Genomic DNA, 56032 nt, shown 5'->3' on the forward strand with positions numbered 1-56032 from the left:
GAGGCGAGGCGGGCATTCTATGCCAGGCCGGGCTTTGGCGTAGACTGCCGCGCACCCTTACCGGAGCTTCGCCATGACCACGGCCTACGACTTCAGTGCGCGCGACATCGACGGCAACGAGCGCTCCCTCGACGAATGGCGCGGCAAGACCCTGCTGATCGTCAACGTGGCCTCCAAGTGCGGCTTCACCCCGCAATACGAAGGGCTGGAGCAGTTGTGGCGCGCCGGGCGCGACAAGGACCTGGTGGTGCTGGGCTTCCCCTGCGACCAGTTCGGCCACCAGGAGCCGGGCGACGAGGCCGAGATCAAGAATTTCTGCAGCCTCAGCTACGACGTCAGCTTCCCGCTGTTCGCCAAGATCGAGGTCAACGGCGCCGGCACGCATCCGCTGTACCAGTGGCTGAAGAGCGAGGGCAAGGGCATCCTCGGCAGCGAGGCGATCAAGTGGAACTTCACCAAGTTCCTGGTCGGCCCGGACGGTCAGGTGGTGAAGCGCTACGCGCCCACCGACACGCCGGCGAAGATCGGCAAGGACGTGAAGATTCAATTGGCCGGCTGAGCGGCCACCGCTTTCTCCGGCAGCGGCGCTTCCGCGCGCAGGCCGGCCAGCATCTCCGCAATCGCGTCGATATCGCGGCTGGCGCCGGGCGCGCCGGCTGGCGGATCGTAGTTGTTGAGCATGATCGCGAACGCCAGCCGTTCGCCGCCGGCGGTGGTGACGTAGCCGGCCAGGCAATGCACCAGCGACATGCTGCCGGTCTTCGCGCGCAGGTTGTTGTTGGCCGGCGTATCGCGCATGCGCCATTGCAGGGTGCCGTCCACGCCGGCCAGCGGCAGCGCGTCGAACAGCACTGATGCGTACGACTGCGCGGCCAGGAACGACAGCAGGCGCGCCATCGCATTGGGCGTGCTCAGGTCGCGGCGCGACAGACCGGTGCCTTCCTCGATCACCGTGCTGCCCGGCGGCAGGCCCATCTGCTCCAGCAACTGGCGCATGCCGCGCATGCCCCAGTTCTCGGTGGTGAGAAAGCCGGCCGGCGGCGCCGGTCCCTGCATCGCGGTGGCTTGCGCGCGCACGCCGGCGATCAGCAGCAGGTTCTGCAGATACAGGTTCTGCGAGCGCTTCAGGCCGCGCTGCAGGATCTCGGCCACCGGCGGGGATTGCACTTCGGCGATGAGCTTGGCGTCATCGCGCAGGGCTGCGCCGTCCTGCGGCCAATGCAGCGCGCGCACGCCGCCTTGCAGGGTCACGCCGTGCCGCGCCAGCGCGGTGCGCAATTGTTCGCCGGCGAACAGGGCCGGATCGAAGCTGGCCAGCTTGAAGCGTTGCATCGGGCTGCGCACGGCGATGCTGCCGAATGCGTACAGCGTGCGATCGCCCGGTGCACGGTAGAGATTGATGTCGTTGCGCACGCCGCGCGCGCTGGTGACGATGCGGTTGGCGACCTCGGGCACCGCGCCGGCGGGATCCAGCGCAACGATTGCCGGTCGCCCTTCCGCGCCGGGCGTGACGGTTACGTCGACCTGGTTCTCCTGCACGCTCAGCGCTGACGAAGGCACGGCGAACCAGCTCTGCAGGTCCGTCGCTTCCCAGCCCGAACCCATGGCGGGGCTGGCGAAATAACTGTCGTCGGCGACCAGACCGCCCTTCACCGTGCGGATGCCGCGCGCGGCCACTTGCTGCGCCATGTGCTCCGCCCAATCCACCGTGGCGCGATCCGCGCCCAGGGTGGGATCGCCCATGCCGTACAGGATCAGCGGACCGTCCAGCACGCCGTTGCGCACATGGTCGGCGGCCAGCAGGCGGGTGGGGATGCGGTAGTCGGCGCCGATCTCGCTCAAGGCCAGCGCGGCGGTGAACAGCTTGGCGGTGGAGGCGGTCTGGTACAGGTGGTCGCCGTCGTGCGCGTACAGCGTGCGGCCGCTGTCCAGCGAGATCACGGCGATGCCCCAGCGCGCGCCGGCAAAGCGCGGCTGCGCGATCTGCGCGTCGATGCGCGAGGCGAGCGATTGTGCTTCGTCGGCATGGGCGCCGGTGGTGCACAGCGCCGCGAACAGGGCGAGGAAGGAGCCGATCCGTAGCAGGTTATTCATGGCGCGCAGTATTACGCAGCCTCGCGTAGATGCGGCAGCGGGGCGATCCACGCGCCGCGCCGGTGCAGCCGCCAGGCGATCCAGCCCAGGCCCGCGCCGCGCACCGCCATGAAGGCGAGGAAGGCCAGCCACACGCCGTCGTTGCCCCAGGCGCGCGCGGCCCAGGCGAGCAGGGCGAACAGCGCCACCGCCAGCAGCATGCCGTCGCGCATCTCGCGTCCGCGCGTGGCGCCGATAAACAGGCCGTCCAGCAGATAGCTCCACACCGCCACCACCGGCAGCGCGGCCAGCCAGGGCAGCGCGTGGTAAGCCACCGCGCGCACTTCCGGCAGGCTGGTCTGCAGATCCACGAACAGCCGGCCGCCGCCGGCGAACAGCAGTGCATAGCCGACGCTGCCCAGCAGCGACCAGCCGCCCGCCACCACCAGCGCACGCCGCAGTGCCGGTGCATCGCGCGCGCCGATGGCGTGGCCGCATAGCGCCTCCACCGCATTGGCCAGGCCGTCCAGGCCGAAGGCGGTGAGCATCAAGCCGTTGAGCAGCAGCGCGTTCGCCGCCACCGTGGCATCGCCCAGGCGCGCGCCGAGCACGGAGATGCTGAAGAACACGCCTTCCAATGCCAGCGTGCGGATAAAGATGTCGCGGTTGACCATCAGCAGCGGCCGCCAGTGGGCCCAGCCGCGCAGCGCCTGCCAGTCCACGCGTCCCGGCCAGCCATGCACGGCGCGGCGCGCGCGCCACAGGCCGTACAGGGCGCCGCACCATTCGCCGCAGGCCGAGGCCAGCGCGATGCCCGGCACGCCCCAGCCGAAGCCGAGCACGAACAGCAGGTTCAGCGCGATATTCACCAGGTTGGCGACCAGCAGCAGCGTCAGGGTGGTGCCCGCGCGCTGCGCGCCGATAAACCAGCCGGCCAGTGCGTAATTGAGCAGCGCCGCAGGCAGGCCGAGCAGGCGCAGCTGCAGATAATCCAGGCCGCGCGCCGCCAGCGCTGGGGTGGCGTGCATCTGGCCGATCAGCCATGGCAGCAGCGGCAGCATCAGCAGGCCCACGCCCACGCCGAACACGGCGGCCAGCAGCAGGGCCTGCACCTGCACCGTGCGCAGCGCGATGCGGTCGCCCGCGCCTTCGGCCTGTGCGGCGAAGCCGGTGGTGCCCATGCGCAGGAAGCCCAGGCTCCATACCGGCAGGGCATAGATCGCGCTGCCTACCGCCACCGCGCCCAGGTCCTGCGTCTGCGGCAGATGGCCGGCGACGGTGCTGTCGACCATGGCCACCAGCGGCACGGTGAGGTTGGACAGGATCATCGGTACGGCCAGCGTCCACACCCGCTGGTGGGTAGGGCGGTGGCGCCAGGCTTCGAGAATGGGCGACATGGGACGGCGGATGGCGGGGACGGTGCAGGGTAGCGCCGCGCGGGGCGCGGTGGGCAACAGCGCATTGACGCCTGAACTGGTAATCTTCCCGACCGTTGCATTGCCGGCCCCCATCCATGCATGGGCTTGGACCGGTCCCTCTTTTCTTCCCCCCTTGCGAGAACACCATGCAGATTGCTGAGAGCTCCGTTGCGTCCTTCCATTACACGCTGACCGACGACCAGGGTCAGGTCCTCGACAGTTCCGAAGGCCGTGAGCCGCTCACCTACCTGCATGGCGTGGGCCAGATCGTGCCGGGCCTGGAGAAGGCCATGACCGGCCGCCAGGCCGGCGACCAGTTCAAGGTCGACGTGGCGCCGGAAGAAGGCTACGGCGTGCATCACGCCGAGCTGACCCAGACCGTGCCGCGCGAGGCGTTCCAGGGCGTGGAGGACATCCAGCCGGGCATGCAGTTCCAGGGCCACGGCCCGCAGGGCGTGATCAACGTCACCGTGACCGGCGTGGACGACCAGGTCGTGCATATCGACGGCAACCACCCGCTGGCCGGCAAGACCCTGCACTTCGCCGTCGAAGTGACCGAAGTGCGCCAGGCCACCGAGGAAGAGCTGGCCCACGGCCACGTCCACGGTGAAGGCGGCCACGAGCACTAAGCAGTGACATGCGCCGGCCCGGTTTCGACCGGGCCGGCTTTTTTTGTGGGCTTTTTCGGGGGCGCCCCCCGGCCCAGCTTGCTCAAGGATCGAGTCGCCATGCAGCCACGCCTGCGCATCGCCATCGTCGGCTACGGCGCCGCCGGCCAGGCCGCGGCGCTGTTCCTCGCCGCCCAGGGACACGCGCTGAGCGTGTACGAACAGGCGGCTACGCCTGGCCCGGTCGGTGCGGGTTTTCTGTTGCAGCCTACCGGCCTGGGCGTGCTGTCCCGGCTGGGCCTGCACGAGCGCGCGCTGGCGCAAGGGCAGCGCATCGAGCGCCTGCATGGCGAGAATCGCCGCGGCCGGCGCGTGATGGACATGCGCTACGCCGACCATGCGCCGGCCTGCTTCGGCCTGGGGCTCACCCGCGGTTCCCTGTTCACCCTGCTGCGCGATGCCTATGGCGAGGCCGGGCGCATCCACACCGGCGTGTGCATCGACGCGGTGGCCGACGATGGCGTGCATCTGCGCGACAGCGAAGGCGGCCTGCACGGCCCGTTCGATCTGATCGTGGTCGCCGACGGCGCGCACTCGCGCCTGCGCCGCCATTTGCCGCAGGCGCAGCGCACGCGCGAATCGGTCTATTCCTGGGGTGCGATGTGGTGCCTGCTGCCCGCGGGCGACTGGCCGCATCGCAGCGAGCTGCGCCAGCGCTATGCCGGCACGCGCGAAATGATCGGCCTGCTGCCGGTGGGGCGGCGCGTGGATCGCGAGGGTGACTGGCTCACCTTCTACTTCAGCCTGCCGGGCGAGCAGGTCGACGGCTTCGACGAAGCCGCGCTGGCGCGCCTGCGCCAGCGCGTGGCGGAGCTGTGGCCGCAGGCGACATCTTTGCTCGATGGCATCGACACGCCGGCGCAACTGCATCGCGCGCGCTATCGCGATGTGGTGCTGCGCCATCCGGTGCACGGCCGCGTGGTGTTCGTCGGCGACGCGGCGCATGCGATGAGCCCGCAGCTGGGGCAGGGCGTGAACATGGCGCTGCTGGATGCGGAAGCCCTGGCCGACGCCGTGGCCGCACATGCCACGCCGGACGAAGCATTGGCCGATTACGCGCGCCGCCGCCGCCATCATCTGGCGGTGTACCAGCGCATGAGCCGCTGGCTGACGCCGCTGTTCCAGTCGCAGCGCGATGGCCTGGCCTGGTGGCGCGACCTGGCCTTCCATCCACTGAGCCGCCTGCCGCTGGCGCGCGGCCAGACGCTGAAGATCCTTACCGGCACGAAAAAGGCCTGGTGGCGCTGACCACCAGGCCCTCGGCGTGACGACGACGCTCAGTACCAGTCGAGCAGCGAGATGCCGACGCCCAGGTAGGTCGCGTTGTGGTTGTAGTCGATCATGCTTTCGCCGTAGCCCTTGAACAGTTCCATGTAGGCGCGCAGGTTGCCGGTGATCGGGAAGGCCCAGCTCAATTGCGCGGCGCCATGGCTGCGGTCGCCGCCACGCAGCGAGTGGCGCAGCATCAGGCCGAATTCCTGGCCGTTCCATTCGTGCACGATCTGCACGTCGCCGCGGCCCATGTAGTCGCTGATATCGGGGTTGTTGTCGTCCTTGCCGTGTTCCGGCACGCGCCACCAGGGGCGGAACATCACCGTCCAGCCGTCGCGTTCGAAGCCGATATTGCCCATCACGCGGTTCCAGCTGCGCGACAGCGGATTGGAGCGGCCGTTGGATTCGTGATTGACGCCGATGCCGAGCACGCGGCCGTCCCAGCCGGCCAGCTCGTAGTGGGTGTTGAAGATCAGCAGCGCTTCGGGTTCGTAGTTGGTCTCGCGGAACGGGCGCGAGATCTTGTTGTTGTAGACCTGCCAGTGCGAGGACTGCGTATAGCCCACCCACAGGTCGCCTTCGTCGCCGAACACGCCCTGCCACACCTTGGTTTTCAGGCTGAGCTGGAACTTCGCTTCGACATTCTGCAGTTGCTGGCGCGTGTCGACGGTGTTCAAGGGATTGGGGCTGTGCGGCTGCGCGTTCTGGTTGCTGGTGGCGAACACCGGCAGCAGGTACAGCGGCTTGTAGCCGCGCACATTGAAGGTGCCGAGCTTGCTCTCCGGCGACAGCTCCCAGCGCGAATCGAGCAGGGACAGCGGACGGCTCACTTCGGGATTGCCCTGCGTGGCGATCTCGCGCTGGCTCTTGTCGGAAGCAAACACGCCCGGTGCCACCCCGTTCTCGTTCACGCGCTTCTGCGCGGTGGGCAGGTTCACGCGGCCGGTGGCGCGGTCGTAGCAGGCCAGCCGCTGCGCATCGCTTTCGATCGCGGTGCAGGCGCGGATATCCATCGGGTCGGGGTTCTGCGCATGCGCGCACGGGCTGAGCAGGCTGGTTGCCAGCAGCAGCGCCAGGGTGACGTTCGTTCGCGTCATTGCGTACTCCACGTGGCGTACTCGAGAAGACGTACTCCACAAAACCAGGCCCATCCGGGCGTGGGGTATCCAGGGAAGGCGCGGCCGAACGTGGGTGCCGCACACGAAAACGCCGGCCGCGGCGTGCCGCGGCCGGCGTCAGGGTGCCGGAAGCTCAGCGCTGCTTCAACCAGCGCGCATACGCGGCCTTGCTCAGATGTTGCGCACCACCGGACGCATGCAGGAAGTCGTTGGCGAGCGGCGGATAGGTGGAGGCGTCGGTTTCGGTGACATACGCCTTGCCGTTGGCGAGCGCGGCGAAATCCGGCGGCGGGCCGGCGTCCTTCACCGCGGGCATGCTGGAGTTGACGGTCACCTGGCCTTGCGCGCTGTTGAGTTGCGCGCTGTCCTGGCCCGGTTGCGGTTGCGGTTGCGGTTGCGGTTGCGGTGCTGCTTGCGGCTGCGGCGGCATGGGCTGCGGTTGTGCCTGTGCCTGCGGCATGGGTTGCGCTTGCGGCGCCGGTTGCGGTTGTGCCTGCGGTGCCGGTTGCGGCATCGACTGCGGCGGAGGTGGCGGTGGCGGCATGGTTTGCGCGGGCTGGTTTTGCGCCATCAAGCTGCCTGCGAACAACAGGGAGCCGGAGGCCAGCAGAGTAAGCAGGGGATTGCGGGGGTTCATCGTCGGTGCTCCATGCCAGAATGACTGGCTCGAGGACGGAAGGCGCGGGAGCCGCAGGCGATCGTTGTGTCAGGCCATTCGCTGCACGTCCCGCGCTGAGGACAACGCTAACAAAGGCCGGATAAATGCCTGCAAAACCATTCGATGTGCTCGGCGTGAAAACTTCGTCATCGTTGTCTGCGGCTCAGCCGGACAAGCCGCATCTGAGCCTCGCGCAGGCGCAGCGTTTGCAATTGGCGGCGCAGGGTTTGCTGCGCGCACCGCGCCGTCGCGCGCGTCGCGCGGAGGTGGTCGATGCGATCACGCGCATGCGGCTGTTGCAGATCGACACCATTCACGTGGTGGCGCGCAGTCCTTATCTGGTGCTGCATTCGCGCGTGGGCGATTACGAACCCGCATGGCTGGACGAAGCGCTCGCGCAAGGACAACTCGCCGAATGCTGGGCGCATGAAGCCTGTTTCGTGCCGGCCGCCGACTATGCCTGGCATCGCGCATGGAGCGTCCGCCGCGGCACGCATTGGGCGCATCGCCATGCCGAGCGCATGCATCGCGAGCAGCGCGAAGACATGGGCGGCCTGCTCGAACGCATTCGCACGAACGGCCCGGCGCGCGCAGCGGATTTCGAAAGCGAGGAGCGCGGCGCGAGCAGCGGCTGGTGGTCGTGGAAGCCGGAGAAGCGCTGGCTGGAAGCATGGTTCGCGCTGGGCGAGCTGATGGTGAGCCGGCGCGAGCGCTTTCAGCGCGTCTACGATCTGGCGGAGCGCGTGATCGCGCAGTTGCAGCCATCGTTCGACGATGCGCCGCTAGGCATGGAACACGAGGCGTTGCGGCGCCGCTTCATCCTTGACGCCGTGCGCGCGCTCGGCGTGACCCAGGCGCGCTGGATCGCCGATTATCACCGGCTGAAGCCCGCGGTCACCGAACAGGAGCTGGCTCCGCTGGTGGCCAGCGGCGAACTGATCGAAGTAGCGGTGGCGGGCTGGAACGTGCCCGCCTATGTGCACGCCGGGCATGCGGACCTGCTGGCGCAGGTACGGCGCGGCGGCCTGCGCGCGACTTACACCACGCTGCTGTCGCCGTTCGATCCGCTGGTCTGGGACCGGGCACGGGCGCAGGCGATGTTCGGTTTCGAATACACCATCGAGTGCTATGTGCCGGCGGCGAAGCGCCGCTATGGCTATTACGTGCTGCCGATCCTGCGTCGCGGGCAATTGGTCGGCCGGCTCGATGCCAAGGCGCATCGTGCGGAATGTGTATTTGAGGTGAAGGCGCTTTACCTGGAAGAGGGCGAAACGCCGACGCCGGCGTGGATCGCCGACGTGGCCGAAGCGATCGCGGCGACCGCGCGCTGGCACGGTACGCCGAAGATCCGCCTCGGGCGCTGCCGCCCCGCGAACGTGGCGGCAGCGCTGCGCGCGCATTGGCGCGCGATGGAGTGAGGTCCGCTCAGTGCGTACCGCTGCTGGTCGCAGCTGCCGGCTGCGGCGCGCAGGCCTTGCCGTGCAGGGCCTGGTGCAGCTGGTTGGCCAGCGAGGTGCAGCGGTTGCCGAGCTGCGGGCGGATATCCGGATCCAGCGAATCGCGCAGCAGGCTTTCGCGCATCGCCTCGTAGCGGCCTTCGATCTGGTCCGGCGGATAGATCGCGGCGGCCTGGTGGCAGGCGATATAGGTATTCAGATAGTTATCGCAGGCGGGGATGCCGGTCTGGTCCGGCAAGGCCGGGCTGGGCGCGGTTTTCGGCTTGCTGGCGGGGGCGCGGGTGGTGGCTGCCGGCGCCGTGCCGCGACTGCTGCTGGTGGTCGTGGTGGTGGTCCCGCTGGAGCTGGGGCGGGTGGTCTTGTCGTTGCATCCGGCCAGGACAAGCCCGCCGGCGAGCACGAGCAAGGCAAAGCACGAGGGAAGTCTGGTCATCAGTATCTCCTTGACTGTCGGCCCCGGGCAGGCCGTGCCGCGAGCTGGAAAGTTGAGCAACGCCCGGTTGCCAAAAGGCAGTCGCAATAGACACTGAGCGTCGTAAAGAAAAGCTGAATCGAACGCCGTTTTGGGTGAAATGCCCGCAGAAAATGCTGCCGCGATTATATCTGTTCAGTTTTTTCCGCACCGGCCTCCCCGTCGCTTTCGAGCTTTTGGAATGACTATACTGCTCGTACTGTGTTTGCCGGGGTCACCTGTTTTGTGACCCGATGCCGCTGATCAGCGATCCGCTTCATCGCCTCACCCCTAGGGTTTTCCTTAGCAGCTCAGTAAGTCGGCCTTTCCGGCGGAAAGGCTGAGTCTCATTTAAAACCTTCAGGAGTGTTTCGCATGTCTGATCGTCAGATCGGTACCGTCAAATGGTTCAACGACGCCAAGGGTTTCGGCTTCATCAGCCGTGACAACGGCCCGGACGTGTTCGTCCACTTCCGCGCCATCCAGGGCAACGGCTTCAAGAGCCTGGCCGAGGGTGACAAGGTCAGCTTCAAGGTCGTGCAGGGCCAGAAGGGTCTGCAGGCCGACGAAGTGCAGAAGGCCTGATTCAGGCTTTCTCGATCGTTTGAAAAGGCCGGGCAGCGCTGCCCGGCCTTTTTTTATGCCTTTCGGCACGGGGCCTTACCTACATACCCCCGCGAAAAATCCGCTATGCTCGGGCCACTGTGTTTGTCAGGTCACGCGTGCCCCGATGTACGGTTTCACCCGCATCGCTCCACCGATTCCCTGCATGCCCAGTAAGTCGTCGGTCGCAAGGGGGAGGCCGGCCTGTCTCAGAGTCGATTCGATCGGAGTGAGTCATGTCGGATGGTAATCGTGAAACCGGCACGGTGAAGTGGTTCAACGACGCCAAGGGGTTTGGCTTCATCAGCCGCGAGAACGGGCCCGATGTTTTTGTGCATTTTCGCGCGATTTCGGGATCGGGGTTCAAAAGCCTCAAGGAAGGTCAGAAGGTCGAGTTCACCGTGGTTACTGGCCAGAAGGGATTGCAGGCAGAGGATGTCAGACCTCTCTGAGAGGCGGGGCAATAGCTGTTGCGAAACAAGGCCGGGCGGCGACGCCCGGCCTTGTTTCATGCCCTGCGCCATCACTTCGCCTTGAAAAAAAATCGGCTATGCTCGGTTCACTGTGTTCGCTAGGCCACGCGCGTGCCCGATGTCCCGGCCCTTGCCTCGCATCTGTTCACCGGTTCCCTGCAGCTCAGTAAGTCGTCGGCCGTAAGGGGGGGGCTGACTTGTCTCAAATCGAATCGATTGGAGTAAGTCATGTCGGACAGTAATGGCCGTGAAACCGGCACGGTGAAGTGGTTCAACGATGCCAAGGGGTTTGGCTTCATCAACAGGGGAAACGGCAAGGAGGACGTCTTCGTCCACTTCCGCGCGATCCAGGGCACGGGCTTCAAGAGCCTGAAAGAAGGACAGGCGGTGACTTTCAAGGTCGTGAATGGCCAGAAGGGTCTGCAGGCCGAGGAAGTAGTGCCGGTCTGATCTTTAAGGTCGAACCGTTCGTAGAGGCCGGCGCAAGCCGGCCTTTTTCTTGCGCGCGGCGGCCACGGGAACGCGTGCTAGCCTGCCGCTTTCCCGTTGATGGAGATCGCCGTGCAGGACGCTTCAGCCGACGCACCGACCGCCATCGCACCCGTCGCGGCGAGCGATGGCGCATCCTCCGAACTGCTGCTGATGCTTCCTGCGCAACCGCCGTCGAGCCTGTTGTATTGGCTGCCCGCGATGGGCGTCGCTGCGCGGCATTACCTGCCGCTGGCGCAGGCGCTCGTCGCGCACGGCATCGCGGTGGCCTTGCACGAATGGCGCGGCATCGGCTCCAGCAATCGGCGGGCAGGGCGACACGCCGACTGGGGTTATCGCGAACTGCTGCAGCTGGATCTCCCCGCCGGTCTTGCCGTGGCGCGCGAACGCTGCCCGGGCCTGCCCCGCGTGCTTGGCGGACACAGCCTGGGCGGCCAGCTCGGCTCGCTTTACACCGCACTGCATCCGCAGGACTTCGACGCCCTGGTGCTGGTGGCCAGCGGCTCGCCGTACTGGCGGCGCTTCCCGCGCGGGGCACTGATCGGCGCGGCCTATGCGCTGGCGCCCGTGCTCGCCGGCCTGGTCGGCCACCTGCCCGGGCGGCGCCTGGGCTTCGGCGGCAACGAGGCCCGCAGCACGGTCGCCGACTGGGCGCGCAGCGGACGCACCGGGCGCTACGCCGCCGCCGGCATGCCAGAGGACCTGGAGGCCACCCTGGCGCGCCTCCGGCTGCCGGTGCTGGCCCTGCGCCTGCGCGACGACTGGCTCGGCCCCCAGGCCTCGCTGGACTGGCTGCTGGCGAAGATGCCGCAGGCGCGGCCGACGTGCAGCGTGCTGGGCCCTGATGAGCTGGGCGTGCCCGCCGACCACTTCGCCTGGATGAAGCAGCCGGCCGCGATCGCGGCGCTGATCGCCGACGGCCTCGCACCCGTCCTGCGCCAGGAGCGCGCACAGGCCGCCTCTTGAAGCGCGCCCGCCCCGCCGGCATGTGGCGGGTTCAATCTGTTGCCGGCCATCCCCCATGAAGCTGTTCACCCCCTTCGTCCAACGCAGCCTGACCCTGCGCAATCGCATCGCTGTCGCCCCGATGTGCCAGTACTCGGCCGTCGACGGCGTACCCGACCACTGGCATCTGGTGCACCTGGGCAGCCGCGCCGTCGGCGGCGCCGCGCTGGTGATCGCCGAGGCCACCGCGGTGTCGGCCGAGGGGCGTATCTCGCCGCAGGACGTCGGCCTGTGGAACGAGGCGCAGCGCGACGCCTGGCGTCCGGTCACGCGCTTTATCGACGCCCAGGGCGCCATCGCCGGCGTGCAGCTGGCGCATGCGGGACGCAAGGCCAGTGCGCAGCGCCCGTGGGAAGGCGGCGGCGCGCTGCACGAAGGCGCGTGGCCGACGGTGGCGCCCTCGGCGCTGCCGTTCGACCACGACTGGCACACGCCGCAGGCGCTCGATGCCAACGGCCTGCGCCAGGTGGTCGACGATTTCCGCCGCGCCGCCGAGCGCGCGCTCGCCGCCGGCTTCCGCCTGGTCGAGCTGCATGCCGCGCACGGCTATCTGCTGCACCAGTTCCTGTCGCCGCTGAGCAACCAGCGCGACGACGCCTACGGCGGCAGCTTCGAGAACCGCACGCGCCTGTTGCGCGAAGTGATCGCCGCGGTGCGCGAAGTATGGCCGGCGGAACTGCCGCTGTGGCTGCGCATTTCCGCCACCGACTGGCGGGAGGGCGGCTGGGATGTCGAGCAGAGCGTGCGCCTGGCGCGCGAGCTGCCGGCGCTGGGCGTCGACCTGGTCGACGTGTCCAGCGGCGGCCTGGTGCCGCACGTGAAGATCCCGCTCGGCCCCGGCTACCAGGTGCCGTTCGCCGCGCGCATCCGCCGCGAAGCCGGCATCGCCACCGGCGCGGTGGGGCTGATCACCGAATCGGAACAGGCCGCGCGCATCGTCGAACAGGACGACGCGGACATCGTGCTGGTCGCACGCGAAAGCCTGCGCGATCCGTACTTCCCGCGCCGCGCGGCACAGGAACTGGGTGCGTCGATCGACGCACCGGTGCAATATCGACGGGCTTGGTAACGAAGGACGAAACGTGGAACAGAACCCGCTGTTGATCGAAGGCCGCCTGCACGACCTGGGCGATGGCTTCACGGTGCGCCGCCTGCTGCCGGTGCTGCAGGCCCGGCACGTGGGCCCATTCGTGTTCTTCGACCTGATGGGGCCGGCCGACTTCGCACCCGGCAAGGGCATCGACGTGCGGCCGCATCCGCATATCGGCCTGGCCACGGTGAGCTGGTTGTTCGATGGCGCGATCCGCCATCGCGACAGCGTCGGCAGCCTGGCCGACATCCGTCCGGGCGAGGTGAACTGGATGACCGCCGGGCGCGGCATCGCGCATTCCGAACGCACGCCGCCGGACGAACGCCGCGACGGCCAGCGCATGCACGGCGTGCAGGTGTGGGTGGCGCTGCCGCAGCACGACGAAGAAGTGGCGCCGGAGTTTCACCATCACGAGGCCGACGCGCTGCCGCGCATCCGCCGTCCGGGCGCCGAGCTGGTGCTGATCGCCGGCACGGCTTATGGCGAACGCTCGCCGGTGAAGGTGTTCGCGCCGATGTTTTTCGTCGAGGCCACGCTGGAGGCCGGTGCCGAACTGGCCTGGCCGCAGGAACACATCGAACGCGGCGTGTGCGTGATCGACGGCGAAGTGAGCTGGGGTGACTTGAACGTGCCCACCGCCCACAGCGCCGTGCAGACCGGCGACACCGCGGCGCCGCTCAAGGCCGCCGTGCGCAGCCGCGTGATGCTGTTCGGCGGCGCGCCGCTGGATGGCGAGCGGCACCTGTGGTGGAACTTCGTGTCGAGCAGCAAGGAACGCATCGAGCAGGCCAAGCTGGAATGGCAGGAGCAGCGCTACGGCAAGGTCGCCGGCGACGAGGTGGAGTTCATTCCGCTGCCGCAGCGTTGATGCTGCGGGCGCGCATGCGCCCGCGCCGATGCGGCGCTAGGCTGCGGAGACACTTGAGGGAATCCGCATGTCCGCTTACGCCAGCTTCCGCGAGTTCTATCCGTTCTATCTGGGCGAACACCGCGACGTGAATTGCCGGCGCATGCACTTCGCCGGCAGCACGCTGGTGCTGGCGGTGATCGCGCTGGCCTTGCTCAGCGGCCAGCTCGCCTGGCTGTGGCTGGTGCCCGTCGCGGGTTATGGTTTTGCCTGGATCGGGCACTTCGTGTTCGAGAAGAACCGGCCGGCCACCTTCCGCCATCCGCTGTACAGCCTGATGGGCGATTGGGTGATGTACTGGGACGTGCTGCGGGGCAGGGTAAAGCTGTAGGTTGGGGTGAGCCGCAGGCGAACCCCAACGTTGCCGCACTGTTGGGGTTCGCCTGCGGCTCACCCCAACCTACGTTGGTTCTTCAGCGGTACTTCTGATGGCAGGACTGACAGGTCTCGCCCACCGGCTTGAGCGCCGCGGCCAGTGCCGCGCAATCGGCCGGCGCGGCCTGCACCGCCGCCTGCAGGTGGGTGTGCAACTGGTTCGCCTCGTCGATGAAGCCCTGGTCGACCCCCGGGAAGGCGGGGACGATATCCGCCGAGGTGGACAGCAGCCGCTGCAGGTGCTCGCTGTTCGCCGCCGCTTCGCAGCGCTGTCCCTTGACCGCATTGCGCAGCGCGCCCGAGTGGTGCGCCATCACGTCCATCACCGCATGCGGAAAGGGATTGCGTTGCTTCAAGGCGTTCATGGCGAAGACGGTGCCGACGATGCCGATGGCCAGGCCGAGGACGATCAGGAGTGCTGCGCGCATGACTTGCCTATCCGCTGGTGGAACGAACCGTTCGCGAGGTTAACACGCGGCCTCGCGGCGCCCGCCGCCGGCTCGGGCTAAAATGCCGGGCTTTACGCCGTCGATGATCCGCCCCATGTACATCCCACTTTCCAATCGCCGCGGAGCGCACGCATGAACGACGTGGCCTTTCCCGCCGAACGCTTCCAGGGCGTGGAACGCCTGTACGGCGTGGGCAGCGTCGAGCGCCTGCGCCAGGCGCATGTGTGCGTGATCGGTATCGGCGGCGTCGGTTCGTGGGCGGCCGAGGCGCTGGCGCGCAGTGGTGTCGGGCGGCTGACCCTGATCGATGCCGATGAGGTCTGCGTGTCCAATACCAACCGCCAGCTGCATGCGCTGGACGGCGAGTACGGCAAGCCAAAGGTTGAAGTGGTCGGCGCGCGCGCGCGGGCGATCAATCCGGCGATCCAGATCGATGCGATCGAACGCTTCCTCACCCCGTCCACCCTGGACGAGCTGCTGGACCGCGGCTACGACGTGGTGCTCGACGCCTGCGACGCCTTCCGCGTCAAGCTCGAAGCGATCGCCTGGTGCCGCCGCCGCAAGCTGCCGGTGGTCAGCGTGGGCTCGGCCGGCGGCCGCACCGACCCGACCATGATCCGCGTGCGCGACCTGTCGCGCACCGAGCACGACGCCATGTTCAGCCTGATCCGCAAGAAGCTCCGCCAGGACTTCGGCTTCCCGCGCAATCCCACCCGCTACTTCGGCGTGTCCGCGGTGTACTCGCTGCAGAACGTGCAGTACCCGCAGGCGGACGGCACGGTCTGCGGCACGCGTCCGCCCGGCGGCGACGCGCTGAACCTGGCCTGCGGCGGCGGCCTCGGTGCAGCCACCCATGTCACCGGCACCTTCGCGTTCGCGGCGGTGGGCAAGGTGCTGGAGAAGGTGCTGGAAAAGAAACCCGCGGCCTGAATACGGCGCGCCGTTCGAGCTTCCCTCACCGTCATCCCGGCGCAGGCCGGGATCCAGTAACGACCACGCCGCAGCATGGCCGTTACGTTTGGTGATTGCCTTCAGGCTTTGCGTCGACAACCGGACGCTATCGCCACTGGATCCCGGCCTGCGCCGGGATGACGAACCTTTGTGGCGTGTCGGTTGAGACTGACGCCACAAGCCTCCGCTCTCACCAACCCATGTAATGCCCGCCATTGATCGCCAGGTTGGTGCCGGTGATCCACGCCGCTTCCTCGCCGGTGAGGAAGGCCACCGCATGGGCGATCTCCTCCGGCTTGCCCAGGCGGCCGACCGGGATCTGCGCCACGATCTTTTCGCGCACTTCCTCCGGCACCGCCATCACCATGTCGGTGGCGACGTAGCCCGGCGACACGGTGTTCACCGTGATGCCGAACTTGGCGTTCTCCTGCGCCAGCGAAATGCTGAAGCCGTGCATGCCGGCCTTGGCCGCGGCGTAGTTGGCCTGGCCGTACTGGCCCTTCTGGCCGTTGATCGAGCTGATCTGCACGATGCGGCCCCACTTGCGCCCGCGCATGCCGTCGATCACCGGGCGGGTGACGTTGAAGCAGGCGTTGAGGTTGGTGTTCACCACGTCCATCCACTGCTCGTAGCTCATCTTGTGGAAGGTGGTGTCGCGGGTGATGCCGGCGTTGTTGACCAGGATCTCGACCGGGCCGGCCTGGGCCTCGATCTCGCGCACCATCGCGGCGCAGGAGGCGGGGTCGGACACGTCGCCCTGCGCCATGACGACGTCGATGCCGTCCTGTTTCATCGCGGCGCGCCACGCGTCAGCCTTGGCCGGGTCGCGATAATTGGTGGCGACGCGATGGCCCTGGCGGGCCAGATACCGAACGATGGCGGTGCCGATGCCGCCCGTGCCACCCGTGACCAATGCCGTGCGCTGCGTCATGCCGTTGTCTCCATAGATGCGCGAAGAGTGCTGTGGAACCCGATCCTGCGTTGCCGCGCCATGTTGCTGGGGGAACATGGCAATTCGTCGATGCAGCAGCCGCTGCGTTGCGTCGCGGCGGCTCGGTCTTTATAGCGGTTTATGCCGCCGGAAGTCAGCGCCTCACGAGGCCGATCGTTCGCTGCAGTGCGGCAAACGCGCGGGATCGAAATACGCGAGCGCTTGGGACAGCAAGGCCTCGGGATGGTTCGCGGCGAACTCGTGCGGCAGCTCGAGAAAACGCAGGGCGCGTCGCAGTGCCGGCAGCGGATCGCGCGGGTCCACCGGATGCGCATTTTCGGACTTCGAGAGCTTGCGTCCTTCCGCATCCACCGCCAGCGGCAGATGCAGATAGGTCGGCGTCGCCAGGCCCAGGCAGCGTTGCAGCCAGATCTGGCGCGGCGTGGAATCCAGCAGGTCGTTGCCGCGCACCACGGCGGTCACGCCCTGCCAGGCATCGTCGACCACGCAGGCGAGCTGGTAGGCGTAGAAGCCTTCCACCCGCTTGATCACGAAATCGCCAGCGGCCTCGCGCAGGTTCTGCCGCTGCGCACCCTGCAGGCCGTCGTCGAAGGCGAGCTCCACGTCAGGCACGCGCAAGCGCCAGGCCGGCGCGCGGGACGGCTCGGGCGCTGCCACGCAGTGGCCGTCGCGATGCATGCCGCCGGCCGCGGCCAGCTCGGCGCGGCTGCACCAGCAGGGAAACACCTGGTCCTGCCCGCGCAGCTGCTGGAACGCCGCTTCATAAGCGTCAAGCCGCTGTGACTGGAACAGCGCCGGCTCGTCGGCGACCAGGCCGAACGCGGGCAGGGCGGCGAGGATGTCGCGCGCCGAGCCGGGCACCTCGCGCGGCGGATCGATGTCCTCCATCCGCAGCAGCCAGCGGCCCCCGGCGTGTCGCGCGCACAGCCAGCTGGCCAGGGCGGCGACGAGGGAACCGAAATGGAGTTGGCCGGTCGGAGAGGGGGCGAAGCGTCCGCGATAGCTCATGGACGCATTGTAAGGGCGAGCGCAGGCGCACTCTTGAAACCCGCACGCATCGCCACGATTACTTACGGGCGGCACCGCCGCATTCCCTTTTCATGACTGCCCGAGAGACAGCCATGCGTCGCATTGCTCTGTTCCTGCTTACCAATATCGCCGTCCTGTTCCTGCTCAGCATCGTGTGCCGGCTGCTCGGCATCGATCAGTGGGCCGCCTCCCGCGGCCTCGGCGGCATGACCGGGCTGCTGGTCTATGCCGCGGTGTTCGGCATGGGCGGCGCCTTTATTTCGCTGGCCATGTCTAAGTGGATGGCCAAGATGTCCACCGGCGCCCGGGTGATCGAGCAGCCGCAGAATGAGGGCGAGCGCTGGCTGGTCGACACCGTGCGTCGCCATGCCCAGAACGCCGGCATCGGCATGCCGGAGGTGGCGATCTACGACGCGCCGGAAATGAACGCCTTCGCCACCGGTATGACCAAAAACAGCTCGCTGGTGGCGGTCAGCAGCGGCCTGTTGCAGCAGATGGACCGCGAGCAGGTCTCGGCCGTACTGGCGCATGAGATCGGCCACGTGGCCAACGGCGACATGGTCACCCTGACCCTGGTCCAGGGCGTGCTCAATACGCTGGTGATCCTGGCCGCCCGCCTGGTCGGCCGCGCGGTGGACAGCTGGATGTCCGGCGGGCGCGAGCGCGAAGGCGGTGGCGGCATCGGCTATTTCGTGTCGGTGATGGTGCTGCAGCTGGTGTTCGGCCTGTTCGCCTCGATGATCGTGATGGCCTTTTCGCGCTGGCGTGAGTTCCGCGCCGACGCGGCCGGCGCCAAGCTGGCCGGCCGCGGCGCCATGATCTCGGCCCTGCAGCGCCTGCAGGCCAATCACGGCGAGAGCACGCTGCCGCAGACCATCGCCGCGTTCGGCATCTCCGGCCACCTGGCTTCGGGCTTCCAGCGCCTGTTCATGAGCCATCCGCCGCTGGACGAGCGCATCGCGGCGCTGCAGCAGCAGGCCTAGTACGAGAGATTCCTGGGGAGGCGGGCGCCACGCGCCCGCCTCCCTTGTTATTGTTTGCCTTCATCCACGCCGACAACAGCGTCCATGACTACCGAAACCCGCAAATTCGAAGCCGAAGTCGCCCAGGTCCTGCATCTGGTGACCCACTCGCTGTACTCGCACAAGGAAATCTTCCTGCGCGAGCTGATCTCCAACGCCTCCGACGCCTGCGACAAGCTGCGCTTCGAATCCATCGCCCAGCCGGAACTGCTGGCCGGCGACGGCGAGCTGCGCATCGACGTGAGCTGGGATCCGGCGGCCCGCACGGTCACCGTGCGCGACAACGGCGTAGGCATGAGCCTGGACGAAGTGGTGGCCAATATCGGCACCATCGCCAGCTCCGGCACGCGGCGTTTCCTGGAGGCGATGAGCACCGAGCAGAAGACCGACACGCGCCTGATCGGCCAGTTCGGCGTCGGTTTCTATTCCGCCTTCGTGGTCGCCGACCGCGTCACCGTGCTGACCCGCCGCGCCGGCGCGGCCGCCGGCGAGGGCGTGAAGTGGGACAGCGACGGCAAGGGCGAATACTCGCTGGAGCAGCTGGAACTGGCCGAGCGCGGCACCACGGTGGTCCTGCACCTGAAGGCCGACGAGGACGAGTTCCTGCAGCCGTGGACGCTGAAGTCGCTGATCACCCGCTATTCCGATCACGTCGCCTTCCCGATCCGCATGCCGCTGGAACAGGACGGCAAGCCGGGCGAGGAATGGGAAACCATCAACGCCGCCTCGGCGCTGTGGACCAAGCCCAAGTCGGAGATCAGCGACGAGGACTACCAGAGCTTCTACAAGGCGCTCGGGCACGACTTCAACGATGCGCTGGCCTGGACCCACAACCGCGTCGAAGGCAGCCAGAGCTTCACCACCTTGCTGTACCTGCCGGCGCAGCCGCCGTTCGAGCTGATGATGGGCGGGCGCGACGAGCGCAAGGGGCTGAAGCTGTACATCAAGCGCGTCTTCATCATGGACGCCGCTGAAGAGCTGCTGCCGAACTACCTGCGCTTCGTGCGTGGCGTGGTCGATGCGGACGACCTGCCGCTCAACGTCAGCCGCGAAATCCTGCAGCAGAACCGCCAGCTCGAGCGCATCAAGAGCGCCTGCGTGAAGCGCGTGCTCGATCTGCTGGAAAAGCTGGCGCGCGACGAGCCCGAGAAGTTCGCGACCTTCTACAAGGCCTTCGGCAACACGCTGAAGGAAGGCATCGTCGAGGACCACGCCAACCGCGAGCGCATCGCCAAGCTGCTGCGCTTCGCTTCGACCAAGGGCGACGGCGCGGCGCAGACCGTCGCGCTGGACGACTACATCGGCCGCATGGCGCCGGGCCAGGACATCGTCTGGTACATCACCGCCGACAGCCACACTGCGGCCCTGGGCAGTCCGCAGCTCGAAGCGTTCAAGGCCAAGGGCATCGAAGTGCTGTTGATGTCCGACCGCATCGACGAATGGATGCTCGGCAGCCTCAACGAATACGCCGGCAAGAAGCTGCAGAACGTGGCCAAGGGCGAGCTGCCGCTGGACGAGGCCGACCAGCAGCGCCAGCAGGAAGCCAGCAAGGCGGCCGAGCCGCTGCTGCACAAGCTGAAGGAACTGCTGGGCGAGCGGGTGAAGGACGTGCGCGTGTCGGCGCGCCTCACCGATTCGCCGTCGTGCCTGGCGCTGGCCGATTTCGAGATGGCCCCGCATCTGGCGCGCCTGCTGCGCGAAGCCGGGCACGACGCGCCGGAGAGCAAGCCGACGCTGGAGATCAATCCGCGCCACGCGCTGCTGCAGCGGGTCGAGGCGGAAGGCGACGAGGGCAAGGCGCGCGACCTGGCCAATCTGCTGCTGGAGCAGGCGGAGATCACCGCCGGCGCGCAGCTGCCGGACCCGGCCGGGTTCGTGCAGCGCATGAATCGCGTGTTGCTCGGCTGAGCGAGCCATCCGTTGCTGCAAAAAAAAGCCCGCCGGAGACGGCGGGCTTTTTCGTGGCTTCGGCGCTGGTGCTCAGCGCCCTCGGCCAGCCGGTGCGGCGCCGGGCGAAGACGCGGGTGAGTTCATCGCCGGCATCGAGTTCATCGACGGCATGCTGCGCTCGGCGCCGTTCGGAAAGCCGAACGAAGCTCGCTCGCCATTGAACCGCGGGGACTGCAAGCGGCGCGGGAAATCGTCATTGGCCAGCATCAGCCGGCGCCCGTCGAGGTTCACCCAATGCCAGCGGCCGATCGGCACCGGCTGGGCGGACAGGTAGGCGAAGCCGGCGTCGTACTTGCCGTCATCGCGCGGCGAAGCCTTCAGCGCCACGTTGATGATGCATTGGCTGCTGATCGGCTTGCCCTTCCAGTGCGCGGGGCCGGAGACCATTTCGTCCAGGTTGGTGCGCAGCAGCCGTTCCATGACCGGCGGCAGCTGCATGGCCGGCGAGGCGCTGGTGATCTTGCCCGCGGCATCGACGTTGACCAGGACGGGCAGGGTTCTCAGCGGAAAATCGCTGAGCGATTCGGTGGCCATCGCCGCCTGGGACGCGACGAGCGACATGCCCAGTAACGCGAGGAAACGCAAACGCTTCATGGTGGGCTCCTTGGATGGAGGGTGGGACCTCCGGACCGCAGCTGCGGCCTCCTCCCGCGGCGGACTCTGATCCCGCCCCTGGCCGGTGTCAACGCGCTGGTGTCAACGGGCCGGGGGTCAACGTGGCAGCGCTGCGGCCAGCCGGGCGATCCGCTGCGCCTCGATGCCGATCTCGCGCAGCTGGCCGGTGGGCGAGGGGCTTTGGCCGCAGAAGAACAAACCCGCATGGCGCGGTCCGGACCCGGCCGCCTGGCCGGTGGTGCGCGGCTGGCCGCGCGTATCCAGCGCCTCCGGTACATCCGGCAGCAGCGCGCGCAGGTCGGAGCGGAAGCCGGTGGCGAGGATCACCGCGTGGAAGGCTTCGGTCAGCGCTTTGCCGCCAGTGGCCGGCGACGGCTCGAACGCCACGCCGTCCGCGGTAAAACGCTCGATGCCTCCGCGCACCTTGATCCGCCCGGCACGGATCGCCGCCACCGTGCCGATATCGAGCAGGGGAATCTTGCGGTCCTCGGCGATCATCCGGCGCGGCCCCTTGGGCGCCTTGGTCAGGCCGAGGCGCTCGATGGAACCGACCGCGAGCCGGATCGCCGGTGCATTCAGCGCATCGGCCAGGCGCGGCGGCAGGCTGGCCTGGCCGATGGCCCAGGTCAGGATCGGCAGGCCGAGCAGTTCGCGCGGCAGGATGCACACCGGGCTGCGCACGGCCAGGGTGGTGTCGACACCTGCTTCGGCCAGGTCCAGCGCGATCTCGCCGCCGGAATTGCCGAAGCCGACCACCAGCACGCGCTGGCCGGCGTAAGGCGCCGGGTTGCGGTAGGCGCTGCTGTGGATCACCTCGCCGCCGTATTCGGTTTGTCCCGGCCACGCGGGAACATGCGGGAAATCCGCCCAGCCGGTGGCGATCACCAGCACCGGCGCCGTCCATGCGCGCGTCGCGGTCTCCACGCGCCAGCCGTCGTCGGCCCGCCGGATCGTGCGCGCGGCGCTGCCGAACACCGGCCGCAGCTCGAAGTGCGCCGCATAGCTTTCCAGGTAGGCCACCACCTGTGCACGCGATGGATAGCGCGGATAGTCGCGCGGCATCGGCAACCCCGGCAGGCCGGAGTGGCCGCGGTCGGTGTGCAGATGCAGGCGGTCGTAGTGGCGGCGCCACACCGCGCCGACGGTCGCCGCTTTCTCCAGCACGGTGGTGTGCAGGCCGTGCTGGCCGAGCATGGCGGCGCAGGCCAGGCCGGCGGGGCCGGCGCCGATCACCAGGGCGTCCGTGTCGCTCATCGGTGCATGCCTTCGTCGGGTGGCGGTGCTCGATTATGGACATATCCACTTCGCCTTCGCGCCGGGCGGGCGAAGGTCGTAGCGAAGCTGCGAAACTAGCCGCTTGCCGCCTCCACCCCTCCGGTGCCGATGACCGCCCTGATCCTGCTGTTCGCCTGTCTCCTGCTCGGCCTGCTGGTGCAGCGCTATGCGCGGCCGCCGGCGGGCACCGTGCAGGGCATCAACTGGTGGGTGATCAACATCGCGCTGCCGGCGCTGGTGCTGCAGCTGGTGCCGAAGGTGCAGCCGGATGCGCAGCTGTGGTTTCCGGTGGCCACCATGTGGATCACCTTCTTCGGCGCCTGGGCGCTGTTCGCGCTGCTGGGACGCTGGCTGGGCTGGTCGCGCGGGCGCATCGGCGCGCTGACCCTGGTCTGCGGCCTGGGCAATACCTCGTTCATGGGCTACCCGATGATGCAGGCCTTGCATGGTTCGCAAGGCCTGACCCTGGCCGTGGTGGCCGACCAGCTCGGCTGTTTTCCGCTGCTGGCCTCGGCCGGGGTGGTGGTGGCCAATCTGTATGGCGGCGGCTCGACGGATGCGCGCGCGATCCTGCGCCGCATCCTGACCTTTCCGGCCTTTGTCGCCCTGGTGGTCGGCGGCATCGCCGGCGCCTGCGGCGGCTGGCCAACGGTGGTCGATGGTGTGCTGGGGGCGGTCGGCAACACGCTGACGCCGCTGGCGCTGTTCTCGGTCGGCCTGCAGTTCACTTTCCGGCTCGGCGAGCGGCAGGCCGGCCCGCTGGCGCTGGGCCTGGCCTGGAAGCTGGCGCTGGCGCCCTTGCTCAGCCTGGCGCTGGGCGTGGCCGCGGGGGTGGGCGGCCTGGTGCTGACCGTGGGCGTGCTGCAGGCGGCGATGGCGCCGATGATCTCGGCGGCGATCCTGGCCGACGAACACGGGCTGGAGCCTTCGCTCGCCAACACCGTGCTGGGTGCGGGCATCGTGCTTTCGCTGGCGACCGTGCCCTTGGCGAACCTGCTGCTCGGCGGATAATGGCCGGCATGACCGCATCGAATGAACTGACCGCCGTGCGCGCGGACGTATGGCTCTGGGCTGCACGCTTCTTCAAGACCCGGGCGCTGGCCAAGCACGCCATCGACGGCGGCAAGGTCGACGTCAACGACGCCGGCTGCAAGCCGGCCAAGACCCTGCATGGCGGCGACCGCCTGCGCATCACCCGCGGCGAGGAACGGCTGGAGGTGGAAGTGCTGGCGCTGAGCGAACGGCGTGGCCCGGCGCCGGCAGCGCAGGCGCTGTATCGCGAGACTGAGGCCAGCCTTGCGGCACGCGAAGCCGCGCGCGAACAGCGCCGCCTGGTGGGTACCGTCGGCCCCTTGCGGCGCCCGGACAAGCAGGAACGTCGGGAATTGCGACGCTTAAAGGATTCCCTGTGAGCAGCGCATCGCAGTTTGTTCGGCGCTTCTGAGCGAGCATTCGCATCGGCTGCGGCGCGGCGCGATGGCGTGTTCCGCCCCGGCAGCCAGCGGAAAAGGGGCCGCTCATCATGTCTGGAATCGGATTCTTCAAGCGCCTGCTCGGTGCCGCGGCACACGAGCCGGCTGAGCCCGTGCGGCTGCAGGCGCCGGAAGGCGCACGCGTACTGATGGTGGACGACTCGCCGACCCTGCTGGCGGTGCTCGGCCGGCAGCTCACCCAGGAAGGCTATGCCACGCTCAGGGCACTCGACGGCGAAAGCGCGCTGGACGTGGCGCGCGCCGAGCAGCCGGCGCTGATCTTCCTGGACATCGTGCTGCCGGGCATCAACGGCTTTGCCGTGCTGCGCGCACTGCGCCACGACCCGCTGACCCGCGACGTGCCGATCGTGATGATCAGCGGCAACCCGCAGGCCACCGAACAGTTCTACGTGCAGCGCTTCGGCGCCGACGATTTCCTCAGGAAGCCGTTCGGCCGGCGCGAGGTGCAGGTGTGCGTCGACCGCCTGGTGCGCCTTGGGCGGCTGCCGGCGCGGGCGCCGGAGCCGGTGGAAGTGCCGTCGGCGCAGCCGGAATTGCCGTGCGAGGAATTGCCGGCGGGCCTGTCCGGCCTGGCCGTATAACGACGTGGCGTAGGTTGGGGTGAGCCGCAGGCGAACCCCAACATGATCACGTTCGACCCTGGCGTGTTGTTGGGGTTCGCCTGCGGCTCACCCCAACCTACATCGGGTCTGCGTCGGAGGTCTGGTCCAAACAAAAGCGCCGCAGCGTAATCACGTTGCGGCGCTTTGTTGTTACGGCCTTTCAGGCTGCGAGCATTACTTCAGCTCGAACCGGTCCAGCTCCATCACCTTGCCCCACGCCGCCACGAAGTCGTGCACGAACTTCGCCTGTGCATCCGCGCTGCCGTAGACCTCGGCGACCGCGCGCAGCAGCGAGTTGGAACCGAACACCAGGTCGGAGCGGGTGGCGGTCCACTTCAGTGCGCCGCTCTTGCGGTCGCGACCCTCGAACACGTCGTGCGACACCGCCTTCCACTCCGTGCCCATGTCCAGCAGGTTGACGAAGAAGTCGTTGCTCAGCGTCCCCGGGCGCTGGGTGAACACGCCGTGGCTGCTGTGGCCGACATTGCTGTCGAGCACGCGCAGGCCGCCGACCAGCACGGTCATCTCCGGCGCGCTCAGCGTCAGCAGCTGGGCCTTGTCGACCAGCAGCACTTCGGACGGCACGCTGTAGCGCTGCTTGAGGAAGTTGCGGAAGCCGTCGGCGACCGGTTCCAGCACTGCGAACGATTCCACGTCGGTCTGTTCCTGCGTGGCATCCATCCGGCCCGGCGCGAACGGCACGGCAACCTCGACGCCGGCCTTCTTCGCCGCCTGTTCGACCGCGGCGTTGCCGCCCAGCACGATCAGGTCGGCCAGCGAGACGCGCTTGTCGCCGGACTGCGCTGCATTGAACTCGCGCTTGATGCCTTCGAGCAGCTTGAGCACCTTGGCCAGCTGTTCCGGCTGGTTCGCCGCCCAATCTTTCTGCGGGGCCAGGCGGATGCGCGCACCGTTGGCGCCGCCGCGCTTGTCGGAGCCGCGGAAGGTGGAGGCCGAAGCCCACGCGGTGGAGACCAGCTCGGCCGTCGACAGGCCGGAGGCAAGCAGCTTGCTCTTGAGCGCGGCGATGTCCTTGCTGTCGATCACTTCATGGTCGATGGCGGGGATCGGGTCCTGCCACAGCAGCTCTTCGGCCGGCACTTCCGGGCCGAGGTAGCGGGCGCGCGGCCCCATGTCGCGGTGGGTGAGCTTGAACCAGGCGCGGGCGAAGGCGTCGGCGAGCTGCTCCGGATGCTGGTGGAAGCGGCGGGAGATCTTTTCGTAGATCGGATCGATGCGCAGCGAAAGATCCGTGGTGAGCATGGTCGGGCGATGCTTCTTCGACGCGTCGTGCGCATCCGGGATCACATCGCTGGAGTCCTTGGCCACCCACTGGTGCGCGCCGGCCGGGCTCTTGCTCAGTTCCCACTCGTAGCCAAACAAGTTGTCGAAGAAGCCGTTGCCCCACTGGGTCGGGGTGGTGGTCCAGGTCACTTCCAGGCCGCTGGTGATCGCATGCGAGCCCTTGCCGCTGTTGTAGCTGCTGCGCCAGCCCAGGCCCTGTTCCTCGATGCCGGCACCTTCCGGCTCCACGCCCACGTGGTTGGCGGGGCCAGCGCCGTGGGTCTTGCCGAAGGTATGGCCGCCGGCGATCAGCGCCACGGTCTCCTCGTCGTTCATCGCCATGCGGGCGAAGGTCTCGCGGATGTCCCGGGCCGCGGCGAGCGGGTCGGGCTTGCCTTCCGGGCCTTCCGGATTGACGTAGATCAGGCCCATCTGCACGGCTGCCAGCGGGTTGTCCAGGTCGCGTTCGCCGGAATAGCGCTTGTCGCCGCCCAGCCAGGTGGTCTCGGTGCCCCAGTAGACGTCTTCCTCCGGCTCCCACACGTCCGGACGGCCGCCGGCGAAGCCGAAGGTCTTGAAGCCCATCGATTCCAGCGCGACGTTGCCGGCCAGGATCATCAGGTCGGCCCAGGAGATGTTGCGGCCGTACTTCTGCTTCAGCGGCCACAGCAGGCGGCGCGCCTTGTCCAGGTTGCCGTTGTCCGGCCAGCTGTTGAGCGGAGCGAAACGCTGCTGGCCGGCCCCGGCGCCTCCGCGGCCGTCGCCGGTGCGGTAGGTGCCGGCGCTATGCCAGGCCATGCGGATGAACAGCGGGCCGTAGTGGCCGAAGTCGGCCGGCCACCACTCCTGCGAATCGGTCATCAGCGCGTGCAGGTCGCGCTTGAGCGCGTCGTAGTCGAGCTGCCCGAAAGCCTTGGCGTAATCGAAACCGCCTTCCATCGGATCGGACAGCGGGGAATGCTGGTGCAGGATTTTCAGATTGAGCTGATTGGGCCACCAATCCTGATTGCTGGTGCCGCTCTTGCCGGCGTGGTGGACGGGGCACTTCGACGCTTCGGAAGTGGGTGTCGTGCTGTGGGGATCTTGGGTCACGGGAGATTCCTTCTAGTCGGAGTGGCTGGCGTCGGCTGGCTTGCCATCTGAATCTACGCAGATAGGTCTCTTAGGTGAACTAGATTGTTCTTATTATTCCCATAGCCTCTGGCTATGAGTCAGTCGGCCTCGGGCGCGATCAGCTGCAGCGCCATGTCGTGTGCCGCCTGGCGCACTTCTTCGACGAAGGCCGGATCCTCGATGGTGCGCGCGAGCACCATGCCGCCCACGCACAGGGCGGTGATCGCCAGGCCGCGCTTGCGCGCTTCGTCGCCTTCGAAGCCTTCCAGGCCGCCGGTCATCATGCTGGCCATGTGCTCGACCAGCTTGCAGTACGCCAGCCGCGCCTGGGAGCCTGCACGCGCGGTGTCGGTGGGCAGGGCGATCAGCGGGCAATGGCCTTCGACGTCCTGCAGGTGCGCGTTGGAAAGATAGATGTTCACCATCTGCTGCGCGCAGGCCGTGCCTTTCGCTTCCGGATCGAACTCGATGCCGCTCCAGCGCTGCGACGGATCGAAATGCATATAGGCCTGGACGGCTTCCGCGTACAGCTCTTCCTTCGCCTTGAAATGGTTGTAGAAGCCGCCGCGGGTCAGTCCTGCCTGACGCATGATTTCGTCGATGGAGACCTCGGAGAAGCCGCGGCGATTGAACAGCTCGCGCGCGGATTCGACGATGCGTTCGCGGGTTTTCTGCTTGTGTTCGGCGGTGTAGGGCATGGCGGCGTCATGCAGGGGAGGGGGAACCGCGCAAGCGTACTCCCGCCACAGAATATGTTCTTGAACATATGTAGTCAGGCGGCAGACTTCGTCGTCATCCCCCTGGGGCTGGAGCCCCTCACCTGATGGAGGCATGACCATGAAGCTGTACTACGCAGAGACCATGAACCCGCGCAAGGCATGTGCGGTGGCGAAGTACCTCGGATCGCCGGTGGAGTTCATCCGGGTCGATCTGGCCAAGGGCGAACAACGCTCGCCGGCGTTCCTGGAGCAGAACCCGAACGGCAAGGTGCCGCTGCTGGTCGACGGCGACCTGCGCCTGTGGGAGAGCACCGCGATCATGGCGCACCTCGCGGTGAAGGCCGGTTCGGATCTGTGGCCCGCCGATGCGGCCAGCCAGGTCGAAGTGCTGCGCTGGCTGTCCTGGGATATCGCGCACTTCTCGCGCCACGGCAGCTCGCTCTACTTCGAGCACATGATCAAGCCGTTCCTGGGGCTGGGCGAACCGAACGCCGCCGCGGTGGAGGAAGCCACCAACTTCTTCCGCCGCTTTGCCGGCGTGCTCGATGAGCATCTGGCGACGCGCGATTATCTGGTCGGCGACAAGCTGAGCATCGCGGACTTCGGCGTCGGCGTGCTGCTGCCGTGGTCGACGAGCGCGCATCTGCCGGTGGCGGAGTTCCCGCACATCGTGCGCTGGCACGAGCGGCTGATGGCCTTGCCGGCGTGGCGCGAGCCGTTCCCGGCGGCGATTCCCGCGGCGGCCTGATCTGCTGAGTTGAACGCTATCGCCTCAAAGCAATGCTTTGAGGCGGCCAGGTTCGATTACGTATCGCCTCAAAGCAAGGCTTTGAGGCGATACAACACCTCCAGCGCCTCGCGCGGCGTCAGCGCATCCGGATCGACTTCGTCCAGCGCGCGCTCCGCCGCCGATGGTTCCGCCGGTGCGAACAAACCCAATTGCGGCGAACTGTCCGCCTTCGGCTTCAGCGCCGACGCATGCTGATGCATGCCGCGCTCCAGCTCCGCCAATGTGCGCCGCGCATCGGCGATCACCGACTTCGGCAGGCCGGCCAGCGCCGCCACCTGCAGGCCGAAGCTGCGGTTGGCCGGGCCTTCCTTTACCGCATGCATGAAGACCAACTGGTCGCCGTATTCCACCGCGTCCAGATGCACGTTGGCGATGCTGGGGTATTCGCCGGGCAGTTCGGTCAGTTCGAAATAATGCGTGGCGAACAGCGTATACGCGCGGCTGCTCGCGGCCAGATGCACCGCGGCGGCGCGCGCCAGGGCCAGGCCGTCGTAGGTGCTGGTGCCGCGGCCGACTTCATCCATCAGCACCAGGCTGTCGGCGCTGGCGTTGTGCAGGATATTGGCCGTCTCGCTCATCTCCACCATGAAGGTGGACTGGCCGCGCGAAAGATCGTCGCCCGCGCCGATGCGGGTGAAGATGCGGTCGATCGGGCCGATCGCCGCGGCGCTGGCCGGTACATAGCTGCCGATATGCGCGAGCAGCACGATCAGCGCGTTCTGCCGCATATAGGTCGACTTACCGCCCATGTTCGGGCCGGTGATCACCAGCATGCGGCGCGCGTCGTCGAGCTTCAGGTCATTCGGCTCGAACGGCTCGGCGCGCACTTTCTCCACCACCGGATGGCGGCCGCGCTCGATGTGCAGGCCGGGCTCGTCGGTCAGTACCGGCTCGCTCCAGTCCAGGCTGGCGGCGCGTTCGGCCAGGTTGGACAGCACGTCGAGCTCGGCCATCGCGGCGGCGGCGGATTTCAGCGGTTCCAGGCGCTCGGTGAGCGTATCGAGCAGCGCTTCGTACAGCGCGCGCTCGCGCATCAGCGAGCGCTCCTTGGCGGAGAGCACCTTGTCCTCGAAGTTCTTCAGTTCTTCGGTGATGTAGCGCTCGGCGTTCTTGGTGGTCTGGCGGCGCGTGTAATGGGTGGGCGCTTTTTCCGATTGCGCCTTGCTGATCTCGATGTAATAGCCGTGCACGCGGTTGTAGCCGACCTTGAGCGTCGGGATGCCGCTGGCGGCTTTCTCGCGCTCTTCCAGTTCGACCAGGTACTGGTCGGCGTGAGTGGACAGGCGGCGCAGTTCGTCGAGTTCGGCGTCGTAGCCGTCGGCGATGACGCCGCCGTCGCGCTGCAGTACCGGCGGCTGCGGCACGATCGCCGTGGCGAGCAGGGCGGCGTTGTCGGCGTGGTCGCCGATGCGCTCGACCAGGCTGTGCAGCAGCGGGCTGTCCAGCGCGGCGATCTCGTCGCGCAGCAGCGGCGCGGCGGCGAGGCCGTCGCGCAGGGTGGACAGGTCGCGCGGGCGCGCCGAGCGCAGCGCCACGCGGGCCAGGATGCGTTCCAGGTCGCCGATGCCGCGCAGGCGTTCGCGCAGGCTTTCGTAGCCCCGGCCATTGATCGACGCGTTGTCCAGCAGCGCACGGATCGCCTGGTGGCGGCGACGCAGCGCGTCGCGCGCGCGCAGCGGACGGTTGAGCCAGCGGCGCAGCAGGCGCGCGCCCATCGGCGTGACGCTTTCGTCGAGCACGCCGAGCAGGGTGTGTTCGGTGCGGCCGCTGGGATGCGTATCCAGCTCCAGATTGCGGCGCGTAGCCGCGTCCATGGCGATGGTTTCGCCGGCGCTTTCCACCGCCATGCCGGACACGTGCGGCAGCGCGCTCTTCTGGGTTTCTTCCACATAGCCGAGCAGGCAGCCGGCGGCGGCGATCGCCAGCGGCAGGTTGTCCACGCCGAAGCCGCCGAGGTCGCGCGTGCCGAAGAAACGATTGAGTTCGCGCCGCGCGGCGTCGGCATCGAAATGCCAGGGCGGACGCCGGCGCAGGCCGGGCAGGGTGCTGACCAGCTTGGGCCAGGCCACCGCTTCGTCGACCAGGGTCTCGGCCGGCTGCAGCCGCGCCAGTTCCGCGGCCAGCGCTTCGGCGCTGGGCACTTCGCTGAGCAGGAAGCGGCCGCTGCCCAGGTCCACCCAGGCCAGGCCATAGCTGGCCTGCGGGCCAGCAGCGATCGCCAGCAATAAATTGTCGCGGCGTTCTTCCAGCAGGGCGGCGTCGGTGACCGTGCCCGGCGTGACGATGCGCACCACCTTGCGCTCGACGATGCCCTTGGCCAGCGCCGGGTCGCCGATCTGCTCGCAGATCGCCACCGACTCGCCCAGCCGCACCAGCTTGGCCAGATAGTTCTCCAGCGCGTGATACGGCACGCCCGCCATCGGAATCGGCTGGCCGGCCGACTGGCCGCGCTGGGTGAGCGTGATGTCCATCAGCCGCGCGGCCTTGCGCGCGTCGTCGTAGAACAGCTCGTAGAAATCGCCCATGCGGAAGAACAGCAGCACCTCGGGGTGCGCGGCCTTGGCCGTCAGGTACTGGCGCATCAGCGGGGTGTGGTCGAGATAGGCGTCCGTCATCGGTATCCGTGCATTCCGGTGGCTGCTCCGGCGTGAGTCGGCCGCAGCTGCGTGGCGGCGCCGGAAGGTGGAGCGAAAGCGTCGAAGCATACGGCCTGGGGCAGCAGCGCACGAGGGGCGCGGCGCAAGTGACTGACGCGACAGGTACCTTGCAGGCCTGCCGGCGCGCAGCGGGGCATTTCAAAAACGTCGCGTGAGTTCGTCCTCCGGGGGTCTTTACTCACTACACGAGCGCTTCGCTTGAACATCCGTCTCACCGTCTCCGATGGCGGCGCCTTGAAGCTGGCGCCAGGCTTGCGCCGCCCTGCGCCCGCCGCACCGGCGCGCGGCTGGCTCGCCTCGCTGCGGCAGCGCCAGGACTGGCCGCGCGCGCCGCGTGCCCGCCTGCGCGAAGCGGCCAAATACCTGGCCCGCGCCTTGTGCCTGCCGTTGCTGCACGGCGCCTACCTGCGTTTCGTGCAGGGCGATGCGCGCATGCACGCCTGCTGCCGCCGCGACCCGCGCCTGTTCGAGCGCCATCTGCATCGCTTCGTCAACGACCAGTGGCGCCGCCGCGACCGCCTGCGCGCACTGCACGCGCATTACCGCTTCGTGCTGGCCAGGCTGCCCGCGCCGCTGTTCGACGCGATCTATGTCGAAGGCGGCGTGCCGCTGGGCCTGCTGGCGCTGAAGGATGGCAGCGAGCTGGTGTTGAGCCTGCAGCCGTCGATCGACAAGGGCTGCGAAGGCGAGCTCGGCATCCATCTGGAAGAAATCGGCGGCCGCACGCTGTACCGCGTGGTGTGCACGGTGATCGACGACGGCCGCACGCTGGCCATCGGCTGCCTGCAGGGGCCGGGCGGCGCCGATGCGCGCGAGGTGGTGCGCGAGCTGACCAAGCAGATGCACGGTCTGCGGCCCAAGCAGCTGATGCTGGGGCTGGCCTGCGCTTTCGCGCGCCATGCCGGCATCGGCCGCGTGCTGGGCATCGCCAATCAGGCCCACCCGCTGAATCGCCGCCGTGCCGGACAGTTCCAGGCGGACTACGATGCGTTCTGGACGGAACAGCACGGGGTGGCCGAGGGCGACTGGTTCGCACTGCCGGTCGAGCCGCCGCGCAAGAGCGAGGCGGACGTGCCCAGCCATCACCGTGCCGCGTTCCGGCGCCGCGAGGCGCTGCGCATCGCCGCGGAGGGCGTGCTGACCGCCGCGCTGGGCCGCGCGGCGCCGCACGTCGAGCTGGCCGCGTCGCCCGCGCCGCGCGCCGCCGCGTCGTTCATGCCCTTCTTGCCGCAGGAGCCCGCGTGGATACCGTGAGCACCCCATCCGATCAGTCCGGCACTCGCTCGGCGACGCACGTCGCGCGCCTGGAAGAGCTGTGCCGCACGCATCACCGCGCGCTGCTGGCGTTCCTGCAGTGCCGGCTGCAATCGCTCTCCGACGCGCAGGAAGTCGCGCAGGAAGCCTACGTGCGCATGCTGACGCTGGAGCGCCCGGAAAGCGTCGACGACCTGCGCGCCTATCTGTTCCGCACCGCTTCCAACCTGGCCATGGACCGGCTGCGCCAGCGCGGCATCCATGCCAGGGCGGTCGACGAAGTGATGATCCGCGAACCGCAGACCGCACCCCCGCCGGAGCGGCGGGCCATGGCTGTCGAACGCCTGCACGGCCTGCGCCAGGCCCTGGGCGAACTGCCACCGAAAACACGCGAGGCCTTTATGGCGCACATGATCGAAGGCCTGGATTTCCGCGCGGTGGCGAATGCCATGCGCTTGAGCGAGCGCATGGTGCGCTACCACGTTACGCGGGCCCTGGCGCATTGCCGCGCCCGGGTCGACCAGCTGGAGGAAGGCTGATGTCCGGCATCACGACAATCGAAGAAGCGCGCCTGAGCGCCGCCGCCGACTGGTGGCTGCGCCTGCGCGAGCCGGAAGTGTCCGAGGCGACGCTGCTGCAATGGATCGCCTGGTCCGCACGCGAGGAGAACCTGGCCGCGTTCGAGCGCCTCGGCGCGCTCGCCGACGATATGGAGCATCTGGACGACGCCTCCCGCGATGTGCTCCGGCGCGGCCTGCCAAGCCCGCAGCGTGCGAAGAAAAGCGCGCGTCCGTGGCTGCCGCTGGCGCTGGCCGCGGGCTTCGCGGCGGCGGCCACCGGCGGCTACCTGGCCTGGACCCTGCTCACCGCCACGGTGGCACGCGACTACGCCAGCGAAGTGGCGCAGCGCCAGGACGTGCGCCTGCCGGACGGCACCCAGGTGGTGCTGGGCGGCGCCTCGCGCATCGCCGCGCGCTTCGACAGCAACCTGCGCAAGGTGGAGTTGAGCGAAGGCGAGGCGTTCTTCCAGATCGCCCCGGACGATATGCCGTTCGAGGTGCGCGTGGGCGAAGTGCGCATCCGCGACGTGGGCACCTCGTTCGACGTGCGCCGCGGCGGCGACCGGGTGATGATCGAAGTGGCCGAAGGCCGCGTGATGGTCAACGCGCCGGGCGCCGTCAGCGTGCAGGAGGCCACGGCGGGGCAGCGCATCGTCTTCGTGCCGGGCGCGGGGTTGCAGATCGTGCAGTCCGATCCGGCACGGACCGCGGCCTGGCGCGAGCATCGGCTGGAGTTCGACAACGAGCCGCTGGACGTGGTGGTGGCCAGCCTCAATCGCTACAGCAAGCGGCCGGTGCGCATCGCCGACGCGAAGCTGGCCGCGCTGGCCTTCACCGGCACCATCCGCACGGATGCGATCGACCGCTGGCTGGAAGCCTTGCCCCAGGTACTGCCGCTGCGCGTGGACATGCGGCCTACCGAGGTGGTGCTGAGCAGCCGGGAGCCGGTCGCGCGTCAGTAAAGGGCAAGCCTGGCCGGTATCTGTCTGAATCGATGCCGGCCCTCGCTCATAAGAAGAATTCCTAATGAATTGTCGACCATGTCACACTCAACGTTTTCGTCGGGGAAGCGGCGTAGGACATGGGTCGTTTGGGTTGGCTGTTCGCTTGCGGCTGCATGGTGGCGTCGCCGTGGTCGCCCCATGCAGCCGCGGCGAACGATGACAGCGCTGTCCCGGCCAGGCTGAGCTTCGCCATCGCGGCCCAGCCGCTGGCGCCGGCGCTGATCGCCTATGGCGGGCAGGCGAACGTGCAGGTCCTGGTCTCCGGCGAGCTGGCGGCCTCGCTGCGCGCCTCGCCGGTGCAGGGCCAGTTCGCCCGCGAGGAGGCGCTCGACGCGCTGCTGCGCGGCACCTCGCTCACCTATCGCTTCATCGGCGCCACCACGGTGGTGATCAAGCCGGCGGCCCCGTTGCCGCCGGGACATGCCGAGCCGCCGCCGGTGCCCATCACCAATCTTGCGCCGGTGCATTCCGTGGGCCTGTTCGCCAACGGCTACCGGACCGAATTCGCCAGCGGCTCGGCGCGCCTGGATGCCGATCCGGCCGACCTGCCGCAATCGGTGGGCGTGGTCACCCGGGACCTGATGGATGCGCGCCAGGACCGCACCGTGCCCGATGCGCTGCGCACCGTGGCCGGCGTGCAATACCTGGACACCGATGTCGGCCTGCCGCAGTTCCGCATCCGCGGCTTCCGCGCCGGCAACGGCCTGACCGACGGCATGCCCAATGCCGTGGTCGGCGTCGGCGACATGCCGCCGCTGGTGGCGGTGGAGCGCATCGAGATCCCGCGTGGCCCGCAATCGATCCTGGGCGATGTCTCGAGCAGCAATAATTTCGGCGGCCTGATCGGCCTGGTCTTGAAGAAGCCGCAGGCCACGCCGGTGCACCGGTTGACGTGGGCGCTGGGCAGCCATGGCGATACGCAGCTCGACGGCGATTTCGCCGGCAAGCTCGATGGCGACGGACACTGGCTGTACCGCGCGGTGTTCTCGGTCGACCGCACCGACCGCTCGCCGCAGGGCTACGCCGGCCGGCGCACCAACTACATCGCGCCCTCACTGGGCTGGAACGGCGGCGATACGCAGTGGATCGTCGGCCTGTCGCGCATGGTCAACCGCTTTCCGATGCCGGACCACGTGACCTGGGTGGACGACACGCCCTCGACGGCGACGCCGCGGAACCTGCTGCTGGGCAATCCGCAGGACCACTCGCAGTTCCGCACCACCCGCTACTACTACCTGTTCGAGCACGCCTTCGACGACACCTGGTCGTTGCGCAGCCGCGCGCAGTACGTACACGAATCCAGCATGCAGCAGGCCTGGTGGGTGTTCTTCCCGACGGTCGAGCCGCCGGCCTACGCGGTGGCCGACAAGTACCGCTACACCGATGCGTACTACACGCTGCAGAACGAACTGGTGGCGGCGTTCTCGCTAGGTGTCACGCATCACACGGTGATGCTCGGCTTCGACTACTCGCGGGCGCGTGTGGGCCGCTACGAGGACGTGCAGGCCTCGGTCGGCGACGGCAGCATCGACATCCTGGGCGGTGAACGGCTGCCGCCGGTGGCGTCGCTGACCTCGGACCAGGCGATGAGCCCGTTCGGCGCGAGCAAGTTCACCTTCTCCGGCGATCCATGGGTGACCGACAGCGGCCTGTTCCTGCAGGACCACATGCAGTTGGGCGAACACTGGAACGCGCTGGTGGCGATCCGCCGCTCCGCCTACGTGCTGTCGACCCAGCACCGCGACGGCTCGCCGTGGGTGCGGCGCAAGGCGCAATGGGTGCCCAATCTCGGCCTGGTCTACAAGCCGGTGCCCGGCGTGGCGCTGTACGCCAGCCTGTCGCACGGCTTCCAGCCCGACACCGTGCTGGGCCGCAACGGCAAGCCGCTGCTGCCGGTGCTGTCGCGCCAGCTCGAGGCCGGCGCCAAGTTCGACCTGGTCCAGGACAAGGCGCGCCTGACCGTGGCCTGGTACCGCATCGCGCTCGATCGCAGCACCGACCTGATCTCCTCGAAGCCGCCGTACTTCGGCTATCGCGGGCCCGGGCAGACCAACCAGGGGGTCGAGGCGGAGATCAACGGCCGGCTGGCGCCGGGCCTGGACGTCAGCGCGAGCTACACCTATGCGCGCGTGCACAAGCACGACGGCTCGCTGGCGCAGGGCGCGCCGCGGCATCGCGTCGATGCATGGGCGAGCTACAGCTTCGATCCCGCCGCGCGCGCCGGCTGGGGCGTCGGCGCAGGGCTGCATGCGCGCAGCTGCGCCAATGGCCTGCTGAGCGATGGCCAGACCGTGTTCCGCAATCCCGGGCAGTACAGCCTGGACGCCAACATCTTCTATCGCGCGCCGCGCTGGAGCGTGACCCTGGGCGTGCGCAACCTGCTCGGGCGGCAGCTGCGCGCGGAGGATTTCGACGACAGCTTCGTGCCGCTGGTCGAGCGGCGCAGCGTGCTGCTGAGCGGCAGCTACGATTTCTGATCGAGTCCGGCTCAAGTCCGTGCAAGCTCAAGTCCGTGCAAGGTCAAGTCTTGGCCCCCGCGTGCATAAGGGGTAGAACAGCCCGCTTCGCACCTTCGCCCCCGGTGCGCCCGTTTCCCGTGGAGCCTTCATGTCCTTGCCCCCCTTGCCCCCCTTGCCGTCCGTGCCCACCGACGCCGATCTCGCCGCGCTTGCCGGCGAGGTGGCCGCGGCGGCGCTGGCTGCCAAACTCATGCTGGTCACGGCCGAGTCCTGCACCGGCGGCTGGATCGCCAAGGCGCTGACCGACCTGCCGGGCAGCTCGGCCTGGTTCGACGCCGGCGTGGTCACCTACAGCTACGAGGCGAAGGAAGCGCTGCTGGGGGTCAATCCGCGCACGCTGGAGCGCACCGGCGCGGTCAGTGAAGAGACCGTGCTGGAGATGGTCTCCGGCGCGCTGGCGCGCTTCGGCGCGGGCATGGCGGTGGCGGTCACCGGCATCGCCGGCCCCAGCGGCGGCACCCCGGACAAGCCGGTGGGCACGGTGTGGATCGGCTGGAAGCGCCGCGGCGGCTACGCCCACGGGCGGCAGTTCCACTTCGACGGCGACCGCGAGGCGATCCGGCGCCAGACCGTGGCCGCCGCCCTCGTCGGCGTGCGCAAGGCGCTGACCGACTGATCGGCTTTCGCCTACACAGGCAGGCTTGACCGGTATGGGATACTGCCGGTCTGCGTGATCGCAGCCCATGAGACACGGCGGGCGCATCATGCTCGTCACTTAACCGCCACTCCTCACGCATTCGGGATACAAGACGATGGATGACAACAAGCGCAAGGCGCTCGCTTCCGCCCTCGGCCAGATCGAGAAGCAGTTCGGCAAGGGCGCGGTCATGCGCATGGGCGACCGCACCGACGACGCCATCGAAACCGTGTCCACCGGCTCGCTCGGCCTGGATATCGCGCTGGGCGTGGGCGGCCTGCCGCGCGGCCGCGTGGTCGAGATCTACGGCCCGGAATCCTCGGGCAAGACCACGCTCACGCTGCAGGTGATCGCCAACTGCCAGCGCAACGGCGGCACTGCCGCCTTCGTCGACGCCGAGCACGCGCTGGACCCGACCTACGCCGCAAAGCTGGGCGTCAACGTGGACGACCTGCTGGTGTCGCAGCCGGACACCGGCGAGCAGGCGCTGGAAATCGCCGACATGCTGGTGCGCTCCGGCGCGGTGGACGTGGTGGTGGTCGACTCGGTCGCCGCGCTCACCCCGAAGGCGGAAATCGAAGGCGAGATGGGCGACTCCCACGTCGGCCTGCATGCCCGCCTGATGAGCCAGGCGCTGCGCAAGCTCACCGCCAACATCAAGAAGTCGAACTGCCTGGTGATCTTCATCAACCAGATCCGCATGAAGATCGGCGTGATGTTCGGCAGCCCCGAAACCACCACCGGCGGCAATGCGCTGAAGTTCTACGCCTCGGTGCGCCTGGACATCCGCCGTATCGGCGCGGTGAAGAAGGGCGAGGAAGTGATCGGTTCGGAGACCCGCGTCAAGGTGGTCAAGAACAAGGTGGCGCCGCCGTTCCGCCAGGCCGAGTTCGAGATCCTCTACGGCGAGGGCACCTCGCGCGAAGGCGAGATCATCGAGCTGGGCGTGGCGCAGAACCTGATTGAGAAATCCGGCGCCTGGTACAGCTACAAGAGCGATCGCATCGGCCAGGGCAAGGAGAACGTGCGCCAGTTCCTGCGCGACAACCCGGCCATCGCCAACGAAGTGGACCGCGAACTGCGCGCCCGCCTGCTGGTGAGCAACAGCGGCAAGACGACCGCTTCCGAGGAAGCGCTCGAGGAAGCCTGAGCCTGATGGCTTGAGCTTGATGGTCCGTGCGGCCGGGCGTTTCAGCCCGGTCGCTGCCTGGGCGAAGGCCGGCAGATGAAGTCCCACGGGCTTTCAGCTGGGCGATCCGCACGGCCAGGACCCAGGCTCCGTCAACATGCGCCGTAAAGACGACAACGACGACAAGCCCCGGCCCAGCGCCTACAACAAGGCGCTGGGCCTGCTCGCGCGCCGCGAGCATTCCCGCCGCGAGCTGGGCCAGAAGCTGCGCCGGGGCGGCTACGAGGGCGAAGAGGCCGGGGCGGCGCTAGACCGGCTCGGCGAGCAGCACTACCAGGACGACGACCGCTTCGGCGAGCTGCTGGTGCGCAGCCGCTCCGCCCAGGGCTACGGCCCCGCGCGCCTGCGTGCCGAACTGAAGAGCCACGGTTTCTCCGATGCGCGCATCCGCGCACTGCTGGATGCCGCGGAGGTGGACTGGGCCGCGTCCGCCGCCGCCCAGCTGCGCCGCCGCTACGGCGGCAAGCCGGCTGCGGACCTGGCCGAAAAGCAGCGCAGGGCGCAGTTTCTCTTGCGTCGGGGCTTTGCCGCCGCCACAGTAAGAGGTCTTACCCACGCCGAAGTGGACGAGTTGGCCGACGAAAGCGACTGATCGCCCGGCTGCGTCGCGGCGTGGCCTGCAGCCACGGCGCCACAGACCGACGACCCGCACGCAATGAAGACGGCCGACATCCGCTCCACCTTCCTCGAATTCTTCCGCTCCAAGGACCACACCATCGTGCCGTCCAGCTCGCTGGTGCCGGCCAGCGACCCGACGCTGCTGTTCACCAACTCGGGCATGGTGCAGTTCAAGAACGTGTTCCTGGGCAGCGAAAAGCTCGCCTATGCGCGCGCGGCCGACGTGCAGCGCTGCCTGCGCGCCGGCGGCAAGCACAACGACCTCGACGCCGTCGGCTACACCGCGCGCCACCACACGTTCTTCGAGATGCTCGGCAACTGGTCGTTCGGCGACTACTTCAAGCGCGATGCGATCCGCTACGCCTGGGAGCTGCTGACCGGCGTGTTCAAGCTGCCGGCGGACAAGCTGTGGGTCACCGTGTATCACACGGACGACGAGGCCTACGACATCTGGAACAAGGAAATGGGCGTGCCGGCCGAGCGCATCGTGCGCATCGGCGACAACAAGGGCGCGCCGTTCGCTTCCGACAACTTCTGGCAGATGGCCGACACCGGCCCCTGCGGTCCGTGCACCGAGATCTTCTACGACCACGGCGCGGACATCGCCGGTGGCCCGCCCGGTTCGCCGGACGAGGACGGTGACCGCTACATCGAGATCTGGAACCTGGTGTTCATGCAGTTCGACCGCGCGCCCGATGGCACGCTGTCGCCGCTGCCGGCGCCGTGCGTGGACACCGGCATGGGCCTGGAGCGCCTGGCCGCGGTGCTGCAGCACGTGCATTCCAACTACGAGATCGACCTGTTCGCGCACCTGATCAAGGTTGCGGCGCAGCTCACCGGCACGCCGGACCTGGCCAACAAGTCGCTGCGCGTGATCGCCGACCATATCCGCGCCTGCTCCTTCCTGATCGTCGACGGCGTGCTGCCGTCCAACGAAGGCCGCGGCTACGTGCTCCGCCGCATCATCCGCCGCGCGCTGCGGCACGGCTGGATGCTCGGCGTGCGCGGCGACTTCTTCTGGAAGATGGTCAAGCCGCTGGTCGAGGAAATGGGCGGTGCCTATCCGGAGCTGGCGGCGAAGCAGGCCTTCGTCGAAGAAGCGCTGCGCACCGAGGAACAGCGCTTCGGCGAAACGCTCGAGCACGGCATGCGCCTGTTCGACGAGGTGGCAGGCAAATCCGCCGACACCATCCCGGGCGCCGATGCGTTCCGCCTCTACGACACCTACGGTTTCCCGGTGGACCTCACCGCCGACATCGCGCGCGAGCGTGGCCTGTCGGTGGACATGGAAGGCTTCGACCGCGCGATGGAAGAGCAGAAGGAGCGCGGCCGCAAGGGCGGCAGCTTCAAGGCCAAGGGCAACATGCCGGCCGAACTGGCCAGCCAGCTCAAGCCCACCGAGTTCCTCGGCTACGAAGCGATCTCCGCGCAGGGCAGCCAGGTGCTGGGCATCGTGCGCGACGGCATCCAGCTGCAGCAGCTCGCCCAGGGCGAGGACGCCCTGGTGATCCTCGACCGCACGCCGTTCTACGCCGAATCCGGCGGACAGGTCGGCGACACCGGCAGCCTCGCCAACAGCGCCGGCCGCTTCGACGTGGCCGACACGCTGAAGATGGGCGGCGTGTTCTTCGGCCATGCCGGCCAGTGGCAGGGCACGCAGCCGCTGCGCGTGGGCGACGCGGTCGACGCGCTGGTCGACGGCGCGCGCCGCCAGGCCATCGTGCTCAACCACTCCGCCACCCATCTGCTGCATGCCGCGCTGCGCAAGGTGCTGGGCGAACACGTCACGCAGAAGGGCTCGCTGGTGGCGCCGGAGCGCCTGCGCTTCGACTTCGCCCACTTCAAGCCGATGTCGCGCGAGGAACTGGCGCGCGTCGAGGACCTGGTGAACGCCGAGGTGCGCCGCAACGCGCAGGCCGAAGTGCATCAGATGGGTTACAACCAGGCGATCGAGTTCGGCGCGATGGCGCTGTTCGGCGAGAAGTACGGCGACGAAGTGCGCGTGCTGCGCATGGGCGAGTTCTCCACCGAGCTGTGCGGCGGCACGCATGTGGGCCGCACTGGCGACATCGGCCTGTTCAAGCTGGTCAGCGAGGCCGGTGTGGCCTCCGGCGTGCGCCGTATCGAAGCGGTGACCGGCGCCGGCGCGCTCGCCTACGTGGCGGACGAAGAACGCCGCCTTGGCGAATTGTCTGAATTGTTGTCGACCAGCGGCGAAGAGGCGGCCGACAAGCTGCGCCAGCTGCTGGACAAGCAGAAGAAGCTCGAACGCGAACTCGAATCGCTGCGCGCCAAGGCCGCCGGCTCGGCCACCGCCGACCTGGCTTCCACCGCGCAGGAGATCGACGGCATCAAGGTCGTCGCGGCCAGGCTGGAAGGGCTGGACGCGAAGGCGCTGCGCGACAGCATGGACCAGCTCAAACAGCAGCTCGCCGACTGCGTGGTGCTGCTCGCCGGCGCCGCCGACGGACGCGTGTCGCTGGTGGCCGGCGTGCACGGCAAGGCGCTGGGCCGCATCAAGGCCGGCGACGTCGTCGCACATGTGGCGAGCCAGATCGACGGCAAGGGTGGCGGACGTCCGGACATGGCCCAGGGCGGCGGTTCGGATACCGCTGCGCTGCCTGCCTTGCTGGCCGCTTTGCCGGCGTGGATTGGCGCGCGACTGAATTGATAAAACCTAGGTGAATAGACCACATGCCATAGGCCATGCGCATTGCGCAGCGCGCGGGCGCTCGGCTAGTATCGGTCGAATGTCGGCTACGCGCGTTGTGGCGTAGCCCGCCGGCAGCCGCTCTCGAGCGACTCGCCGTTGTGCCGGGGAAGGCGGTAGGGCCTTCGATGGACAGTTCGTCGAAACTCGGATGGTGTAGCTCAGGGGTGAGGTTTCACCATCTGCTGGCCTGTGACCACATAGCTTTCATGGAGTGGCAAACATGTTGATTCTGACCCGCAGGGTCGGCGAAACCCTGATGATCGGCGACGAGGTGACCGTCACCGTCCTGGGCGTGAAGGGCAATCAGGTGCGTATCGGCATCAACGCGCCCAAGAACGTAGCCGTGCATCGTGAAGAGATCTATCAACGGATCCAGAACGAGCACAAACCGGAAGGCAGCGGCTCGGACGAGCAGTGATCGCCTGAAGGCTTTACGAAAGACCCATCGGCCGGTATCCTTGCCGGCTCCGCAGAGATGCGGACAAAAACGGAGAGATGCCCGAGAGGCCGAAGGGGCTCCCCTGCTAAGGGAGTATAGGGTCAAAAGCCTTATCGAGGGTTCGAATCCCTCTCTCTCCGCCAGATACGCAAAACGCCCCGCAAGGGGCGTTTTGCGTATCTGGCGGAGAGAGAGGTTGCAGAGAACCGGTGACTCGGCAAGCCGAGCCACCGGTTCGACAAATTTGTCTGGAACAACAAGGACAGCCGCAGGCTGGCCCCGCAGCGCATAGCGCGGAGGGGTGAGGCCCAAGGATGGGCCTCACAATCCCACCGTCTCAAATCAAAGCGCGCCCTACATCGAAGCCAATAAACAAACGCCCCGAAAGGGACATTCGGCGTATCTGGTGGAGAAAGAGCTTGCAGAGAACGGATGAAGCCCAAGGATGGCTCTCACAATCCCACCGCCTCAAATCAAACCGCGCCCCACATCGAAGCCAATAAACAAACACCCCGAAAGCGGCGTTTTGCATAATGCGAAGCGCATCAGACTGAGCAATCCTCGAATGAGGAAGTCGTCATTCCGGCGTAGGCCGGAATCCAGTGGAGTCACCGTCTGGTGTCGCTGGAGCCCATGAAGCTCGCGTCCTTGGAGATCTCTCGCTTGGTCGTAGCGCATCGCTGCTGGATTCCGGCCTGCGCCGGAATGACGAGCGAGCTATCGGCTAACCGGGTCTCGCTGCCCGGATGCGCACCACGGCACCGCGGAGCTCAGCTCAGCGCGAGGCCGCGCAGCTCCACGTCATCGGGCGTCACCCTCAACACCGACCCATGCTCGTACCAATCCCCCAGCACGATCCGCTCCGCCGGCACGCCATCGACTTCGATGCGATGCACCGCCGGCCGATGCGTATGCCCATGAATCAATCGCGTCACACCCGCCTTGCGCATCGCCTCGGCGACGGCATCGGCGTTGACGTCCATGATCGTCTCCATGGTGCTGCCGGTATGCGCCTTGCTGTCCGCGCGCGCCTGGGCGGCGAACGCGCGGCGCGCTTCCAGCGGCATGGCGAGGATCTGCGCCTGCCACTGCGGCGTGCGCACCTGCTTGCGCACGGCCTGGTAGGCGACATCGTCGGTGCACAGCACGTCGCCATGCATCAGCAGGGTGGGGCGGCCGTACAACGGGTGGACGGTGCCGTCCTCCAGCAGGCTGAAGCCCGCGCGCTGCGCAAACTTCTCGCCGAGCAGGAAGTCGCGGTTGCCGACCATGAAGTACACCGGCACGCCCGCATCGCTCAGCGCCTGCGTGGCGGCCGCAATGCGCGCCGGTAGCTCGGCATCGTCGTCATCGCCGATCCAGGCTTCCACCAGGTCGCCGAGGATGTACACGGCATCGGCACTGCGTGCTTCGTCGCTGGCGAGAAAGTCCTCGAACAGCCGGGTGATCTGCGGACGGGCCGCGTCCAGATGCAGGTCGGCGATGAACAGCGTATGCATCAGCCCTTCGTACCTTTCTTGGCGGCCGGCTTGGCGGCGGGCTTCGCCGCGGGAGCGGCCGGCGGCGTAGGTGCGCTGGCCGCGCGCGCAGGCGCTTCCTCGCCGATCACGTAGGCGCTGTCGACCACCGGCAAGGGATTGGGCACGTCGTTGGCGAACGGGCCCAGCGCGCGTGTGGGCAGGCCGGCGATCTTGTCGACCACGTCGATGCCCTTGACCACCTTGCCGAACACGGCAAAGCCCCAGGTCAGCCCGCTCTGGTTGCCGACGTAGTCGAGCCGGCGGTTGTCCACCAGGTTGAAGAAGAACTGCGAGGTGCCGGAATTGGGGTCCGCACCGCGCGCCACGGCCAGCGTGCCGCGCAGGTTGGACAGGCCGTTGTCCGCTTCGCTGGCGATCGCCGAATGCGTGCGCTTGGGCTGCAGGTCGCGCGTGTACAGGCCGCCCTGCACCATGTAGCCGGCGATCGCGCGGTGCATCACGGTGCCGCTGTAGAAGCCCTCGCGCACGTACTGCAGGAAGTTCGCCACGCTCTTGGGCGCCTTGTCCGGATACAGCTCGATGGTGATGTCGCCCGCGCTGGTGTGCAGTATCACCTGCGGGTGCGGCAGGGTGGATGGCGCAGCCGTCGCCGCTGGCTTCACCGCCTGGGCGGAAAGCGCGAAGGGCAGGGTCAGCAGTGCGAGCAGGGCGAGGATTCGGCGCATGGCGGGTCGGGCGGCGTCAGGCATCCGCGCATGATACGCGGCCGCGGTGAGGGGGGCCTTAAGAACGGTGGCGCAGGAAAACGCGTGCCGCACGGTCAAAAGGTGGTCAGGTCGAGGGTGAGGCCAAGCTCCGCCATCGGCGGGCGCTCCTGCTCCAGGTCCGCCTCGGTCAGCGGGTGCTGTTCGATCCAGGCGGCGGGCAGGCCCAGGCGCAGGCGCTGGGCGGTCGCGGCCAGGCGCATCTGCGGGAGCGATTCGGCGCGGCGCGCGCGGCGGAACAGCACGGCCAGGCGCAGCAGGGCGGTGATCTGCCGGGCCAGCGCGCGGTAGCGCTGCGGCAGGGCCGAGAACAGGGTCTTCTCCGGCTTGCGGCGATGCGCCTCCACCACGGCGGCCAGCAACTGCTGCTCCTGCCGCGAGAAGCCGGCCAGGTCGGCGTGGCGCAGGATGTAGGCGCCATGGTGGTGGTGCTGGCTGTGCGCGATGGCCAGGCCGATCTCGTGCACGCGCGACACCCACGACAGCCATTCGCGCCCCTCGCCGTCAAGCTTCCAGCTCTTGGCCACCTGGTCGAACAGCATCAGCGCGGTGGATTCCACGCGCCGCGCCTGGGCGCGGTCCACGCCGTAGCGGGCGGCCAGCGCGTCGATGCTGGCGGTGCGCGGGTCGGTGCCGCCGGCGCGGCCCAGCAGGTCCCACAGCAGGCCTTCGCGCATCGAGCTTTCGCACACGCGCATGCGCTGGATGCCCAGCGCCTCGAAGGCAGCCTCGAAGATCACCACGCCGCCGGCGATCACCGGGGCGCGGTCGTCGGACAGGCCCGGCAGCTTCAGCGTCTCGACCTGCCCCTGGGCGAGCAGGGCATCGCGCAGCGACGCCAGCGACGCCGGCGTGATGCCGTCGTCGGAAAACTTCATGGCCTGGACCACGCCGCCGATCGCCTTGGCCGTGCCGGAGGAGCCGAATGCATCGACCCAGCTGGCCTCGCGGTAGTCCTCGGCGAACTGCTGCAGCAGCACGCCCAGCTCGCCGGTGGCGCGCTGCCAGCGCTTGCGATTGAGCTTGCCGCCGGGAAAGAAGCGCATGGTGGAGGCGATGCACCCGGCCTGCACGCTTTCGGTGTGCAGCGGGGCCAGGCCGCGGCCGATGATGAATTCGGTGCTGCCGCCGCCGACGTCGATCACCAGCCGGTTTTCGCGCGAGGCGGGCAGGTCGTGCGAGGCGCCCAGGAAGATCAGGCGGCCTTCCTCGCGGCCGGAGACGATTTCCACCGGATGGCCCAGCGCGGTCTCGGCGGCGGTCAGGAAGGATTGCGGCGACGCCAGCCGGCGCACGGTATTGGTGGCCACCGCGCGTACCCGCGCCGAGGGCAGGCCGGCGATGCGCTGGCCGAAGCGGGCCAGGCAGTTCAGTGCGCGGGCGCGGTGCTCGGCGTCGAGCGTGCCGTCGGCGCGCAGGCCGGCGGCCATGCGCACGGTGTCGCGCAGGCGGTCGATCACCCGGGGTTCGCCATGCTCCACCCGCGCCACGACCATGTGAAAGCTGTTGGAACCCATATCGATGGCGGCGATGAGCTCGCCATCCTTGATCGGGGACTGCTCGCCTTGAATCATCCGGGGCTCGTATTCCGTGCGACTGAGTACGAATTCTCGCACGCAGGCACCGGCCTGCGTCAGTCCGGCTCAGCGCGCCGTGCGCCCGCCGCGGCCCAGGCTGGTCTTGGGCGTGGCCGGGCTGAGCTTGTCCAGCAGGCATTGCTGCGCGTTGTGCGGCGGCGCATCGCCCGGCTGGGCGCGGGTGTAGCGGCCCTCGCTGTCCAGCAGCCAGGCCTGGGTGTTGTCCGCCAGATAGTTGGCCAGGGTTTCGTCGTAAACGCGCTGGGCCAGCGCCGGCTCGAGGATGGGGAAGGCCACCTCGATGCGCCGCATCAGGTTGCGCTCCATCCAGTCCGCGCTGGCGCAGTAGGTCTCCGGCTCGCCGTCGTTGGCGAACCAGTACACCCGGCTGTGCTCCAGGAAGCGGCCGACGATCGAGCGCACGCGGATGCGCTCCGACACGCCCGCCAGCCCCGGCCGCAAGGTGCAGGCGCCGCGCACGATCAGGTCGATCTCCACGCCGGCCTGCGAGGCGCGGTACAGCGCCTCGATCACATGCGCTTCGTTCAGTGCATTGAGCTTGGCCACGATGCGCGCCGGCTTGCCGGCCTGCGCATGCGCGGTCTCGCGCTCGATCTTGGCGACCACGCTCTTGTACAGCGTGAACGGCGAATGCAGCAGGCGCTTGAGCTCGATCATCGGGCCAAGGCCGGAGAGCTGCTGGAAGACCTTGTGCAGGTCCTCGCCGATCTCCGGCTGCGCGGTCATCAGGCCGATGTCGGTATAGGCGCGGCTGTTGGCCTGGTGGTAGTTGCCGGTCGAAAGGTGCACGTAGCGGCGCAGCAGCTCGCCTTCGCGGCGCACGATCAGCAGCATCTTGGCGTGGGTCTTGTAGCCGACCACGCCGTAGACCACCTGCACGCCGGCCTCCTGCAGGCGCGTGGCGAGGCGGATGTTCGCCTCCTCGTCGAAACGCGCGCGCAGCTCGATCACCACGGTCACGTCCTTGCCGTTGCGCGCCGCTTCCACCAGCAGGTCCACCAGCGGCGTGTCGGCGCCGGCGCGGTACAGGGTCTGCTTGATGGCCAGCACGTCCGGGTCCTGCGCGGCCTGGCCGAGCAGTTCCACCACGGTGACGAAGGACTCGTACGGGTGGTGCAGCAGCACGTCGCGCTCGCGCAGCACCTCGAACTTGCACTTGTTGGCGTCGAACACCTTGGGCAACTGCGGGGTGAAGCGCGGGAATTTCAGTTCGGGCCGGTCCAGGCTGTCGTACACGCTGCCGGCGCGGATGATGTTGACCGGCCCGTTGCAGCGGTAGACGTCGTTCTCTTCCAGCTGGAAGTTGGCGATCAGCATCGACACGATCGCCTTCGGGCAATCCGCGCCGATCTCCAGCCGCACCGGCTTGGCATAGCCGCGGCCGAGCAATTCCTCGCTCAGCGCAAGGGCCAGGTTCTCTACTTCGGCTTCCTCGACCATCAGCTCGCTGTTGCGGGTCACGCGGAACTGATACGAGCCGGCCACCTTGAAGCCGGGGAACATCTGGTCGACGAAACCCTGCAGCAGTTCGGCCAGGAACACGAAGTGATCGCCGTCGCCGCAGACTTCGTTGGGCAGGCGGATGATCCGCGGCAGCGAGCGCGGCGCGCGCACCAGCGCCATATGGCCTTCGCGGCCGAACGCGTCGCGGCCCTTCAGCACCACGGCCAGGTTCAGCGTCTTGTTGAGGATGCGCGGGAACGGATGCGCCGGGTCCAGCCCCAGCGGGGACAGCACCGGCAGCACCTCGTTCTCGAAATAGCCCTGCAGCCAGCGGCGCTGGCGTTCGCTCCAGCGGTCGCGGGTGAGGAAGTGGATCGCCTGCGCGTCCAGCGCGGGTTTGAGCTCGTCCTGCCAGGTGGTGTACTGCGCGTCGACCAGGTCCAGCACGCGCTTGCGGATGCGTGCCAGCAGCTCGCCCGAGGGAATGCCGTCCGGCCCCGGCGCGGCCGAGCCGAAACTGTGGTGATGCTTGAGCATGGCCACGCGCACCTCGAAGAACTCGTCGAGGTTGTTGGCCAGGATGCTGAGGAAACGCAGGCGTTCCAGCAGCGGCACCGTGCTGTCGCGGGCCTGGGCCAGCACGCGGAAGTTGAATTCCAGCGCGGCCAGTTCGCGGCTGAGGTACAGCTCGGGGGCGGCGGAGTCGATGGTGTGGTCGATCACAGGGGACGACGAAGAAGGTTTACGGCGCATCCGGACATTCTGTCCGATGCGGGTCGCAAGCTCATGCGGCAGTGCCGCGTAGGTTGGGGTGAGCCGGAGGCGAACCCCAACGTGGCGTTCGTGGTGCGAGGGAGCTTGGGGTTCGCCTGCGGCTCAGCCCAACCTGCGCCGTTCGTCAGGCCTCGTCCAAGCCGCCCGGCTTGAGCAGCCGCTCGTGCCCGAAGCAGCACGAAAAGGTGGAGCCCTGGCCCGGCTCGCTCTGGATCTCCAGCCGCGCCTGGTGCAGGTTCAGCACGTGCTTGACGATGGACAGGCCCAGGCCGGTGCCGCCGCTGTCGCGCGAGCGGCTGGACGACACGCGGTAGAAGCGCTCGGTGAGGCGCGCCAGATGGGTGGCCGGGATGCCGAAGCCGGTATCGCTGACCGAATAGGTGGCGCCTTCCGGCGTGCGCTTCCAGCGGATGCTGATATTGCCGCCGGTGGGGGTGTAGCGCACCGCGTTGCTGACCAGGTTGGACAGCGCGCTGTGCAGGTCCTTGGCCGAGCCGAGCAGGTCGGCTTCGGCGAGGTTTTCCACCGTGATGTGATGGCGGCCCTGGCTCAGCGCCTCGGCTTCCTTGCGCACGGTGGCCAGCAGCGGCGCCATCGGCACGCGTTCGTCGGTGACGTGGTCCTGGGTTTCCAGGCGCGACAGGGTGAGCAGGTCTTCCACGATCTGGCCCATGCGCTTGGACTGCGCGCGCATCTCGCCGAGTACCGGCGCCAGTTCGGGCACGTCTTCCGGGTCGATCAGTTCGAGGTAGCCGTGGATCACCGTCAGCGGCGTGCGCAGCTCGTGCGACACGTTGGCCACGAAGTCGCGGCGGATCTGCTCCAGCCGGGTCAGGTGGCTGATGTCGCGCGCCAGCAGCAGGCGCTGGCGGCGGCCGAACGGCAGCAGGGTGACATTGATGTGCCGGTTCGGATGGCCCGGCGCGATCACGTCGTTGAGCGGCTCGTGCGCGCCGTTCTGCAGCCAGCCGGCCAGTTCGGTGGTGCCCAGGCGCTGGTGCAGGTGAATGCCGCGGTCCTGCGGCCGGCGCAGGCCGAGCAGGTCTTCGGCAGCGTGATTGAACCAGCGCACGTGCTGCTCGTTGTCCAACAGGACGACGGCATCCGGCAGGCTGCCGGCGGCGCTGCGAAGGTCACGCAAACTGGAGGCAATGCGACGGGAACGCGTCATGAAGCGGTCATGCTGCAAGGGGCTGATGGTGGGGTGCGGCGGCATGATGTGCCGTGTTTCATGACGGATTCGGGTCAGCAGCAAGACGGTTTCCGCGATAGCGACGAGCGCCACGCCAAGCACGGCGCGGTCTCCCGCCCATGCGCCGATCAGGCCGCCCAGCACGAGGCCGGCCGCGAGTGCGGCCGGCAGTTTCCAGGACATTCCCTTGCGCGGAAGGTCGAAAGGCTCAGGCATGAAGGTCGGACCCTGGTCGCCGGATGGCGAGCAAGCATATCGGCAAACGCCGCCGGCCCGGCAAACCGCCGCGAGCGCTTAGACGCTGTTGGAGAAACGGTAGCCCGCGCCGCGCACGGTCTGCACCATCTCGTCCAGCTTCCATGGCTCCAGCGTCTTGCGCAGGCGGCGGATGTGCACGTCGACGGTGCGCTCCTCCACGTACACGCTGCCGCCCCACACATGGTCGAGCAGCTGCGCGCGCGAGTAGACGCGCTCCGGATGCGTCATGAAGAAATACAGCAGGCGGTATTCGGTCGGGCCGATCGGCACCGAGTCGTCGCCGGCGAACACGCGGTGGGCCGGGCCGTCGATGCGCAGGCCGCCCAGTTCCACCATGCCCGAGCCGTCGTCGCCCTGGCTGCGGCGCAATACCGCCTTGATGCGGGCGATCAGCTCGCGGGTGGAGAAGGGCTTGACCACGTAGTCATCGACCCCGGCTTCGAGGCCGTTGACCCGGTCCATCTCCTCGCCGCGGGCGGTGAGCATGATGATCGGGACTTCCCGGCTGAGCTCTTCCTTGCGCAGGCGCCGTGCCAGTTCCAGGCCGCTGGTGCCCGGAAGCATCCAGTCGAGCAGGATCAGGTCGGGGACCTGTTCGGCAATGGCGATCTGCGCGGCCCGGGCATCGGCGGCGTGGACCGCGTCCATGCCGGCCTTGCGCAGGGCAAAGGCGACCATGTCGCGGATCGAGGCTTCGTCTTCGACGATGAGGATGCGTTTGTGCACGCTATGGGTCCGCTTGGGGGCCTGTGACGCAAATATTGCAACGATTCAATGTTACGTCCCGATGACATTTCACGAGAGCGCAACGAAATCGTCGATTTGCGGGCGTGACGACAGCGTCAGGAAGGGCCGGTTTCAGCGCCCCGAGGCGTTGAAACACAGGCGGCCGGCACAGGACTGGCCCGGCTGCAGCTGCTGCTGGGTGCGGCCGTCCGGGTTGTCCTCGGTCTGCACGCGGCGCTTGCGCAGCTCCATCACCAGCGGAGTGAGGTCGGCGATGCGGGCCTGGATGCGGGCGCGGGCGTAGTAGTCCAGGTCCTGGCGCTTGAGCAGGCGCTTGAGCTGTTCCATCGCGTCGAACGGGCGGCCGGACAGGTAACTGGCGTCGGCATAGGCCTCGCCGGCGCGTATCGCTTCGCCGGCTTTTTCGCTGGCGCGGGCGTAGCTGCGGTACAGCTCCGGCTCGTCGGCGTTGTCCAGCATGGGACGCAGCATGTCGGCGGCCTGCACCGCCTCCGCATGGCTGCCGCTGTCGGTCAGCGCGCGCGCATAGCCGAGCGCGATCGCACGATTGCGCGGCGACTGCCCGTTGAGCGAGGCGTACATCGCCAGCGCTTCGCTGCGCTGGCCGGCCTGCAGCTTGGCGTCGGCCATGGCCAGCTGCACCGCCTGGTTGTCGGGATGGTTCTTCAGCAGCGGCTGCAGTTCGTCCACCGCCCTGGCGCCGCGGCCGCTGCGGGTGAGCGCCAGCGCGTAGCCGTAGCGATTGGCCGGCGTGTTGAATTCCGGGTGCTTGTCCAGGTTCGACGCGTAGTACGAAATCAGCGGCAGCGCATCGCCGGACAGCACGCGCACGCGCTCGCGCATCAGCGCGTAGGTGTCCAGGCCATCCTTGTGCGCCTGTGCGCCGTTGAGCACGGTCGCATCCTTGACGTAGGCGATCGGCGCGGTGCTCTTTTCCCACTGCGTCCTGGTCAGCGTGGGTGCGCTTGGGCGCAGCTTCTGCTGCGCGGCGAGGGCGTCGGCGCGCGACTTGGCGTCGCTGATGCGCGACAGCGTCACCGGGTGCGTCTGCAGCAGTTCCGGCACGTCGCGGTCGCCACCGGCGCCGGCGCGCAAGGTGTCCTGCATGCGTTCGAAGAACGCGGCCATGGCGTTGGGGTCGTAGCCGGCATTGGACAGCGTCTGGATGCCGGCGCGGTCGGCTTCGACTTCGTCCTTGCGGGTGAAGTTGATCTGCCGCTGCAGCATCAGGCCCTGGCCGCCCATCAGCACCGCGCCGGCGGCGTCGCCGGCATGCGCGCCGGCGCCGGCGGCGATCGCGCCCAGCAGCACCAGGGCCATCAGCGGCGCATCTTTCTTCGATGCCTCGAACGCGCGCTGCAGATGGTTCTGGGTGATGTGGCCGATCTCGTGCGCGATCACGCCGGCCAGTTCGCTTTCGCTGTTGGTGATGTCGATCAGGCCGGAGTTCACCGCGATATAGCCGCCCGGTGCGGCGAATGCGTTGATCACGTCTTCCTTCACGATGAAGAAGGAGAAATGGTCCTTGGGCTTGTCGCTGGAGGCGACCAGGCGATAGCCGAGATCGTTGATGTAGTCGTCGAGCATGGCGTCGTCGACCACCATGTCCATCGAACGCATCTGGTGCAGCATGGCGGCGCCGTACTCCTGCGCCTCCTGCGGGGAGACCAGGGCGTTAGCGGAACTGCCCAGGTCCGGCAGGCGGACACTGGTGTCCTGGGCGCCCGCGCCGAAGCTCAGCAGGGCGCAGGCCAGGGCGGCGGCGAGCCGGGTGGGGACGGTACGTGGTGCCATGCGCATAGGTAGGTGACAATAGCACTTGTGACCGCGTCTCAAGAGTCCGGTTCACCGTCTCAAGCGGCTTGTTTTCAGGGGTCCCGACCCCCAACTGGCCGTCATTGCCGTTTCTTTACCGGAGTGCGTCGTGCCCAAGATCGAGGTCTATTCGACCGGTTACTGCCCCTACTGCGTATCCGCCAAGAACTTGCTGAAATCCAAGGGACTGGCATGGACCGAGGTGATGGTCGACACCGATCCGGCGCGCCGCGACGAAATGCTCCAGCGCAGCGGCGGCCGCCGCACGGTGCCGCAGATCTTCATCAACGACCAGCACGTGGGCGGCTTCGACGACCTGGTCGCCGCCGACCGCAGCGGCAAGCTGGCCGAACTGCTCGGGAGCGCCGCATGAACGCCCCGAACGACAACGGCGCAGACAAGAGCAAGGACCGCCTCGCCGAGTTCACCGCATTCCGCCAGCGCATGAACGAACGCATCCTGGCCGAGGACAACCAGGTCGTGCGGCGCTTCTTCGCGCTGGACACGCAGACCTACAAGCCCGGCGCCCTGGACGTCAAAACCAAGGAACTGCTGGGCCTGGTCGCCTCGATGGTGCTGCGCTGCGACGACTGCATCAGCTACCACGTGGCCCAGTGCAAGGAAGCCGGCGTCAGCCGCGAGGAGTTCTTCGAGACCTTCAGCGTCGGCCTGGTGGTGGGCGGTTCGATCGTGATCCCGCACCTGCGCCGCGCGGTGGACTTCCTGGACCAGCTCGAAGCGGGCGCTGCCGGTTCCGGCGACGCCTGCGCCGACCACGCCTGACCCGTTCAGTTCCGACCGGGCCCGGCCCCTCGCCGGTCTCCGCGCCGGGCCGGTCCGTGCGAGTTTGCGAAATGCTCCGTGCGAGGATTTGCAACGCCGCGGCGGCCGCCTGCACTGGCCGCCCCTGCTGGCATCGGGGATAATTCATAGGATTTTTCGGCCGGCGTTCCCCCCGCCGCGCCGCCCGATTTCTTTCCTCCAAGGAGTTCCACCATGAGCAAGACCATCGCCGTTATCCCGGGTGACGGCATCGGCCCCGAGATCATGAAGGCGACGTTGCGCGTGCTCGACGCCCTGGACTGCGGCCTGTCCTACGAGTTCGTCGACGCCGGCATGGTGGCCCTGGAGAAGCACGGCGACCTGCTGCCGAAGGACACGCTGGACGCCATCGCCAGGCACACGATCGCCCTGAAGGGTCCGCTGACCACCCCGATCGGCGGCGGCTTCACCTCGATCAACGTCACCCTGCGCCGCCACTTCGACCTGTACGCCAACGTGCGTCCGGCGATCAGCTTCCCGGGCACCAAGGCGCGCTTCGAGAACATCGACATCATCACGGTGCGCGAGAACACCGAAGGCGCCTACCTGTCCGAAGGCCAGACCCTGTCCGAGGACGGCGAAGTCGCCACCTCGATGGTGCGCAACACGCGCAAGGGCAGCACCCGCATCGTCAAGTACGCGTTCGAGATGGCGCGCCGGAAGGGCCGCAAGAAGATCACGGCGGTGCACAAGGCCAACATCATGAAGACCAGCTCGGGCCTGTTCCTCAACGTCGCCCGCGAGGTGGCCAAGGAATACCCCGACATCGAGTTCAACGAGATGATCGTGGACAACACCTGCATGCAGCTGGTGATGAAGCCCGAGCAGTTCGACGTGATCGTCACCACCAACCTGTTCGGCGACATCCTGTCCGACCTGTGCGCCGGCCTGGTCGGCGGCCTCGGCCTGGCCCCGGGCGACAATATCGGCGCCGGCGCGGCGATCTTCGAAGCGGTGCACGGCTCGGCGCCGGACATCGCCGGCAAGGGCATCGCCAACCCCTGCGCGCTGCTGCTGGCGGCGGCGGACATGCTCGACCATCTCGGCATGGCGGAGAAGGGCAGCAAGGTGCGCGCAGCGATCCGCGACACCTTGACCCACGACCGCGACGCGGTCACGCCGGACCTGGGCGGCAAGGGCAATACCGACAGCTTCGGCGACGCCATCGTCAAGCGCGTCAAGGCGGCCTGAGTTTTCCTTGGTTCGACGAAAAAGCCGCGGCAGATGCCGCGGCTTTTTTTTGCCGTCATTCCGGCGCAGGCCGGAATCCAGTAGCGATGCGGCACGATTATCGCGAAAGCGCTGGCGGTTTCGCCTCTGTCGCAGCGCTGTCGTTACTGGATTCCGGCCTGCGCCGGAATGACGAGCTGATGGGCACCGCGATGACGAGCAATCAGCCGAACATACCCGGCTGGTAATCGCCGCCGATCGTATGCGCCGCCAGGTTGATCCGGTTCCAGCTGTTGATCAGCGTCACCAGCAAGGTCAGGTCGACCATTTCCTTTTCGCTGAACAGCTGGCTGGTCTGCTGGTACAGCGCGTCCGGCACCGAATCGCCGGGCACCAGCCGGGTCAGCGCCTCGGCCCAGGCGAACGCCGCGCGTTCGCGCTCGCTGTACAGCGCAGCCTCGCGCCAGCCGGCCAGCAGGTACAGGCGCTGCTCGGTTTCGCCGGCGGCGCGCGCGTCCTTGCTGTGCATGTCCAGGCAGTAGCAGCAGCCGTTGATCTGCGAGACGCGCGTCAGCACCAGCTCGATCAGCGGCGGCTCCAGGCCGCCGGACTTGAGATTCTTGCTCAGCGTGAACAGCGGCTGCAGGGACTTGAAGTGGTCGGCGATATTGAAACGGGACATGGCGGGTTCCTTGAGAGGGAACGGCCGCAGTGGCCGCTCTTCAATGCAAGGACGCCGAGGCCGCGCGTTTCGTGACTGCTTCGAGCCGCGCGAGTTTGTCCGGATGGCGGATGGAGTGGATCGCGGTGATGCGCTCGCCATCGCATTCCACCCACAGCGCCGAGGTGAGCCGCCCGTCGGTCCAGATCAGCAGCGCCGGTGCGCCATTGAGCTGGCTCAGCTGGCGCACGGTTTCGGGGCCGCCCGTATGCAGTGCGATCTGGCGATACAGCCGCGCCAGGCGGTCCTGGCCGTAGACCGGGCGCAGCACGGCGCGCACCACGCCGCCGCCGTCGGAGATATGCACGGCGTCCTCGGCGAACAGCGCGCGCAGCGAAGCGAGATCGGGGCGGTCCATCGCGGCGAGGAAACGCTGCAGCATGCGCTGCTGCATCGAGTGATCCACGTTGAAGCGCGGGCGTCCTTCGCGCAGCCGCGTTTTGGCGCGATGCACGCGCTGGCGGCAGGCGTCCTCGGCAATGCCGAGGATGGCGGCAGCCTCGGCGTGGCTGTAGTCGAACACTTCCTTGAGCAGGAAGGCGGCGCGTTCCTCGGGACTCAGCCGTTCGAGCAGCAGCAGGAAGGACAGGCTCAGGGTCTCGGCGCGTTCGAGCTGTTCCGAGGGCGCCTCGTCGACCGGTTCCAGCGGCTCGGGCAGCCACGGGCCGGTGTAGTGCTCGCGCTCGGTCTTGGCGCGGCGCAGGCGGTCCAGGGCGAGCCGGGTGGTGACGGTGACCAGCCAGGCTTCCGGGTCGTCCAGGCTGGAGGTGTCCTGCTCGTGCCAGCGCAGCCAGGCGTCGTGCAGCACGTCCTCGGCGTCGGCCGGGCGGCCGAGCATGCGGTAGGCCAGGCCGAACAGGCGCTGGCGGTGCTGCTGGAACAAGGCGGTCTGGGCGTCCATGGCGGCTCCTGAGCGAAGGTGACAAAGCCAGGACGCGCGAGGCGGGCGGAACGTGACCGCCTCAGCGGAAGAACGGGTAGGGCGCCAGGAACACCAGCCAGATCATCAGCACGATGCCGATGTACTTCAGCACCCGGAACAATTTGGGATGGCGCCGCTTGAAGGCCCGGCTGCGCTCGCGCGAACGCTGATTGAGCGCGAACACGCGGTTGACGAAGCCGGTCTTCTCCTCCGGCGACTCGGTGTTCGGCGAGGCGGTGATCTTGCCCATGAAGGCGCCGACGCGGCGGTTGACCGCGGTCATCAGGCGCGTGCGCAGCGGGCGCTCGACGTCGGCGAACAGGATCACCCGGGTCTGGTCGGTGCGGTTCTCGGCCCAGTGCACGTAGGTCTCGTCGAACACCACGTCCTTGCCGTCGCCCCAGGCGTGGATCTCGCCGTCGACGAAGATGCGG

Annotated in this window: 52 protein-coding genes, 1 tRNA gene and 1 pseudogene (1 of these 54 cut by a window edge); 31 read left to right on the top strand and 23 right to left on the bottom strand. The window is 68.1% G+C overall.

Annotated features, from left to right (window positions below; all coding sequences use genetic code 11):
* Nucleotides 1-73 precede the first annotated feature (73 nt).
* On the top strand, nt 74-559 hold the full coding sequence (locus AB4083_RS09360; RefSeq protein WP_441607520.1) for a glutathione peroxidase: 486 nt from the start codon (nt 74-76) through the stop codon (nt 557-559).
* Here the strand turns inward: AB4083_RS09360 and dacB are convergent.
* Together dacB and AB4083_RS09370 are read right to left on the bottom strand one after the other, a co-directional pair.
* Nucleotides 544-2094: a D-alanyl-D-alanine carboxypeptidase/D-alanyl-D-alanine endopeptidase gene (gene dacB, locus AB4083_RS09365; RefSeq protein ID WP_441607521.1), complete on the bottom strand. Its 1551-nt coding sequence runs from the start codon at nt 2092-2094 to the stop codon at nt 544-546. The two genes, AB4083_RS09360 and dacB, sit on opposite strands and share 16 nt — an antisense overlap.
* Nucleotides 2095-2105: 11 nt before the next feature.
* Nucleotides 2106-3470 carry an MATE family efflux transporter gene (locus AB4083_RS09370; RefSeq protein ID WP_441607522.1) on the bottom strand — a complete coding sequence of 455 codons (1365 nt, stop codon included), beginning with the start codon at nt 3468-3470 and terminating at the stop codon, nt 2106-2108.
* 167 nt (nt 3471-3637) lie between these two features.
* On the opposite strand from AB4083_RS09370, the gene AB4083_RS09375 reads away from it, so the two are divergent.
* Nucleotides 3638-4120 (top strand): FKBP-type peptidyl-prolyl cis-trans isomerase, encoded by a 483-nt coding sequence (locus AB4083_RS09375; RefSeq protein WP_441607523.1) that lies wholly within the window; start codon nt 3638-3640, stop codon nt 4118-4120.
* A gap of 99 nt (nt 4121-4219) precedes the next feature.
* Nucleotides 4220-5407, top strand: a complete 1188-nt coding sequence (locus AB4083_RS09380; RefSeq protein ID WP_441607524.1) for an FAD-dependent oxidoreductase — start codon at nt 4220-4222, stop codon at nt 5405-5407.
* A gap of 29 nt (nt 5408-5436) precedes the next feature.
* Here the strand turns inward: AB4083_RS09380 and AB4083_RS09385 are convergent, their stop codons facing one another.
* Both AB4083_RS09385 and AB4083_RS09390 read right to left on the bottom strand, forming a co-directional pair.
* Nucleotides 5437-6528, bottom strand: a complete 1092-nt coding sequence (locus AB4083_RS09385) for a phospholipase A (protein WP_441607525.1) — start codon at nt 6526-6528, stop codon at nt 5437-5439.
* 154 nt (nt 6529-6682) lie between these two features.
* Entirely contained in the window at nt 6683-7186 is a 504-nt protein-coding gene (locus AB4083_RS09390; protein WP_441607526.1) for a hypothetical protein, read from the bottom strand.
* A 125-nt stretch (nt 7187-7311) separates the two neighbouring features.
* On the opposite strand from AB4083_RS09390, the gene AB4083_RS09395 reads away from it, so the two are divergent.
* Nucleotides 7312-8625, top strand: coding sequence for a winged helix-turn-helix domain-containing protein (locus AB4083_RS09395; protein ID WP_441607527.1), 1314 nt, complete (start codon nt 7312-7314; stop codon nt 8623-8625).
* A gap of 7 nt (nt 8626-8632) precedes the next feature.
* Here the strand turns inward: AB4083_RS09395 and AB4083_RS09400 are convergent, their stop codons facing one another.
* Entirely contained in the window at nt 8633-9097 is a 465-nt protein-coding gene (locus tag AB4083_RS09400; RefSeq protein WP_441607528.1) for a hypothetical protein, read from the bottom strand.
* 393 nt (nt 9098-9490) lie between these two features.
* On the opposite strand from AB4083_RS09400, the gene AB4083_RS09405 reads away from it, so the two are divergent.
* The 7 genes from AB4083_RS09405 (at nt 9491) to AB4083_RS09435 (ending at nt 14013) form a co-directional block, all read left to right on the top strand.
* Nucleotides 9491-9700, top strand: a complete 210-nt coding sequence (locus AB4083_RS09405) for a cold-shock protein (RefSeq protein ID WP_026636216.1) — start codon at nt 9491-9493, stop codon at nt 9698-9700.
* A 254-nt stretch (nt 9701-9954) separates the two neighbouring features.
* On the top strand, nt 9955-10170 hold the full coding sequence (locus tag AB4083_RS09410; RefSeq protein ID WP_441607529.1) for a cold-shock protein: 216 nt from the start codon (nt 9955-9957) through the stop codon (nt 10168-10170).
* A gap of 249 nt (nt 10171-10419) precedes the next feature.
* On the top strand, nt 10420-10641 hold the full coding sequence (locus AB4083_RS09415; protein ID WP_441607530.1) for a cold-shock protein: 222 nt from the start codon (nt 10420-10422) through the stop codon (nt 10639-10641).
* A gap of 99 nt (nt 10642-10740) precedes the next feature.
* Nucleotides 10741-11646 carry an alpha/beta hydrolase family protein gene (locus tag AB4083_RS09420; RefSeq protein ID WP_441607627.1) on the top strand — a complete coding sequence of 302 codons (906 nt, stop codon included), beginning with the start codon at nt 10741-10743 and terminating at the stop codon, nt 11644-11646.
* A gap of 55 nt (nt 11647-11701) precedes the next feature.
* Nucleotides 11702-12754, top strand: coding sequence for an NADH:flavin oxidoreductase/NADH oxidase (locus AB4083_RS09425; RefSeq protein ID WP_441607531.1), 1053 nt, complete (start codon nt 11702-11704; stop codon nt 12752-12754).
* Between the two features lie 13 nt (nt 12755-12767).
* Nucleotides 12768-13643, top strand: a complete 876-nt coding sequence (locus tag AB4083_RS09430) for a pirin family protein (RefSeq protein ID WP_441607532.1) — start codon at nt 12768-12770, stop codon at nt 13641-13643.
* A gap of 67 nt (nt 13644-13710) precedes the next feature.
* A complete protein-coding gene (locus AB4083_RS09435) occupies nt 13711-14013 on the top strand; it encodes an Mpo1-like protein (RefSeq protein ID WP_441607533.1) in 303 nt (100 codons plus the stop codon).
* Nucleotides 14014-14095: 82 nt separating this feature from the next.
* Here AB4083_RS09435 and AB4083_RS09440 read toward each other — a convergent pair whose 3' ends face one another.
* The gene (locus tag AB4083_RS09440; RefSeq protein WP_441607534.1) at nt 14096-14485 is read right to left on the bottom strand and encodes a cytochrome c; all 390 of its coding nucleotides are present in this window, start codon (nt 14483-14485) and stop codon (nt 14096-14098) included.
* Between the two features lie 153 nt (nt 14486-14638).
* Between AB4083_RS09440 and AB4083_RS09445 the strand changes: the two genes are divergently transcribed.
* Entirely contained in the window at nt 14639-15436 is a 798-nt protein-coding gene (locus AB4083_RS09445; RefSeq protein WP_441607535.1) for a tRNA threonylcarbamoyladenosine dehydratase, read from the top strand.
* A gap of 211 nt (nt 15437-15647) precedes the next feature.
* Here AB4083_RS09445 and phbB read toward each other — a convergent pair whose 3' ends face one another.
* Nucleotides 15648-16388, bottom strand: coding sequence for an acetoacetyl-CoA reductase (gene phbB / locus AB4083_RS09450; RefSeq protein ID WP_441607536.1), 741 nt, complete (start codon nt 16386-16388; stop codon nt 15648-15650).
* Between the two features lie 162 nt (nt 16389-16550).
* Nucleotides 16551-17417, bottom strand: a complete 867-nt coding sequence (gluQRS, locus tag AB4083_RS09455; RefSeq protein ID WP_441607537.1) for a tRNA glutamyl-Q(34) synthetase GluQRS — start codon at nt 17415-17417, stop codon at nt 16551-16553.
* A gap of 113 nt (nt 17418-17530) precedes the next feature.
* Here gluQRS and htpX point away from each other — a divergent pair, with 113 nt between their 5' ends.
* The gene (htpX, locus tag AB4083_RS09460; protein ID WP_441607538.1) at nt 17531-18421 is read left to right on the top strand and encodes a protease HtpX; all 891 of its coding nucleotides are present in this window, start codon (nt 17531-17533) and stop codon (nt 18419-18421) included.
* 84 nt (nt 18422-18505) lie between these two features.
* A complete protein-coding gene (gene htpG / locus AB4083_RS09465; RefSeq protein WP_441607539.1) occupies nt 18506-20368 on the top strand; it encodes a molecular chaperone HtpG in 1863 nt (620 codons plus the stop codon).
* A gap of 72 nt (nt 20369-20440) precedes the next feature.
* Here the strand turns inward: htpG and AB4083_RS09470 are convergent, their stop codons facing one another.
* Nucleotides 20441-21004: a hypothetical protein gene (locus AB4083_RS09470; protein WP_441607540.1), complete on the bottom strand. Its 564-nt coding sequence runs from the start codon at nt 21002-21004 to the stop codon at nt 20441-20443.
* 117 nt (nt 21005-21121) lie between these two features.
* Nucleotides 21122-22279, bottom strand: a complete 1158-nt coding sequence (locus tag AB4083_RS09475; RefSeq protein WP_441607541.1) for a flavin-containing monooxygenase — start codon at nt 22277-22279, stop codon at nt 21122-21124.
* Nucleotides 22280-22408: 129 nt separating this feature from the next.
* Between AB4083_RS09475 and AB4083_RS09480 the strand changes: the two genes are divergently transcribed.
* The 3 genes from AB4083_RS09480 to AB4083_RS09490 all read left to right on the top strand — a co-directional run bounded on the left by AB4083_RS09480 (nt 22409) and on the right by AB4083_RS09490 (nt 24374).
* Nucleotides 22409-23311 (top strand): AEC family transporter, encoded by a 903-nt coding sequence (locus AB4083_RS09480; RefSeq protein ID WP_441607542.1) that lies wholly within the window; start codon nt 22409-22411, stop codon nt 23309-23311.
* An 8-nt stretch (nt 23312-23319) separates the two neighbouring features.
* Nucleotides 23320-23712, top strand: coding sequence for an RNA-binding S4 domain-containing protein (locus AB4083_RS09485; protein WP_441607543.1), 393 nt, complete (start codon nt 23320-23322; stop codon nt 23710-23712).
* A gap of 110 nt (nt 23713-23822) precedes the next feature.
* Nucleotides 23823-24374, top strand: coding sequence for a response regulator (locus tag AB4083_RS09490; protein ID WP_441607544.1), 552 nt, complete (start codon nt 23823-23825; stop codon nt 24372-24374).
* Between the two features lie 195 nt (nt 24375-24569).
* On the opposite strand, the gene katG is transcribed toward AB4083_RS09490, so the two are convergent.
* The gene (gene katG, locus AB4083_RS09495) at nt 24570-26771 is read right to left on the bottom strand and encodes a catalase/peroxidase HPI (protein ID WP_441607545.1); all 2202 of its coding nucleotides are present in this window, start codon (nt 26769-26771) and stop codon (nt 24570-24572) included.
* A 119-nt stretch (nt 26772-26890) separates the two neighbouring features.
* Nucleotides 26891-27490, bottom strand: coding sequence for a TetR/AcrR family transcriptional regulator (locus AB4083_RS09500; RefSeq protein WP_441607546.1), 600 nt, complete (start codon nt 27488-27490; stop codon nt 26891-26893).
* Between the two features lie 139 nt (nt 27491-27629).
* On the opposite strand from AB4083_RS09500, the gene AB4083_RS09505 reads away from it, so the two are divergent.
* The gene (locus AB4083_RS09505) at nt 27630-28259 is read left to right on the top strand and encodes a glutathione S-transferase family protein (protein WP_441607547.1); all 630 of its coding nucleotides are present in this window, start codon (nt 27630-27632) and stop codon (nt 28257-28259) included.
* 68 nt (nt 28260-28327) lie between these two features.
* Here the strand turns inward: AB4083_RS09505 and mutS are convergent, their stop codons facing one another.
* Entirely contained in the window at nt 28328-30916 is a 2589-nt protein-coding gene (mutS, locus tag AB4083_RS09510) for a DNA mismatch repair protein MutS (protein ID WP_441607548.1), read from the bottom strand.
* Between the two features lie 240 nt (nt 30917-31156).
* On the opposite strand from mutS, the gene AB4083_RS09515 reads away from it, so the two are divergent.
* The 10 genes from AB4083_RS09515 to AB4083_RS09560 all read left to right on the top strand — a co-directional run bounded on the left by AB4083_RS09515 (nt 31157) and on the right by AB4083_RS09560 (nt 42034).
* Nucleotides 31157-32212, top strand: coding sequence for a VirK/YbjX family protein (locus AB4083_RS09515; RefSeq protein WP_441607549.1), 1056 nt, complete (start codon nt 31157-31159; stop codon nt 32210-32212).
* Nucleotides 32209-32751, top strand: coding sequence for an RNA polymerase sigma factor (locus AB4083_RS09520; RefSeq protein WP_441607550.1), 543 nt, complete (start codon nt 32209-32211; stop codon nt 32749-32751). The genes AB4083_RS09515 and AB4083_RS09520 overlap by 4 nt, the downstream gene beginning before the upstream one ends.
* Nucleotides 32751-33734 carry a FecR family protein gene (locus AB4083_RS09525; RefSeq protein ID WP_441607551.1) on the top strand — a complete coding sequence of 328 codons (984 nt, stop codon included), beginning with the start codon at nt 32751-32753 and terminating at the stop codon, nt 33732-33734. The genes AB4083_RS09520 and AB4083_RS09525 overlap by 1 nt, the downstream gene beginning before the upstream one ends.
* 119 nt (nt 33735-33853) lie before the next feature.
* Nucleotides 33854-36253 carry a TonB-dependent siderophore receptor gene (locus AB4083_RS09530; RefSeq protein WP_441607552.1) on the top strand — a complete coding sequence of 800 codons (2400 nt, stop codon included), beginning with the start codon at nt 33854-33856 and terminating at the stop codon, nt 36251-36253.
* Nucleotides 36254-36383: 130 nt separating this feature from the next.
* Nucleotides 36384-36911 (top strand): CinA family protein, encoded by a 528-nt coding sequence (locus AB4083_RS09535; RefSeq protein ID WP_441607553.1) that lies wholly within the window; start codon nt 36384-36386, stop codon nt 36909-36911.
* A gap of 136 nt (nt 36912-37047) precedes the next feature.
* On the top strand, nt 37048-38082 hold the full coding sequence (gene recA / locus AB4083_RS09540; RefSeq protein ID WP_441607554.1) for a recombinase RecA: 1035 nt from the start codon (nt 37048-37050) through the stop codon (nt 38080-38082).
* A gap of 136 nt (nt 38083-38218) precedes the next feature.
* On the top strand, nt 38219-38713 hold the full coding sequence (locus AB4083_RS09545) for a regulatory protein RecX (RefSeq protein ID WP_441607555.1): 495 nt from the start codon (nt 38219-38221) through the stop codon (nt 38711-38713).
* A 63-nt stretch (nt 38714-38776) separates the two neighbouring features.
* Nucleotides 38777-41410 carry an alanine--tRNA ligase gene (gene alaS, locus AB4083_RS09550; RefSeq protein WP_441607556.1) on the top strand — a complete coding sequence of 878 codons (2634 nt, stop codon included), beginning with the start codon at nt 38777-38779 and terminating at the stop codon, nt 41408-41410.
* A gap of 262 nt (nt 41411-41672) precedes the next feature.
* The gene (gene csrA, locus AB4083_RS09555; protein ID WP_441607557.1) at nt 41673-41870 is read left to right on the top strand and encodes a carbon storage regulator CsrA; all 198 of its coding nucleotides are present in this window, start codon (nt 41673-41675) and stop codon (nt 41868-41870) included.
* 71 nt (nt 41871-41941) lie between these two features.
* Nucleotides 41942-42034, top strand: a tRNA-Ser gene (locus AB4083_RS09560).
* A gap of 627 nt (nt 42035-42661) precedes the next feature.
* On the opposite strand, the gene AB4083_RS09565 is transcribed toward AB4083_RS09560, so the two are convergent.
* The 7 genes from AB4083_RS09565 to AB4083_RS09595 form a co-directional block, all read right to left on the bottom strand.
* Nucleotides 42662-43390: a UDP-2,3-diacylglucosamine diphosphatase gene (locus AB4083_RS09565; RefSeq protein WP_441607558.1), complete on the bottom strand. Its 729-nt coding sequence runs from the start codon at nt 43388-43390 to the stop codon at nt 42662-42664.
* Nucleotides 43390-44097 carry a peptidylprolyl isomerase gene (locus tag AB4083_RS09570; RefSeq protein ID WP_441607559.1) on the bottom strand — a complete coding sequence of 236 codons (708 nt, stop codon included), beginning with the start codon at nt 44095-44097 and terminating at the stop codon, nt 43390-43392. The genes AB4083_RS09565 and AB4083_RS09570 overlap by 1 nt, the downstream gene beginning before the upstream one ends.
* 95 nt (nt 44098-44192) lie before the next feature.
* Nucleotides 44193-45710 carry a Ppx/GppA phosphatase family protein gene (locus AB4083_RS09575; RefSeq protein ID WP_441607560.1) on the bottom strand — a complete coding sequence of 506 codons (1518 nt, stop codon included), beginning with the start codon at nt 45708-45710 and terminating at the stop codon, nt 44193-44195.
* A 69-nt stretch (nt 45711-45779) separates the two neighbouring features.
* The gene (ppk1, locus tag AB4083_RS09580; RefSeq protein WP_441607561.1) at nt 45780-47930 is read right to left on the bottom strand and encodes a polyphosphate kinase 1; all 2151 of its coding nucleotides are present in this window, start codon (nt 47928-47930) and stop codon (nt 45780-45782) included.
* A gap of 145 nt (nt 47931-48075) precedes the next feature.
* On the bottom strand, nt 48076-49326 hold the full coding sequence (gene phoR, locus AB4083_RS09585) for a phosphate regulon sensor histidine kinase PhoR (RefSeq protein ID WP_441607562.1): 1251 nt from the start codon (nt 49324-49326) through the stop codon (nt 48076-48078).
* A gap of 111 nt (nt 49327-49437) precedes the next feature.
* Entirely contained in the window at nt 49438-50127 is a 690-nt protein-coding gene (gene phoB / locus AB4083_RS09590; RefSeq protein WP_441607563.1) for a phosphate regulon transcriptional regulator PhoB, read from the bottom strand.
* Nucleotides 50128-50259: 132 nt separating this feature from the next.
* Nucleotides 50260-51948, bottom strand: coding sequence for a M48 family metalloprotease (locus tag AB4083_RS09595; protein WP_441607564.1), 1689 nt, complete (start codon nt 51946-51948; stop codon nt 50260-50262).
* Nucleotides 51949-52072: 124 nt separating this feature from the next.
* Between AB4083_RS09595 and grxC the strand changes: the two genes are divergently transcribed.
* The 3 genes from grxC (at nt 52073) to AB4083_RS09610 (ending at nt 53976) form a co-directional block, all read left to right on the top strand.
* Nucleotides 52073-52336, top strand: a complete 264-nt coding sequence (gene grxC / locus AB4083_RS09600; RefSeq protein WP_441607565.1) for a glutaredoxin 3 — start codon at nt 52073-52075, stop codon at nt 52334-52336.
* A complete protein-coding gene (locus AB4083_RS09605; RefSeq protein WP_441607566.1) occupies nt 52333-52746 on the top strand; it encodes a carboxymuconolactone decarboxylase family protein in 414 nt (137 codons plus the stop codon). The genes grxC and AB4083_RS09605 overlap by 4 nt, the downstream gene beginning before the upstream one ends.
* Before the next feature lie 213 nt (nt 52747-52959).
* Nucleotides 52960-53976 carry an isocitrate dehydrogenase gene (locus AB4083_RS09610; RefSeq protein WP_441607567.1) on the top strand — a complete coding sequence of 339 codons (1017 nt, stop codon included), beginning with the start codon at nt 52960-52962 and terminating at the stop codon, nt 53974-53976.
* Nucleotides 53977-54178: 202 nt separating this feature from the next.
* Here the strand turns inward: AB4083_RS09610 and AB4083_RS09615 are convergent, their stop codons facing one another.
* The 3 genes and pseudogenes from AB4083_RS09615 to AB4083_RS09625 form a co-directional block, all read right to left on the bottom strand.
* Entirely contained in the window at nt 54179-54637 is a 459-nt protein-coding gene (locus AB4083_RS09615; RefSeq protein WP_441607568.1) for a carboxymuconolactone decarboxylase family protein, read from the bottom strand.
* 40 nt (nt 54638-54677) lie between these two features.
* Nucleotides 54678-55598: pseudogene (gene sigJ / locus AB4083_RS09620) on the bottom strand (RNA polymerase sigma factor SigJ); the annotation flags it as partial.
* Nucleotides 55599-55638: 40 nt separating this feature from the next.
* On the bottom strand, nt 55639-56032 hold the 3' portion of the coding sequence (locus AB4083_RS09625; RefSeq protein WP_441607628.1) for an aspartyl/asparaginyl beta-hydroxylase domain-containing protein. Its footprint extends 533 nt past the window's final position; only the last 394 of its 927 coding nucleotides appear in the window; its start codon lies off the right edge, out of view — the gene reads right to left on this strand; its stop codon occupies nt 55639-55641.

Source organism: Dyella sp. 2RAB6, from assembly GCF_052115385.1.
In the GTDB taxonomy this organism is placed as follows: domain Bacteria; phylum Pseudomonadota; class Gammaproteobacteria; order Xanthomonadales; family Rhodanobacteraceae; genus Dyella_D.

Bases quoted from the DNA above. Each gene is read 5' to 3' on its own strand.
- AB4083_RS09360 (WP_441607520.1), top strand. From the start codon at position 74: ATGACCACGGCCTACGACTTCAGTGCGCGCGACATCGACGGCAACGAG.
- dacB (WP_441607521.1), bottom strand. From the start codon at position 2,094: ATGAATAACCTGCTACGGATCGGCTCCTTCCTCGCCCTGTTCGCGGCG.
- AB4083_RS09370 (WP_441607522.1), bottom strand. From the start codon at position 3,470: ATGTCGCCCATTCTCGAAGCCTGGCGCCACCGCCCTACCCACCAGCGG.
- AB4083_RS09375 (WP_441607523.1), top strand. From the start codon at position 3,638: ATGCAGATTGCTGAGAGCTCCGTTGCGTCCTTCCATTACACGCTGACC.
- AB4083_RS09380 (WP_441607524.1), top strand. From the start codon at position 4,220: ATGCAGCCACGCCTGCGCATCGCCATCGTCGGCTACGGCGCCGCCGGC.
- AB4083_RS09385 (WP_441607525.1), bottom strand. From the start codon at position 6,528: ATGACGCGAACGAACGTCACCCTGGCGCTGCTGCTGGCAACCAGCCTG.
- AB4083_RS09390 (WP_441607526.1), bottom strand. From the start codon at position 7,186: ATGAACCCCCGCAATCCCCTGCTTACTCTGCTGGCCTCCGGCTCCCTG.
- AB4083_RS09395 (WP_441607527.1), top strand. From the start codon at position 7,312: ATGCCTGCAAAACCATTCGATGTGCTCGGCGTGAAAACTTCGTCATCG.
- AB4083_RS09400 (WP_441607528.1), bottom strand. From the start codon at position 9,097: ATGACCAGACTTCCCTCGTGCTTTGCCTTGCTCGTGCTCGCCGGCGGG.
- AB4083_RS09405 (WP_026636216.1), top strand. From the start codon at position 9,491: ATGTCTGATCGTCAGATCGGTACCGTCAAATGGTTCAACGACGCCAAG.
- AB4083_RS09410 (WP_441607529.1), top strand. From the start codon at position 9,955: ATGTCGGATGGTAATCGTGAAACCGGCACGGTGAAGTGGTTCAACGAC.
- AB4083_RS09415 (WP_441607530.1), top strand. From the start codon at position 10,420: ATGTCGGACAGTAATGGCCGTGAAACCGGCACGGTGAAGTGGTTCAAC.
- AB4083_RS09420 (WP_441607627.1), top strand. From the start codon at position 10,741: ATGGAGATCGCCGTGCAGGACGCTTCAGCCGACGCACCGACCGCCATC.
- AB4083_RS09425 (WP_441607531.1), top strand. From the start codon at position 11,702: ATGAAGCTGTTCACCCCCTTCGTCCAACGCAGCCTGACCCTGCGCAAT.
- AB4083_RS09435 (WP_441607533.1), top strand. From the start codon at position 13,711: ATGTCCGCTTACGCCAGCTTCCGCGAGTTCTATCCGTTCTATCTGGGC.
- AB4083_RS09440 (WP_441607534.1), bottom strand. From the start codon at position 14,485: ATGCGCGCAGCACTCCTGATCGTCCTCGGCCTGGCCATCGGCATCGTC.
- AB4083_RS09445 (WP_441607535.1), top strand. From the start codon at position 14,639: ATGAACGACGTGGCCTTTCCCGCCGAACGCTTCCAGGGCGTGGAACGC.
- phbB (WP_441607536.1), bottom strand. From the start codon at position 16,388: ATGACGCAGCGCACGGCATTGGTCACGGGTGGCACGGGCGGCATCGGC.
- gluQRS (WP_441607537.1), bottom strand. From the start codon at position 17,417: ATGAGCTATCGCGGACGCTTCGCCCCCTCTCCGACCGGCCAACTCCAT.
- htpX (WP_441607538.1), top strand. From the start codon at position 17,531: ATGCGTCGCATTGCTCTGTTCCTGCTTACCAATATCGCCGTCCTGTTC.
- htpG (WP_441607539.1), top strand. From the start codon at position 18,506: ATGACTACCGAAACCCGCAAATTCGAAGCCGAAGTCGCCCAGGTCCTG.
- AB4083_RS09470 (WP_441607540.1), bottom strand. From the start codon at position 21,004: ATGAAGCGTTTGCGTTTCCTCGCGTTACTGGGCATGTCGCTCGTCGCG.
- AB4083_RS09475 (WP_441607541.1), bottom strand. From the start codon at position 22,279: ATGAGCGACACGGACGCCCTGGTGATCGGCGCCGGCCCCGCCGGCCTG.
- AB4083_RS09480 (WP_441607542.1), top strand. From the start codon at position 22,409: ATGACCGCCCTGATCCTGCTGTTCGCCTGTCTCCTGCTCGGCCTGCTG.
- AB4083_RS09485 (WP_441607543.1), top strand. From the start codon at position 23,320: ATGACCGCATCGAATGAACTGACCGCCGTGCGCGCGGACGTATGGCTC.
- AB4083_RS09490 (WP_441607544.1), top strand. From the start codon at position 23,823: ATGTCTGGAATCGGATTCTTCAAGCGCCTGCTCGGTGCCGCGGCACAC.
- AB4083_RS09500 (WP_441607546.1), bottom strand. From the start codon at position 27,490: ATGCCCTACACCGCCGAACACAAGCAGAAAACCCGCGAACGCATCGTC.
- AB4083_RS09505 (WP_441607547.1), top strand. From the start codon at position 27,630: ATGAAGCTGTACTACGCAGAGACCATGAACCCGCGCAAGGCATGTGCG.
- mutS (WP_441607548.1), bottom strand. From the start codon at position 30,916: ATGACGGACGCCTATCTCGACCACACCCCGCTGATGCGCCAGTACCTG.
- AB4083_RS09525 (WP_441607551.1), top strand. From the start codon at position 32,751: ATGTCCGGCATCACGACAATCGAAGAAGCGCGCCTGAGCGCCGCCGCC.
- AB4083_RS09530 (WP_441607552.1), top strand. From the start codon at position 33,854: ATGGGTCGTTTGGGTTGGCTGTTCGCTTGCGGCTGCATGGTGGCGTCG.
- AB4083_RS09535 (WP_441607553.1), top strand. From the start codon at position 36,384: ATGTCCTTGCCCCCCTTGCCCCCCTTGCCGTCCGTGCCCACCGACGCC.
- recA (WP_441607554.1), top strand. From the start codon at position 37,048: ATGGATGACAACAAGCGCAAGGCGCTCGCTTCCGCCCTCGGCCAGATC.
- AB4083_RS09545 (WP_441607555.1), top strand. From the start codon at position 38,219: ATGCGCCGTAAAGACGACAACGACGACAAGCCCCGGCCCAGCGCCTAC.
- alaS (WP_441607556.1), top strand. From the start codon at position 38,777: ATGAAGACGGCCGACATCCGCTCCACCTTCCTCGAATTCTTCCGCTCC.
- csrA (WP_441607557.1), top strand. From the start codon at position 41,673: ATGTTGATTCTGACCCGCAGGGTCGGCGAAACCCTGATGATCGGCGAC.
- AB4083_RS09565 (WP_441607558.1), bottom strand. From the start codon at position 43,390: ATGCATACGCTGTTCATCGCCGACCTGCATCTGGACGCGGCCCGTCCG.
- AB4083_RS09570 (WP_441607559.1), bottom strand. From the start codon at position 44,097: ATGCGCCGAATCCTCGCCCTGCTCGCACTGCTGACCCTGCCCTTCGCG.
- AB4083_RS09575 (WP_441607560.1), bottom strand. From the start codon at position 45,710: ATGATTCAAGGCGAGCAGTCCCCGATCAAGGATGGCGAGCTCATCGCC.
- ppk1 (WP_441607561.1), bottom strand. From the start codon at position 47,930: ATGCGCCGTAAACCTTCTTCGTCGTCCCCTGTGATCGACCACACCATC.
- phoR (WP_441607562.1), bottom strand. From the start codon at position 49,326: ATGTCCTGGAAACTGCCGGCCGCACTCGCGGCCGGCCTCGTGCTGGGC.
- AB4083_RS09595 (WP_441607564.1), bottom strand. From the start codon at position 51,948: ATGCGCATGGCACCACGTACCGTCCCCACCCGGCTCGCCGCCGCCCTG.
- AB4083_RS09605 (WP_441607566.1), top strand. From the start codon at position 52,333: ATGAACGCCCCGAACGACAACGGCGCAGACAAGAGCAAGGACCGCCTC.
- AB4083_RS09610 (WP_441607567.1), top strand. From the start codon at position 52,960: ATGAGCAAGACCATCGCCGTTATCCCGGGTGACGGCATCGGCCCCGAG.
- AB4083_RS09615 (WP_441607568.1), bottom strand. From the start codon at position 54,637: ATGTCCCGTTTCAATATCGCCGACCACTTCAAGTCCCTGCAGCCGCTG.